The following is a 57671-nucleotide window of genomic DNA, read 5'->3' on the forward strand; positions in this document are numbered from 1 at the left end:
AACTCGCCCGAATTGCCCGCGGGCTGTTGCTCCTTACTGCCACCCCGGAACAATTGGGTATTGATAGCCACTTCGCCCGCTTGCGGCTGTTAGACCCCGATCGCTACTACGATCTCGAAACATTCAAACAGGAGCAGCGGCAGTTTCAGCCGGTCAATCAACTCGTTCAGCAGTTATTGTCATCCGCACCCGCTGCCGAACTGCTTGCAGACGCTGAGCTCACCGAGCAACTGCAGCAGATGCTTGGTCAGAACGGGCTGAATTTACTGCAAGAGGACAGCGAAGAATCCCGCAACGAGCTGGTCAATCAATTGCTGGATCGCCATGGGACTGGACGAGTGCTGTTCCGCAACACCCGCGCCGGCGTGAAAGGTTTTTCAGGCCGTCAACTGCATGCTCATCCCCTCAGCCTGAGCGGTGAGCCCTCGCTGGGATTTGCCGACGCCGAGAGAGTACAGTGGTTAAGTCAATGGCTGAAACAACACCGCAAAGAGAAAGTCCTGATCATTTGTTCCAGCGCGGAAACAGCACTGGACCTGGAAACGCACCTGAATTTACGCGGTGGGGTGCGCAGTGCGGCGTTCTATGAAGGCCTGAGCCTGCTGGAGCGGGATCGTGCCGCAGCCTACTTTGCCGACCTGGAGGATGGCGCTCAGGTTTTGGTCTGCTCGGAAATCGGCAGTGAAGGACGCAACTTTCAGTTTGCCCACCACCTTGTCATGTTTGACCTGCCTCTGAACCCGGACCTGATTGAGCAGCGCATTGGCCGTCTGGACCGGATAGGCCAGTCTGAAACCGTTCAAATTCACATCCCCTACCTGGAGAACAGCCATGAACACACCCTGTTACGCTGGTATCACGAAGGGTTGAATTGTTTTGAACACGTCTGCCCCATCGGGCAAACGATCTTCGAAGAATTTGAAGAGGGCCTGAACGAGGCACTGGATGGCAACGCGGATCTGGAGCTCCTGATCGAAGCCACGCGCCAGCGCACCGAACTGTTGCTGGAGGAGCTGAAGAATGGCCGCGACCGTTTACTGGAACTGAACTCCTGTAAAACCGAAATCGCAGACGCGCTGGTGAAAGAACTGCAGGCACTGGATGAAGACAGCAGCTTGAGCGAGTACATGAATCGAGCTTTTGACATTTTTGGCGTTGATCATGAACGCCACAGCGAAGAAGCGTTTGTTGCCCACCCTTCCGACCACATGCACGCTCATCACTTCCCCGGTCTGCCGGACGAAGGGATCACCGCCACCTACAGTCGCCAGCAAGCTCTAAGCCGGGAAGATATGCAGTATTTGACCTGGGAGCACCCCATGGTCAGCGGCGTGATGGACATGGTGCTCAGCAGCGATCGCGGTAACACCGCCATTTGCACCATCAAACTGCCCCCCCTAAAGCCTGGCAGCCTGTTGATAGAAGGCTTGTTCCAGTTCAATTGCCCGGGCCCCAGAGCCTTGCAACTGCCACGCTTTATGCCTAACAGCTGCACCCGCCTGGTGGCAGACAACAACCTGAAGGCGCTTGAACCAATCATCACTTCAGAGCATTTCAATAAACTGGGGCAATCCATTCAGAAGCCGGTCGCCAAACAGCTGGTTCAGCATGCGCGGGCCGACATTGAACGCATTGTTGGGCACCTGGAAAGCAAAGCCGAAAGCTTACAACACAGCATGATCGAAGAGTCCTGCACATGTATCGACGCCTACTATGACCGGGAACTGTCGCGCCTGACCGCTCTGGCCGAAGTGAATCCGAACATTCGCGAAGAGGAAATTCAATACCTGCAGATCTTAAAAGAAACCAGCGTACAATACATGCAAAGCGCTCAACTGCGCCTCGACGCAATCCGTGTGGCGGTGGTTACCGACTGACCAGGAGGAGATGAACAGTGCGAAACTGTTCATCTCCTCCTCCAATCCTTAGGTTAAGAGAGCCTCAACACGCGGTCATCGACAACGCATAAGCAATTGACAGCTGACGGTTGATTGCGCCCCTGAGTAATGGCCCGCGGTTGATTAACCCAACGTTAGCTTTCCAGCCATACGTCCCTGACCCAATACCAGATGTTTTCCCACACTTCGGCGTCGAAGCCCGACTCTGTCCAAAGCTTGATTTCGCCGTCCTGCGCAACACAGTAAAACCCGTCGCGAGATTCACACAACGCCACCATTTCCCGCGGCATGCCTATGGACCAGGCGGTCGAGGTCACTTCAGGGAGGTAGGTGTGAGATGAAGGATCGGCCACGGTGACCGGTTCCAGGGTGCCATAAACTACATCCCCGCAAGTCATCAGAAACTCACGAAAATCCGCGGGTAGCGGCATCAAAATCTCTTCCTGAGCCACGACCACCTGATCGTGCTCGGGCAACTCCAGAGGTACCGGCACCTCTTCCGAGACCGCGTGCAGCTCATCAATCAACTCTTCCATAACGCCCTCTTGCCTTACACAATCTCATGATAAAACATGAATTAATTCTTACTTAACACCCAGCAAACCATCTTTTAACCGAACGATTTGCTCGCCCGCTTCATCAATTCTAAAAAAATCATCCTGATTGTCATACTCCGGTCCGGGGTCACATTGCACCGGCAACCCAAAAGCCGCAAAGGCCTCCCGGGCACATTCCACATCCGACTCCCAGGGGGTTTTGTCAGAATCGAACCAGATACCCACATAAGGCCCACCTTCAATGCCCGTCTGTACAACAATCGGAATCGGCGGCTGCTGTTCCTGAGCACGGTACATCCGCACACCTTTTTGGGATTTATCGACGGGCAATTCTTCCAGTGGGCCAAGAACCCCTTTAATCCACCCTAAAACGCGCTTCAATACCGGTTCGCGGATGTAAATTTCAATATCTTTCATAGAACCCACACAGTGTAAGGACAGCTTGTCTAAAAACGCTTTTCGACCAAATCCGGACTCAAAGACTCAATAGAAGACTTCTCGGTCTCGGGCTGGGCCAGCTGCGGGGTAAGGTATCACCATTCTTTCGACAAACCCACACAAAACAGGCTCTGAGCCCGCAGGTTTGGGATAACCACCGCTGCGAGCCAAAATGGCTTTTAATGACATCCCGAGACGACGTCAATAGCGTCAGAGACAAGCAGTTGGCCTTATAAATCAATGATGTATGCCGCCTCCCACTTAATAGATTCAGTTTTTTGGCGTTCCCTGCTAAAATCCCGCCCGTCCAAACAGGCCGCGAATAGTCCTATGCATTTAGAGCAGTATTTTACCCCTTCCCAAGCTGAATTCAGCTTTACCCGAAATCAGGCGTGCAGCTTCGCCAAACAAATTGCCAATGATTTCAACCCCATCCACGATGAAGACGCCACCCGCTTTTGCGTACCTGGCGATCTACTCTTCGCGGTCGCGCTGTCCAAGCTAGGATTAAGCGAGAAAATGGACATTCGTTTCTCTGATATGGTCAGTGACGGTGTCAATCTGCATTTTGAACACGCCTCCGATGGTCACGTTGACATTCAGGACGAGGCCGGTAAAAACTACCTGTACATCAAGTCTGAAGGTAAAAAAAACCTGGATGCAGACATGATTTCCAAGCTTACCGAAGTGTATGTGGCTTTTTCCGGCAAGACCTTCCCGCACCTTCTGGTTCCCCTCTGGGAAGCCAATGAAGTGATGGTCAATCCGGCACGCCCGTTGGTGATTTACGAATCCATGCATCTGGAGCTCGACACCCTGGATTTTCACAATCCTACTCTCGAATATGCCCATTCAAGCCTTGAGGTGAACGGCAAGCGCGGCAATGCCTGCATCCGGTTTAACTTTAAAGAAGGCAATGACACACTGGGGCACGGTGAAAAACGCATCGTTTTGAGTGGTCTCAAGCCCTACGATCAAAAGGCCATTGACGGTTTGATCGAATTCTACAATGAGCGCAAATCGATTTTTGCCTGAGTACCCTGTTAGTGTTTAACCGGGTACCCGGTTGCAAGGGCGGCCACAACGCTAAGGGGTTGGAGGTGCGCCGCTGGCGCCTCTCTCCTTACTCAGGACGTGATTTACCACAGACCAGTCTTCCACCACGGCATTAAAAAACCCGGATTCACGATACGCACGCTCCAACCGCCGCTCTCTGCGGAGAATCCTCAGACCTCGCGTAAGAGCCCGGGACACCACAGCGTAATCTTTTGAAGTCCTGCTGATCGGGTAATGGCGGCTCCCCAGCAGCTCTACCTGTATTCCTTCAATGGGATAGAGTCGGTATTCAGCCACCTCAATACTGAGCTGTTTACCTGCGGGAAAAGGTGCAAGGGTAATATCTGCACGCCCCAAACACAGCATTTTCACCATGGAAATCCAATTATCCACGGAGTCCAGCTTGGAAAACCCCATCGCCTGAAGTGTTTGCCAGTCCACTGTCCACTGACGATTAGACACCACCCTCAGATCTTTCAATGCTGGTAATGTATTTTGGGAAAGCAATTCCTCCTTGCAGGTATAAACCCCCACCATAAACTCACCAGGCCTGACAATGGCATCGCTCACGGCCACACTCGGCTTGAGACGCTCAGCATCGCGCTTCCACACCGTGGTCCCCCCCAGAGAAGCGTTGCCAGCGGCTAATTCCCGAAAGGTACGTGCGTAATCCGGGCTGCTTCGCAAGCGGATCTGATCCTTGTAGCCGCCTTCCAGCAGAGCCTGGATCACCAGCACCACTTCGACAACGTCGCGGCGCGAAGCCTTCCCGTCAAAGTGGAAAATCCTGCCCACGTCCCGACCGTCGACAAATGTCTGATAGTCGCTCATTACATCGTCTGGCACCAGTATGGTGGCGCTGTGCGCGATCGCTGAGCTGAAGATAAACAGGCACATTCCAGCAATCCATTTGCCAGTCATCCGGCGCCCCCAACTACGCCCCCAACTACGCCCACCAGTAACCCCACCTGTGATCCTTACCTGTGCCATGCGACTCCCGCTTTTTAAGCACTTCAACCTTACAGCAACCTTTTGGACATCCACATCACCTCACAGTATAGGCTTCGCAATGCTTCAGCCAGAGATTAATACCCGGTCCTCGAAATTTCTGTTTGTGCAAAATAATATAAAAACGCCGGTGAAAGTTTCGCTGAGGTACGTCAAGTGGCACCAGACTGCCACGGCGAAACGCATCCCGCAGCGCAATTTCGGACAAACAGCCAATTCCCAGTCCGGCCTCTACCGCTCGCTTGATGGCTTCAGTATGTTGCAACTCATGGCGAATATGCATATCGCCGAGTAAACCCTGCATGGCACGATCAAAGGCCTGACGCGTTCCGGAACCGTACTCCCTGACCACCCACTGGGCCTCCAACAAATCCTCATCCGATAATTGCCCCTTGGTCGCCAGCGGGTGATTTGGCGCACAAAACACGACTAGATCATCTTCTCGCCATTGCATCACATCCAGATCCGGGTGCTGCAGCTCGCCCTCAATCAAGCCGACATCCAGCTCATAGTTTTCCACCATCCGGGCAATGGTTTCGGTGTTGGCCACTTTGAGCTGAACATCAGCCCCGGCATGATCGGTCATAAAGCTCGCCATCATCTCCACGGCGAGGTAATTGCCTATGGTCAGCGTGGCGCCCACTTTGAGCAAGCCCAGATCCTGATGCTGATTCAGGTCCCGCTCGAAGGCTTGTGCCTGCTCTAGCAGGGCTTCGGCCCTGGGGCGCAAAACCCGGCCCAATTCATTCAGCTGCAGACGCTTTCCGACGCGATCAAACAACTGAATATCAAACTGCTGCTCAATGTCGCGCAATGAGCTGCTGGCCGCCGATTGCGACATCGACAAACTTTCCGCCGCACGGGTAATGTTTTCAAAGTGAGCGGCTGCCAGAAAAACCTCTAACTGCCGGAGTGAATAACGCATAGTTTTGGGGTCCACGGTGTCAAAGTTTGGAAATCACACGGAGTATGTCGTCAATTCAAACGACAAACCCCTTATATGCGAAAAACTGATTACAAACTTCTGATTAACTTGTTTTACAAATATGATAATCAAGCTTTACACTGGCTGCAACTTAAATGATCACCAGTAAGGGTTAAGCACCATGGCAAAAGTCATCACCGAAGCGGTCACCAGCATCCACCACTGGAATGACACCCTGTTTAGCTTCAAAACCAGCCGCGACCCCGCTTTGCGTTTCGAAAACGGCCACTTTGTGATGATGGGCCTTGAGGTCGAAGGGAAACCCCTGATGCGCGCCTACAGCATTGCCAGCGCTAACTATGATGATCAACTGGAATTTTTCAGCATTAAGGTGCCCAACGGTCCGCTGACCTCAAAATTGCAGAACATTCAGGTGGGCGACCAGATACTGGTCAGCACCAAACCGACCGGGACCCTCATCGCCGATCACCTGCTGCCCGGCAAACACCTGTACCTGATCAGTACCGGTACCGGCCTGGCCCCGTTCATGAGCATCATTCGTGACCCGGAAATCTACGATCGCTTTGACAAGATCATTCTGACGCATGGTGTGCGCACTGTCTCCGAACTGGCCTATCAGGAAGTGATTGAAAAGGAACTGCCCAATGATGAGTACCTGGGCGATGTCATTAAAGAAAAGCTGCTCTACTACCCCACGGTGACGCGTGAGCCTTACCGCAATCAGGGCCGCCTGACCGACGCGATGGCTTCCGGTGTACTGCCAAAGTCTTTGGGCTTACCCAATATAAACCCTGAAACAGATCGCTTCATGGTCTGCGGCAGTCCGGCAATGCTGAAAGACACCTGCGCGTGGCTGGATGAGCGAGGCTTCACCGAGTCACGTCACGGCCATCAAGCCCACTATGTGATTGAAAGAGCCTTTGTCGAAAAATAAACGAGAATATTGATTCCGTTTCGGTCCACATCTATTCGTGGTAGTCTTTTCACCGACTTAAGCAATTGACGGACTTGGACATTACATGGGCTCGATATTTACCTCTCTGGCCAGTCTTCCAGAACCGACACAGGCGCGCAGCCGCGAAGCCCTGGATCGTTTTCTGGCCGCCGGTGAGCGGCTGCTGGCGGAAAACCGTTTTGAAGAAGCTGGCATCGCGGAGCTCGCCAATGAGGCTCAATCCTCTGTCGGTACCTTTTATCGACTGCTGTCTGAAAAAGAAACACTGACGCTGTTATTGATGCAGCGCTTTTTCACCGAGATTGAAGATATGGTGGAAACGACGTTTCACCCTGATCGCTGGCAGGGACAAGGGATCGCCGCGATTGCCGAAACCTTTGTTGAAGTCTTTGTTGATATCTACGAGGGACGCGGTGGCGCCCTGCGAGCCTTGATCCTCAGAGCCTCGCGCGATGCCAGCTTTCGCGATCAGGTTCACCAGCTGAATCAGCTGATCGGCAAGCGTTTGGGGTCACTGCTGCGACAGCGCAAAGACGAAATCACCCACCCTCGACCAGAACAAGCCATTAAAGCCGTGGCGCATATGGTACTGGGCATACTCAACCAGCACACGATCACAGGTTCTTTAGGCGGACTGTCACGCAAAAATTTGAATGCGGAACTGGTGCGCGTCTTCAATCAATACCTGGGCGTCAGCACCTGATCGGCGCCTGCTTACCGCTGGTGGACAGAACCAAACGGCCCGCCCAAAATAACGAATGTCCACGGTCAAACTCCCGCAACACCACTGGCACTCAGAGCATCAAACGGTCCCACTAAACGGTTAAGGTATCACCGTCCTCTCTGCGTGTAACGCCGCCTCTACCTGCACACCTGCACGCCTGCACACCTGCACACCTGCACGCCTGCACACCTGCACACCAAATTCTAAAAGTTCACTTCGCACTGCCTGGAAACTCAGATTCATAAAGATACTCTTTGTTATTGTCATTAATAATGAGCACACCCACGCCCTGTTCAAACTTTTTCCCCCACACAATATTTACGGAACCAATATTCCGATATTAATGGATTTCGCTTGCAATCGGAATATGTATTCCGTATTTTGAGTGTAGATGAAAGGCACACAGGAGGCCAGCATGCCCCGAACAGCGGTGAGAAACGTTTATTTGAATTATGAAATTGTCGGCCAGGGAGAGGCTCTGGTGTTGTTACACGGCCTGGGATCAAGGCTGGAAGACTGGCGGGCACAAACGGCTTACTTTTCGAAGAGCTATAAGGTCATCGCCGTTGATTTTCGCGGCCACGGTCACTCCGACAAGCCCAGCGGACCCTATTCCATTCCGATGTTTGCCGATGACATCCTTCACCTGCTGGATCAGCTTGGCGTAGACCAGTTTCACCTTGCCGGCTTTTCCATGGGGGGGATGACGGCCTTTCAGTTGGCGGTCAACCAGCCACAACGACTGAAAAGCCTGACCATCATCAATTCCAGCCCCTGCGTGCCCTATCAAACCCTGAGCGAAAAAATGACCGTTTGGGGCCGGCTGGGCTGTATTCATTTACTGGGTATGGCGCGGCTCGGAAAACTGATCGGTCGCAACCTGTTCCCCAGAGCGGAGCAAAAACCTTTATACGATGAGTTTCTCGCCACTATGAAACACAACGATGTTGAGGCTTACATCCACTCACTGAAATCATTTCTGGGCTGGGATGTCACGTCTCGATTACATCGTTTAAGCATGCCGGTGCTGGTCGTGAGCGCGGACCACGATTACACACCGGTGAGCCATAAACAGAGATATTGTGAACACATCCCCAACTGCCAACTGCACGTTATTGAAGATTCGAGACACGCAACACCACTGGACCAACCCGAGAGACTGAATGGTGTTGTGGACGCTTTTTTACGCAGCACCCAGCCGGATTTTTCACCCCAGTAGTTAACACCATACCCAACAGCAATAATCATAAAAGGGAAAGACTATGAACAACACCAAGCGCCTTAAGCTCAGCCTGTTAAGCCTTGCCATCGGCAGCACCCTGCCACTGCCGGGGCACACCCAAGACTCAACCGATTCACTCCTGCTGGAAGAGGTGGTGGTGACCGCGCGTAAACGCGCCGAAAGCTTGCAGGAGGTTCCCTTAGCGGTTACCGCCATGGATGCCCGTGAGCTGGCCATCAGCGGCGCCGCCGACCTTGCCGACATTCAGGCGCAAGTGCCCGGCTTAACGGCTTACGCTGCCCGGGGCACCACCAGCACATTAACCGCGTACATTCGGGGCATCGGACAGTCGGATCCACTGTGGGGGGTTGAGCCCGGTGTTGGGCTCTATCTGGATGATGTCTATATCGCCCGCCCACAAGGGGCTTTACTGGAAGTCTTTGATGTGGACCGTATTGAAGTGCTGCGGGGTCCGCAGGGCACCCTGTACGGCCGCAATACGATTGGTGGTGCCATCAAGTACATCTCCAAACCCATCGGTTTTGATCAGGAAGGCAAGTTGCAACTGACGCTGGGCAATTACAATCGGCAGGATTTGGTCGCCAGTTACAGCACCCCCCTGATTGAAGACACCCTCGCCGCCAAACTCTCAGTGGCCTCACTGAGCCACGATGGGCTGGGCACCAATCACACCACGGGAAGCGACGTCAGCGATAAACAAGTGCTCAGTGGCCGACTGTCCCTGGACTGGGTCATCAGCGATAGTCTGAGCGCGAAACTGGCCCTGGATGCCACCAAAGACACCTCGGCACCACGCGGAGGCCAACGCATGCTCGAAAACCCCTGGGAAGCCACCCTACCCGTCATGATCTCAGGCCTTGTGACGCCCCTGGTGCCTGGCCTGCCTTATTATTCCGCAGAGGCCGTTGCCGCCGCCGCGGTGAACGGCCAGTCGCCGCTGCCGGTATCCACTGATCGCTATGATACTGACAGTGGATTGGTTGGCGCGCGCAACGATGTCACCACTTCCGGGGCCTCTCTGACACTGGCGTACGACCTCAACAACGCCTGGAGCCTCAAATCCATCACCGCTTTTCGTCAGGGTGACACCGTAGGCACCCTTGATTTCGACATGGGCCCACTGCCCATCGCCGATGTCTACGGCGAATACGACGATCATCAGTTTACTCAGGAATTGCAGTTTAACTACGACAACGGCGACAGCTGGCAGGCGGTTTTTGGCCTCTACTACATCGACGCCACCGCCGGCGGCACCGTTAAGAACCAGTTTTTGCTGGCCCCCGTGCTCCCGGCTGGCCACCCCAGCAATCCTCTGCCGATCGCCATCACTACCGTCCTGCCCCAGTACAGCACCAGCGCCGGCGACGTCATCACAGAAAGCTATTCACTCTATGGCGAATCCAGCTGGCAAATGACCCCGGCCCTCAGCCTCACTTTGGGTGGGCGCTACACCCGGGAACAAAAAACCGCCGCTATTTTGGCGGAAAATTATGCCGACCCCGACTTTACCTCAGTCACTGCCACCGAAACCGACTTTACTGGCAGTGAAACCTGGAGTAACTTTTCCCCCAAGATCGGTCTTGATTATCAGTTCGAAGATCATCTTTTACTCTATGCCAGCGCCAGCATGGGCTTCAAAAGTGGGGGCTACAACATTCGGGCCAAACAAGTAAGCCAGCCGGAATCCATCAACCCCTATGATGAAGAAACCGTCACCACCTATGAAATTGGCTTCAAATCCACACTGCTTGAGCGGCTGATGCTGAATGCAACTTACTTTTACAGCGATTATGACGATATTCAGCTGAGTATCTTCAGTCAGTCCAGCGACGGAACCTTTTTTGGGGACTTCACCAATGCCGGCAAAGGCATGATTCAGGGCGTTGAAATGGAGTTCGCAGCCGCCGTGACGGAGAATTTCAGCGTCAGTGGTAACCTCGCCTATCTGGATGCCGAGTACCGGGAATACCTGGATGGCGGCATTGATGTGGCCGATCAAAAGGCGTTTACCAACACCCCGGAATGGACCTATACCCTGAACGTCACCTATCAACGTGGGTTAAGCCATGGTGCCGATCTGACCGCACGCCTGAGCTACAGTTACCGGGACGATGTGATTCCCACGACCGACCTCAGCCCCATCCTTGCCCAGAAGGCTTACGACACCATCGACGCCACCCTGGCATACACCACCGCTGACGAGCGCTGGCGTCTGGCTTTGGAGGGACGTAACCTGACTGACGAGGAATACCGCACCACGGGTTACGACTTACGCTCTTCGGGGGTGTCGATTGTGGAGGGCTTTTACGGTGCGCCACGCACCCTGGCCTTTAAGGCAAGCTATGCGTTTTAAATCAGCCAATGGGGGTAGAGCCGGTCTCGCAGCAAAGGCTGTTTGAATCGTGTCGTTTGCACCCATGAGGACTTTATGGCGAAACCGTTGCGGATGTTTAAGGCCGGTGCCAGGCAGCATGTGACTGTCTGGCGGGCTGAGAAAAACGGAAAGTCACAAACACAGAGGGGCCGGCTGCACCAGCGGCCACATCATCGCCGAGAGGCGCACCTGACTCAAAACCTCAATCCCAGGACAAAAAGGGAGGCTCGGCTCTATCCTGAATGTCAGGCTGGGCAGCAGGCTGAACAGAAGACCGCACGGACGCTACCGGTTGAGCCTTCTGCCGTTTGGCTTGAGTCAGGTGTGGCCCGGCTCTATTTGACGCCGATTCACGTGAAATCGATGCGCCTGACGTCAATTCACGTGACACCGCCAAACGGGGCCGGTGTGTCGCCAGGTATTCCTGCGCAACCCGCTCGGCGTGATTGGCCTGCACCCAGGGGTGGGCAAACTCAATAAAACGCTCCATCTTGCGGGCCAGCACACTTCTTACCTGTTCAGCCAAAGCCGGGTCCGCGTGTTTGAGTTGGTTGAAATCCAGCTGATACATTTGCAAGCACGCAATGTCCTTAATGTAATGCAGGCCTTTCAAGGTAGAGAGTTTAACGACGGGCAACAGAATATTACCCTGCGAAGACTCCGGCAGATTGGCATGCTCATAATCATAAGGGACGAACGTATTACTTTCAGGGTGAAAGCAAGCCAGCTCTGGAATATCTGCATCGCTGCAGGGGTCGTAATGTAAGAACACTTCACTGGGTTTCAGCCAGCCTTCAGGGATGCGGAAACTAACCCCCCGCTTAGGCTGCACTCGGGGTAAATAACGACGGGATCCGGTGTCCGTCAGATTGAACTCCACAACCAAGCGGTCGGAGTGACCGGTATGAATGGCGAAGCCACGCTCAAGCACCAGGCAAAAGAGTTCAAAGTGTTCATCTTGAGTTTTATGAGGAATGAATACTGTATCTTCCTCCCGATCATATCCCCACATTACAGCCCCACATTACAGCCCCACATTATAAGTCACAGCCCACCACACTAAGCCACTGCCCTGCTAGGTCATAGCCTCACTAAGTCATAACCCAAGATAGAATCAACAGCTCCAGATTAAAAAAGCCCGATGTCACTCGGAGCCATCTGTCTGAAAAAACAAAGACTTTCAGTGTAATTCATCTTGCCCGGGATGCCATGCCAGCCGGCTGTTTTTAGCTGAATACTTCGTTAGCGGTTATCTTTCCACCCCAAACGGTTGCCGCTCTCCCTCACTTGGGCAAACGGAATTTAGCGGTTTGGCGGCTGATCGCCACCAATTTTCCGCTGCTGTCCCACATGATGCCATCTTCTTCAGTAATACCATCAGTCATCATTCGGGAAGTAAATTGACACTGGATCGGCCCTGGAGCCGGCTGCGCCCTGACCTGAACAGTCAGTTCCACGGTGGGCACCCAGCCAGTCGGACCATAATAGGTGAAGACCGGTGGGGGGTAGGCATCACTGAAACACATCAACGCAAAAGTATCGATCGGGCTATCGTCACGGAAATCAATCCAGCCGTCCCAGCGCCCTTCTCCCTGGGGATTACCCAACAAACTTTGCTCCTGGCCCGGGGCCACTCGCAGATTGACATGCTTGGCTATTTTGATGTGCGCAGGTGTGCTCAAAAGAACACAGTCCTGGGCCGTCAAAGTATTGGCCGGCTTGATCAACTGCTGAGTCTCTCCCTGTACGCGCGCCAAATCGGTAAAGGCTGCGGTGACCTGCACTTTGAGCTCAGCCTGCTGGTACAACCTGACCATGGCAAACGAGGTAGACCCGCCAGTGCGCAACACTTCCACGTCACAGACCACCGGCCCGACACTTGTTGGCGCCAAATAAAAGGCACTGACACTCATCGGGTCTTTATGGGGTAACGCTGCGCTCAGGGCTTTAGCCGCAATGGCCATCACATAACCGCCGTTGGGTACGTTACCGATACACCAATTGTCCTCAAACACTGACTGCCAGCGGCTCTCTCCAACCTGCTCTACCTGCGTTTCCTGCTGAAACAACCCCATACCACCTCCCTTAATCTTGACCTGACCTTTGCCACTTTTTAGAGTTCTGCGTCATTGAGCCCAGGGCAATTAAACCCTGCATAAAAAATTCCCCGCAACGGCGGGGAATGGTATCGGCTTATTCGGGGCGCATGGCCGGAAATAACAAGACATCGCGAATCGAAGGCGAATCCGTCAGCAACATCACCAGACGGTCTATTCCAATCCCCTGTCCTGCAGTGGGTGGCAAGCCATATTCCAGTGCGCGAACAAAGTCTGCATCGTAATGCATGGCCTCGTCATCACCGGCGTCTTTCTCTGCCACCTGGGCCTGAAAACGTTCAGCCTGGTCTTCCGCGTCATTCAGTTCCGAGAAACCATTGGCAATCTCACGCCCTCCCACAAAAAACTCAAAACGGTCGGTGACGAAAGGGTTGTCGTCACTGCGTCGAGCCAGCGGCGACACCTCGGTGGGGTACTCAGTAATGAAAGTTGGGTCCATCAAACGGTGTTCAACGGTTTTCTCGAAGATTTCAATCTGAACCTTACCCAAGCCCCAGAAATTCTTCAGTGGAATGCCCAGCTTCTCAGCAACGCCACGGGCGCTGTCCATGTTGTCGATATCACTCGCAGACAACGCCGGATTGAAGTGCAGGATCGAATCAAACACACTGATACGGCGGAATGGCTTGGTAAAGTCGTAGATGGTTTCCTGGGTGATTTCACCTTCCGCATTCTTGACCGTACTGCGAATTTCGGTGGTGCCGATCACCTGCTCACACAACTTGCGTAGCATGTCTTCGGTCAGATCCATCAGATCATGGTAATCCGCATAAGCCTGATAAAACTCCAGCATGGTGAATTCCGGATTGTGCCGAGTCGACAAGCCTTCATTGCGGAAGTTGCGGTTGATCTCATACACGCGATCAAAACCACCCACCACCAAGCGCTTGAGGTACAACTCCGGAGCGATACGCAGATACATATCAATATCCAGCGCATTGTGATGTGTGACAAACGGACGCGCGGTCGCACCACCGGGAATGGCCTGTAACATAGGCGTTTCCACTTCCAGGAAATCACGGCCATTCAAGTAATTGCGCATAAAGGCCACGATCCTGGAACGCGTGACAAAGGTATCACGCACTTCCGGGTTCGCAATCAAGTCCACGTAGCGCTGACGGTAGCGCATCTCCTGATCAGCCAGGCCATGATACTTATCCGGCAACGGACGCAACGCTTTGGTCAGCAACTGATATTCATCCAGCTGGACGTACAGATCGCCTTTACCGGATTTATGCAGTTCACCCTTAACCCCGACAATGTCCCCCAAGTCCAGAGACTTGGCAAAAGGACGGGCCTCTTTGGTCACATACAGCTGGATACGACCTGCGCTGTCCTGAATTTCCATAAAGGCGCCGCGGTTGCGGATCAATCGGCCAGCCACGCTGACCACTTTGCCCATTTGCTCCAGCTCTGGTTTCTCAAAGCCACCAAACTCATTCTGCAAATCCTGGGTTTTACTGTCAGGGCGGAAGGTATTGGGAAAGGCATTGCCCGCTTCACGTAAAGCAGACAGTTTACTGCGCCGCTCAGCGATCAGCTTGTTTTCGTCTTGTGGCTGTTGAGTGTTGTTGCTCATAGTGTTCATCCAATTGTGTACACCGGACCGGCAGCGATCCGGGCAAAAAAACGTTCAATGGCTAGCCAGTACCTTACCAGGTAACAGCTTACAGGCCGGCTTTTAGGCTCGCTTCCATAAACATGTCCAAACCACCGTCCAGAACGGTTCCGCAATTACTGGTTTGGACATTGGTGCGCAGGTCTTTAATTCGCTGATCGTCCAAAACGTAGGATCGAATCTGACTGCCCCAGCCGATGTCGGCCTTATTGTCTTCCAGCGCCTGCTTCTCTTCGTTGCGTTTGAGCATTTCCTGCTCATAAATTTTGGCGCGCAACATTTTCCAGGCCTGATCCCGGTTCTTGTGCTGGGAACGCTGGCTTTGACACTCAGCCACAATCCCGGTGGGTTCGTGAGTCAGTCGCACCGCGGAATCCGTCTTGTTCACGTGCTGACCACCGGCTCCTGAAGCGCGGTAGGTATCCGTGCGAACATCGGACGGGTTAATGTCAATCTCGATGTTTTCATCGATTTCGGGAGAGACGAATACCGAACAGAAAGAGGTGTGGCGACGATTGCCCGAATCAAACGGTGATTTGCGCACCAGGCGGTGAACACCGGTTTCGGTTCTCAGCCAACCGAAGGCGTATTCGCCCTCGAAACGGATGGTGGCACTTTTAATGCCCGCTACATCACCGGCAGAGGCCTCTTCCAACGTGGTTTTAAAGCCTTTGGCCTCGCCCCAGCGCAGGTACATGCGCAACACCATTTCGGCCCAATCCTGTGCCTCGGTGCCTCCCGAGCCGGACTGGATCTCCACAAACGCATTATTGGGGTCCATATCACCTGAGAACATCCGGCGGAATTCCAGCTTGGCGAGGTGAGCGTTGAGGGTTTCAATTTCGGCTTCAACCTCGGTGACACTGTCAGCGTCATCTTCTTCCACTGCCATATCCAGCAGTTCGCGGCAATCCTCCACGCCCTGATCCAGATCCTCAATGGTTTTCACCACTTCCTCAAGGCCGGAGCGCTCACGCCCCAGCTCCTGAGCTCTCTCGGGCTTATCCCAGACACTGGGTTCGGCCAGCTCCAGCTCGACTTCAGTTAAACGCTCTTTCTTATGAGCGTAGTCAAAGGTACCCCCTAAGGACGTCGGTGCGGTCCTGAAGGTCTTTAAGTGCATTTACTAATGGGGCGATTTCCATGAAAACCCTATATTCGTAAGTTAGATACGGACAATTTGACCGGCAAAAATTCAGGCGCGAATTGTACAGTAGCGCAACACCGAACTCTAGGTGTGCCTGCGCCAGAAACCAAACAACCGCACCACAACCCCAAACTGCGAGATCAGACAGCCCCAACACTCCCCGGATTGGCCCCGGTTTGGGAGCGTCAGGACCGAGCAATCACCCAATGCCATGCGCCAAAGTGTCACCAAGTGCGAAATGACCATAAAAGTTTCATTCTAAGGGCTTCCCCCTATTCCGCAAACCTGTAAAATTCTGACCGCTAACCAGTCCACTCAGAGAGAGAAAATGTATGTCTGTTATTGACGCCTTGAAGCAACGGGTCTCAACCCGCGCCTTTCTAGACAAGCCCGTGGCAGAAGACACCCTGAGAGCTATTTTCACCGAGGCTCAGCAGTCACCGTCCAATTGTAACGTGCAACCCTGGCAAACCTACGTGGTTTCTGGTGCAAAAAAAGACCAGCTGAAAGACAAGTTGCTCTCGGTCCTCATGAATGGCGCGCCCCCAACACCGGACTTCGACTGGGAAGTCCGCTATGAAGGCATCCACCGTGACAGACAATTTGGTGCGGCCAACACTCTGTACACCGCCATGGGCATCGAACGCAGCGACAAGCAGGCCCGTCAAATGGCCATGGCTCGTAACTGGACCTTTTTTGACGCGCCACATGTGGCCTTCTTCACCATGGACAAATACCTCAACATTATGGGGGCGGTGGATATCGGTATTTATGCCCAAACCCTGTCCTTACTGATGGCCGAGCACGGTCTGGCGAGTTGCATGCAAGGCGCCCTGGGACAGTTCCCCCAGCCGGTCAGAGAAATACTCGAGCTACCGGAAGAGCGCGGCATCCTGTTTGGCATGTCCTTCGGCTATGCCGATGAAACGGCGGACGTCAATCGGGCTCGCACCAGCCGTGAACCGCTGGAAGCCTCTGTGCAGTTTTTGAGCTGATCATTGTGCGCTACTAACGGCGGACATTGTTATTAGGCGGTCATCATTTGGCAGTGATAACGCATTGTTGAAGCAACAACGTTTTATCACTGTCTGTACTGAAAGGCCGGTCAACGCCAACAACGGCTGATTGCCTCCTTCGCACGGCCTCCGTTGAAAAGAACTGAATTTGGGTTTTGGGTTCTATTTACACCGTCGGTATCCAATCCCTCTTTTTCACCATCGCCATCCTTAAAATGTTTTCACCACGACCCCGACTTTTCAAATCACTCTGATATACTCCCACCCGGAATTTCACCCACTCAATAATCCAGATCCCAAATATGTCCGAAAAGAGCTTCACTGCCCCGCGTTATTGGCCTGTCTGGCTGATGATTGCCCTGATGTACCTGTCTGCAAAGCTGCCCTGGAGGGCCCAGTACCAGCTGGCGAAAGGCTTGAGTGCACTGCTGTACCTCTTTGCCAGACATCGCAGGAACATCATTGCCGTTAATTTGAAACTGTGTTTTCCCGAGTGGGATGAAGCAACCCACAAACGAAAGGTCAAAGAGACTCTGTTCAACAACACGCTGGGCTTCATTGAAACCAGCAATGTCTACTACTGCCCCATCGAACGCTACCGCGACAAGGTCACCATACATGGCCAGGACATTCTCGAAGCCGCTAAAGCCAAGGGAAAAGGTGTCCTGCTGTTGGGCGCTCATTACAGCCACCTAGACCTCGGTGGCGCTCTGGTGTCTCTCATCTGCGAGCCCTATGCCATCTATCGTCCCAATGATAACCCCTTAATCAACCAGCAGATTGTTAAAGGGCGCTTACGGTTCATGAAAGACATCATTAACCGGGCTGACATGCGTGGCATCATGAGGGCGCTCAAGAACAATGCCATCGTTTGGTATCCACCGGACCAGGATTACGGCAAACGCCACACCGTGTACGCCCCTTTTTTTGGCGTTAACGCTGCCACCATTACGTCCACCACCCGCTTGTCCAACTTCAACCAGTCAGAGGTGGTGATGCTGTCGTGGTACCGGAAGGGTGCCCGAGAAGAATACGAGTTAGCCTTCAGCAAAGCCCCGGAAGGTTTCCCCAGCGGCGACGATACCATTGATGCCACCCTGATCAACAAAGCCCTGGAAGACGGTATCCGGCAAGCCCCGACCCAATACATGTGGACCCATCGCCGTTTTAAAACCCAGCCAGACGGCAAAGGTAAGCTCTATAAATAAACTGAAATCGCTTTAATCAAACAGGAAAGCTCTCAAATAAACTGCAAAACCTTTCCAATAGGGGCGTAGCTGCAGGCCAAAGGGATTACATTCGGGCTTTGGTTTTAGCCGTCGCCACGGCCTCCAGTGGATTGTCAGGCCACGGATGCTTGGGGTATCGACCTTTCATTTCCTTTTTAACGGCCTGGTAACTCCCCTGCCAAAAGCCCGCCAAATCCTGAGTCACCTGGAGCGGCCGCCTGGCCGGAGACAACAGGTGGACCATCAATTTCACCCGCCCCCCTGCCACCGCTGGAGTATCCACACAGCCAAACATCTCTTGCAGCTTGACTGCCAACACCGGTGGGCTTTGGGTATAATCAATGGCAATACGCGCCCCGGAAGGCACTGCAAACCTTTGCGGGGCTTGCTCATCCAGCTGTTGAGGCAAAGGCCACGGTAACAGACCGTGCAGCATTGCCGTCACATCCAGCGCCTTAAAATGATTGAGTTTGCTTATTTTGGCCACTTCCGCAGCGCTCAGGTAGGGCTCAAGCCACACAGAAAGACTCTGCAACAAGCCCGTATCACTGACATCAGGCCAGGGGTTAGGAAGGTCAGTGCAATACGAGCGCATCAACTGAACTCGCGCACGCCACTGCATTAATTCAACCGGCCATTCAAACAGGTCCAGCCCACGCCGTTGCACCAACCCCGCCAGCGCCTGACGACGCTCTGCAGCTGTAATGGCCTCCAGGGGTTGCCGCTCTATCACCAGCCGGCCAATTTTTCGCTCCCGCTCTGCTCGGAGCTTACCAGCTCGCTCATCCCACTCGACACAGACTTTTTCTTCAATTTGCCCAGCAAAATACCTATCGAGAAGTTCAGGATTTAATGCCGCCGCCAAATAGATGCGGTCGCTGCTACGCCCCTGCTGGCCACCAACCGAGGCCACGGCCAGCCACGATTGCTTCCCCAGAGAATCCTGCTCGATAAAATCGGCAGAACGACCGTTACTCAACTGATAACTCATTCGATTACCCGACCTTTGCCTGGCAATGCGATCTGGGTAGGCAAATGCCAGCAGCAAACCGACAGCAGTTTCGGCGCCTGGATGAGGCAAGCTTTCAACGCTAATGGACGTCAGTAAACGTTCGAAGTGCTGCTGTTGTTGCTTCAGCCTGGCGACAACCCCTTTCTGAGAGCGCTCCACGACTCGGTCACCACGCAACAGCTCCAACCGCAGCTGAACATCAACCCCGGCGCCCGACACAAAGTCCCGCTCCGACAACACAGCCGCCAGCTCAGCCCCCAATCGGGTCTGTCCAATGCTTTTCGCCTTGACCATCAAGTGAGCCAACCTGGGATGGGCCGGCAACCTCAGCATGGCGTCTCCCATCGCTGTAAGCCGCCATCGCCGCGGCTCGGTGGCATCAATCTGTTCGGCTGCCCCCAGCTGTTGAAGTAACTCTAACGCCTGTTGATAGGGGGCTGGTGCAGGCGATTCCAGCCAATCCAGCTCAGAAAGCTCGCTCACCCCCCAGTTCAGCAGCTGCAGCGCCAATGGCGACAGATCGGCCTGGTGAATTTCAGGAGGCGTAAACGCTGCCAGTTCATTCTGCTGACTTTCAGCCCACAGACGATAACAAACGCCCTGCTCCAACCGCCCCGCCCGGCCGCAACGTTGCGTCGCTGAGGCTTTAGAGACACGCTGTGTTGCCAGGCGGGTCATACCGGTATTCGGGTCAAACGCAGGCAAGCGACTCAACCCCGAGTCTACCACCACCCTGACACCTTCTATGGTCAAACTGGTCTCCGCAATACTGGTCGCCAACACCACTTTACGACTATCGGCCTGGCAGGGAGCAATCGCACGGCGCTGTTCAGCCAGGCTTAAATCACCATACAGTGGGCACAATAACAGACTCTCGCTGCCCCCCAGTTTGCCCTGCAACTGACGGTAGACCTGACGGATTTCCCCCTGCCCCGGCAGAAAGACCAAAACACTCCCCGCCTGCTCTTCCAAAGCCTGCATCACGGTTGCAACCACTCGCTCTGCAATTCTCTCGCCATACCGATAGGGAGCCCCATAGCGAAGTTCGACCGGGAACATTTTGCCTTCGCTGCGCACGACCGGTGCCTGGTGGAGGAATTCACTGACTCGCTGACCATCGAGCGTTGCCGACATAATCAGCAGCTTGAGCGGCTGTTCACGCACGTCACCAAACAGCAATCGACCTTGCAGTGTCAGCGCCAGGCCTAAATCCGCATCCAGACTGCGCTCATGAAATTCATCAAAAATAACCAGCCCAACCCCCTCCAGCGAAGGATCAGCCTGCAATAAACGCGTCAGAATCCCCTCGGTCACCACTTCGATGCGGGTGTTGGGGCCGACCCTGGAATCCAGCCGCACACGATAGCCCACGGTTTCGCCAACCGCCTCACCCAGAGTCTGCGCCATACGTTCTGCCGCCGCTCGTGCGGCCAAACGGCGCGGCTCCAGCATGAGAATTTTCTGCCCTTGCAGCCAGGGCTCGCTGAGAAGCGACAACGGGACCTGGGTTGTTTTGCCCGCTCCCGGGGGCGCCTCCAGCACCACCTCATCCCGCGTCTGCAGGGCAGATTCAAGTTCAGAAATGATATCCAGAATGGGGAGTTTTACAGTCATGAACAGCTCTATGCGGGGAAATAGGGATACGGATACGGAAAACAATCCGATATTTTACGCGGTCACTCGAGAAAACATACCTTTTAATCGCCGGCTTTAAGCTGCCGCTATCGCAAAGTTATGCTAACCCTCTACTCCTCCTCTCTAGGGCCTTATAATATCGTCCACCGGATATAACAAATACAACCAACAAGGACAACTATGCGTACCCAACATTTGCCCAGGACCATAACCCGCATCCTCAACACCGCTTCTGCCCTGGTACTTCTCGGCAGCCTCAGCCAAATGGCTCTGGCGAGTGACCGCCGATTGGCAGAGGAAAACCAAGCCGTCAAGGAAAACGCAAAACGCAATGTGATTCTGATTATTGGTGACGGGATGGACGACAACCAGATCACCATTGCCCGCAACTACTTAAAAGGGGCCCGCGGCAAGTTACAACTGGACCATTTACCCCTGCGAAGTACTTCCCAGGTGATTACCGTCGACGAAGAGCAGCCGGATCTTCCGATCTATGTGGCCGATTCTGCCAACAGCGCCACCTCCATGGCAACCGGTGTCGCTACCAGCCGCGGGCGAATCTCCACCACCGCGGGGGATGACCAGGACCTGACCACCATTGCCGAGCTTGCCAAAGCGGGCGGGTATGCCACCGGCATTGTCTCCACCGCAGACGTCGCCGATGCCACTCCCGCGGTGTTTATCAGTCATATTGCCTTACGAGGCTGTAAAGGCCCCAGTGACATGCAACCTACAGAGAACACGCCAAGCTGGTCGAACCTCGAGGCTTGTGTCAACGATCAGATTGCCAGGGGTGGCAAGGGCTCCATCGCGCAACAGATAGCCACCGGCAATACGGACATTGTGCTGGGGGGCGGTTCCAGTCACTTTGATCAAACGGCGGAAAGCAGTGACCTGACGCTGCTGGCCCTGGCCCGCAAGCATGGCTATCAAACGGTGAGCAGCGCCGAGGAATTACCCGGACTGGAGACCTCCCAAAAAGTACTGGGGCTGTTTGCACCGAGCAACCTGCCCACGATCTGGCAGGGTGAAAAAGGTCGTATTGCCGAAAAACCAAGCCCCAGTTTGCTTAACAGGCTGGACTGGCGCCTTGGCAGTGTGGAGTTACCAGAGCCCATGCGCTGCGAAAAAAATCCTCAATTCGGTAGCACGCCTACCCTCAAACAACTAACCGATACGGCACTGAAGCATCTGGCGGCCCAGGATGGTGAGGGCTTTTTCCTGATGATCGAATCCGCATCGATCGACAAGCAATCCCACGCGCGCAACCCCTGCGGCAGCATTGGTGAGCTGGAGCAGCTGGAAGACGCATTAATTAGCGCCCTGGCATTTGCCGAACAGGAGCCGGAAACCCTCATTCTGGTGACTGCCGATCATGGGCAAGCTGCCCAGCTGAAGCCTAACATCAGTCTCTTTGCGCACGGTGGCATAGCCGTTTATACACCAGGGCATGTGGCTCGTCTCATCACGCCAGAAAACCAGATCATGGCCGTTAACTACGCCACCAATGATTTTCCCTATGAAGAGCACACTGGGGTAAATGTCCCGCTTTACAGTAACCAGCAGGGCCTGGGTAGAATCGCCCCAATGGTGACTCAGCCAGAAATTTTTAACATTATGGCACAATATCTGAACTTGCCAGCAGCGCCCAGCAAACCCGCTGCACAATAAACTCAGCGCCTCTTTTTCGACGTCGCTAACGGTTACGCATCGCGATCTGTCACGACGTCGCCATCAGACGACGTCACTGGTTGATCGACACACGGCTGCAGAGAATTTTATCAAACCCTATGCCGGAAAAGTCTGGCGTTTAAAAACCTTGAACCCTTTAAGGGTATCCATAAAAGTCTTTGAAAGAGCTCATCGCTACAACCGTGCGCCTAAAAACCATAGTGTTTGGCTCTTTCTGACAGCCAACCGCTGTGCTGAAGCTGTGCCAGTCGATCATTCACAAAAGCTCGGGTCTTTTCACTGAGGTCGTTGCTCATCAGCAACGTTATTTGGGTGGGCGGCACAACCTGTTTTAACGGGAAAAAGCGGTATTGCTCGGCAGCGACCCCCAGGCGCTGCATAGCAAAACGAATTCTCGCGGCATTCTCCATGAAGTAAACGGCCCGGCCTGCCTTTAACATTTTAACGGCAGACACATGATCACTGGTCCGTAAATAAGTCAGCCCGAACTGATCCTGGAAATTCAGCGCGCCGGGGTATTTAAAACCCCGCAACCAGATGACTTCCTGGCCATTCAAGCTGTGAAGATCGAGTTCCTGTTCGCCCCGGTCATCGGCGTAGACAAGGGATAATGGGTAGTGAATCAGGTCAACCTCCGCGAATGTCGCGTGATCCCAGACCCCTTCTTGTTCCCAGGAGCGCAACGCATAGGCGATCCATCGTTTGACCTCCCCGTATTGCATCTCTCTTTTGATGCGTTTCAACGGCCTGATAATGGTCGTTAACTCATAGGGAGCGTTGCGAAAAATCTCATGCACTACGTCTGTAACCAAGCCTTCACCGATGCCACTTTGATTCAGAATTTGCAGGGGTTCACCGGCGCTGCCGTACACCAGATAATGGATAGTTTCAGCCGGGTCCGGCGACAGCTGATGGTCAACCACGACATCATTCAGTAAAGGTGTTTTCACTTGCGTAGCCAAAACACAGGAACTGAACAACATCACGATGGCGCAATACGTCACCAGCCGCAAACAATCTGTTACAGGTGTCAGACATCGCGTTACCGGTAGCTGACACAACAACCACTGGCGGGGGACGAAGAGAGAAGGAGTGTTCCTCACCATCAGGCGAATGCTCTGGAATAACCGCCCAATCTAACTCATCAGTGAAGATCACAGGCGCTTAATCAAAAAGCCGAAAACAATCCTTATTTCCAGCGAGGACGCCCAATATGTCAAAAATAAACTGCAGACTCAAGAGCAACCCACTTCCCAGGCAGGAAGTAATGAACAATAACTGCCAACCATAAAAAAACACCGCCTGAATAAAGCGGTGTTTTTGAAGGTGAGTTCTCACAGCTGTACCAGAACGCTCACCGTTTAGGGTGAAGCGCAAAGAGGCTGGCAAGACCACACCGAGTCCCGAGGATGGTTCGGGTTACAGCACTTCGAACAAGCCCGCTGCGCCCATGCCGCCACCGACACACATGGTCACGACCACATATTTAACTCCGCGACGCTTACCTTCGATCAGGGCATGCATCACCATACGAGCACCGCTCATGCCATAGGGATGGCCAATAGAAATTGCACCACCATTGACGTTGAGGCGATCGTTAGGAATACCCAGCTTATCGCGACAGTAGATCACCTGAACCGCGAAGGCTTCGTTCAGCTCCCACAAGCCAATGTCGTCCATTTTCAGACCGGTACGTTGCAGCAACTTGGGAATGGCAAAGACCGGACCGATGCCCATCTCATCAGGTTCGCAGCCGGCCACAGCCATACCACGATACACACCCAACGGCGCCAGACCTCGCTGCTCGGCCAGCTGACTGTCCATCAGCACAACCGCTGCCGCGCCATCGGACAACTGAGAGGCGTTGCCACCCGTGATAGAACCGCCTTCACGAACAGCTTTCAGCCCCGACAGACCTTCCAGATTAGTGCCCGGACGGTTACCTTCGTCTTTGGCCAGAGTCACTTGCTCTTCGCTGACCGCACCGGTTTCTTTGTCCTGCACCAGTTTGGTCGCAGTGACTGGCACGATTTCATCATCAAACTTGCCAGCTTCTTGTGCGGCAGCAGTGCGAGTCTGGGACTGAACCGCATATTCATCCTGAGCCTCACGGGAAATACTGTAGCGGTTTGCCACCACCTCAGCCGTATCCAGCATGGGCATGTGAATGTTGGGAGCATGCGCGATGGCTTTTGGATCAACCATGCGAGACAGGTTCATTTTGTCGTTTTGAACCAGACTGATGGATTCACAGCCACCGGCCAACACAACCGGAGCGCCATCCATCACAATTTGCTTGGCAGCCGTGGCAATGGACATCAGACCAGATGAGCACTGACGATCAAGGCTCATCCCGGATACAGTCACTGGCAGACCAGATGCCATGACAACCTGACGGCCGATGTTGTAACCCTGTGAGCCCTGCTGCAAGGCAGCCCCCCAAATACAATCATCAATTTCGGCGGGATCAACACCTGCACGCTTTACCGCTGCCTCAATGGCAAAAGATGAAAGGCTTGGAGATTCCAGGTTATTGAATGCACCACGGTAAGCTCGGCCAATCGGGGTACGAGCTGCTGAAACAATCACTGCTTCTTTCATATCGAAATCCTTAATTTCTCTCTGGAAGTATCTATAAGCTTCTATAGATGCGATTAATGACCATCAAGCTGGCTAGAGAAATCAGCCAGCCGATGTGCATCATGAATTTATTTCTGGGACTGAACGTACTGCATGGCCTTGGTCAGGAATTTTTCAGTCTGCTTCGACCCGGACTCAAGCTCGCTTTGCTTGGAGGTGTCGCTCACACCATCCCACTTAGCGAGAACAGCTTCAGGGCTCTGCTCTTCTTTTGGAATAAACACACCGTCAGTTTCGAACAAACGGGTTGAAGCGTAACCGCCAGCACCAGCACACAGAATGAAACGGTTTGGAGCATCTTCATGCACCAGAGTCAAGGCACCAGCAGTCACGGCTTCAGGCTGCAACATTGCCAAAATTTCTGGTGGCATCAGATCTTCAGTCATGCGGGTTGCCGCTGTAGGAGCCAGAGCATTAACACGGATGTCGTACTTCGCCCCCTCCAAAACCAGGGTATTCATGAAACCCAGCACCGCCATTTTGGCGGCACCGTAGTTGGTTTGACCGAAATTACCGTACATGCCGGAAGACGATGTGGTCATAACAATTCGACCGTAATTTTGCTCGCGCATAATGTCCCATACCGCTTTGGTACAGTTCACACTGCCCATAACGTGGACATCCATCACCAATTGGAAGTCAGCAATTTCCATTTTGGCGAAGCTTTTATCACGCAGGATGCCGGCGTTGTTAATCAGGATATCAACGCGCCCCCACTTATCCATGGTTTGCTTAACCATGTCTTGCACTTCACTGAAATTAGCAACGTTGGCACCGTGAGCCAGAGCTTCGCCACCCATCTCTTCAATCAGAGCAACAACTTCTTTAGCTGCATCGGAGGAGTTACCGCTACCATCACGGGCTCCACCCAGATCGTTAACGACAACCTTGGCACCACGACGAGCTAATTCAAGCGCATGTGAACGCCCCAAGCCATTACCGGCACCAGTAACAATCGCAACGCGACCTTCAAAGCTAACAGACATAATTTACTTCCTTCTTAACAAATTCAGATCTGGATAGAGGTAGCTTAAGCCACCATTTGCATGCCAATCCACACCGCTTTAAGTGCAGGCTTTTCCACACCTTCGATTTCAATGGTCACTTCAGTCTTGGTAACAAACTGACCAGGATTCTTTTCGACAATCTCCAGATTCTTAGCCCGTGCACGAATACGGCTATTCACTTTTACCGGAGAGAGGAAACGTACGGAATCGAAGCCGTAGTTTATCCCCATGTAGACACCCTCAATGGCCATACCAAACTCTTCAGAGAAATGAGACAGCATGGACAGAGACAAAAAGCCATGAGCAATAGTAGTGCCAAAAGGTGTTTCCTTGGCTTTTTCCGGATCTACATGGATAAATTGATGATCATGAGTACAGTCAGCAAACTGGTCAATCTGATCCTGAGTAACGGTAAACCATTCCGTTGGTTCAGACTCACGGCCAATGTATTGCTCAATTTCATCTTTCTTGATCAGCATAATACTCTCTCACTTATTGTTGTGGGTTAAAAAATCAAAACCGTGCCAAAAGCTTAAAACCACTCTTCCTGCATTTCATAAGTAGTGTCGTCCAGATCACAAAGAATCTTCGACCAGACATTAATTTCAGGCAGTTCAAAACGATAGAAGTATTTAAGAGCCTGTAATTTACCCTTATAAAACTTCTGATCATCTTCATGTGGATTTCCGGCCAGAGCTTTACTGGCAACAATACCCTGCTTCAACCAGATCCAGGCGACAACCACATTGCCAAACAGCTCCAGATACTTCACAGAGTTTGCCAATGCCAGATCGATGTTCTTCTCAGCCATGGCGCCCAACAGCACTTCAGTTGTGCTTTTCAGTGTTTGAATCGCCTCTGTCAGCTCTTTGGCAAAACCGGCAACGGCAGCATCTGTAGAGGCTTCATTAATGGTTTTCTCCATTTCGGCGAGACAGGCCTGATAACCAGCCATGCCACCCATTGGCACCTTGCGCGCCAATAAATCGAGAGACTGAACCCCATAGGTACCTTCATGAATCGGATTGAGGCGGTTGTCGCGGTAGAACATCTCCACCGGATGCTCGTTGATATAACCGTGACCACCCAACACCTGAATCGCCAGGCTGTTGGCGCGGGGGCCATATTCTGAAGGCCATGACTTAATGATTGGCGTGAGGAAATCCAGCAACAAGTGGGCCTTTTGACGCTCCTCTTCCGTCGGTGCAGTACGCTCATCGTCCGACAGTTGAGCGCCCAGCAGGCAAAGTGCGTAAGCCCCTTCGGCATAGGCCTTTTGGGCTAACAACATACGGCGCACATCCGGGTGCTGGATGATATTGACGGGGGGCGACTGAGGGTCTTTACACGATGCCAAACGCCCCTGAGGCCGCTCTCGAGCGTAATCCAGAGAGTATTGGTAACCGGTCATGGCGGTCACGGCCGCAGCGGTCCCGACCATCACCCGCGCTTCATTCATCATATGAAACATGTAACGCAAGCCCTGATTCTCTTCGCCCACCAGATAGGCAACCGCTCCGTCTTTTTCGCCAAAGCTCATCGCACAGGATGTCTGCCCCCGGCCGCCCATTTTGTGGAACAATCCCGCCAGCCAAACATCGTTGCGCGCCCCCAGAGAGCCGTCATCATTGACCAGAAACTTCGGCACGATGAACAAGGAGATGCCTTTCACACCTTTGGGAGCACCTTTAACGCGCGCCAACACCAGGTGGACAATGTTCTCATTCAGTTCATGGTCGCCACCGGAGATAAAAATTTTGTTGCCCGCAACGCGATAAGTACCGTCACCATGGGCCGTGGCACTGGTGGTTAAATCGGCCAGTCCGGAGCCGGCACTGGGTTCCGTCATCGCCATGGTGCCGGCGAAACGGCCTTCTCGCATAGGCGTAACCCACTTTTCAATTTGCTCTGGGGTTCCGTGGGCTTCGATGAGATTGCAGTTGGCGTTGGTGAGTCCGGTGTAACCCATCATGGTGCCCCCGGCGGCGGACAGGAACGCGCCAGTTGCATTCGCAGCAATACGCGGAAGCTGCATACCCCCCAGCTCATAATCGGCGGTGGGACAGGACAGTCCCGACTCAATCACAGCCTGAACGGCTGTCTTGATCTCGGGCAACATGTGAACGTTTTGACCGTCGAAAGTGGGCTCATTGGTGTCGACTTTCTGGCGGATGGGCAGAAAATACTTTTCGGCAACCGTGCGTGCGGTCTCCATGGCTGCGTTGAAGGTTTCACGACTGTGGTCTGCGTAGCGGGGGCGCTGTGTCATGGCCTCGGCATCAAAGAGCTCATACAGCATAAATTCAAGATCGCGGGCATTCAGAACGGGAGCTACCACGGTTATCACCTCATCATTGTCTTAGTTATGGCTGCTATTGTGCCGCTGTGGACCCGTGCCCACCATGACATGACATGTCAGGATAAACCCCTATACAATGCAGTCCTTGCATCTGCTGTTGGCACCTGAATATTGACGACTTACAGAAACACGGCACTTCGTATACAGTTCCCTACTGATAAGAAACGGCCTATTTACACCGCACCCAATAATACGACTGAATAAACAGAGAGAATGTCAGTATGGCAGAGAGTTCCGTTGAGCCGACGTTTGGGCATTTCCTCCGATTCTGGAGAAATGTCCACAAACTCAGTCAAGAGGAATTGGCCCATCGCCTGAACAGTTCCCCGCGCCACATCAGCCGGCTGGAAAACGGCAGCAGCCGTCCCAGTGAAACCATGATTGAAGACATTGCGCAGGCCATGAGCATGGGAGAACGGGACCGAAATCACCTGCGTATCGCGGCAGGTTACAGCCCGCAGCAGCAGCACACCGACTTCCATGCCCCGCAATTCAAATGGCTGCGTAAGGCCATGCGACTCACCTTACGCGCCATGGACCCCTACCCCACGACCTTGATGGACAGCGCAGGCAGTATCCTGATGGTGAACCGGGCCTGGGTCGGTTTTTATCGAACCACCATTCCGGCGGCCCAGTTGGATAAAGTCACCAACCACTTCGACTTCCTCTTCAGCCGACAGGGGGCCGGGACCATATTAAGCGGCTGGGAAGATACGCTGTCGATGATTGTCATGTCGCTCAAACAAGACCTGATGTTTAATGAATCACCGGAGAAGGTCATCATTCTCGAAAAGCTGCTGAACAACCCCAAGGTCCCAGACGATTGGGCCCAGAGGGCCGCAAAACTGGAGCCTATGGCCAGCTTTCGAGTCCAGGCGGATTATCAGGGCGCCCTGCGGCGTTTTTACAGTGTCAGCCAGATTGTCGGTGCCCACGGCCCGACAGCTTATCTGTCAGAGCCCAAGCTCACGATCAGCACCCTCTACCCGGAAGATGACGACCTGGATGTGTCAGGTCTGGCCGAAGGCAACCTGAGCCACCCGCTGCTTTTATACTGAGGCCCGCTTCAAACTAAAGAACCTTGCTGCCAGGGCTGACAGCGAACGGCAACCACTGACGCACATAACACCTTCTGACCGGATGAGTTCGACCACAACAGATTCCAACTTCATGTTTGTTAACAACGTAAGGGAAAGGCCCACATTATGGACCCCATCACCCAAGGTGTTTTAGGCGGGATCATCGCCCAGACCAAGAGCAACCCCAAAGACCTGGCCAAAGCCGCTACTTTGGGAGCCCTGGCAGGCATGGCGCCAGACCTGGACGTGCTGATCCGCTCACCGGGCGACCCACTGCTGGCACTGGAATACCACCGGCACTTTACCCACTCCCTGTTTTTCACCCCTTTTGGGGGGCTTATCTGTGCCCTGGTCCTGCACCCGCTTTTGGGCCGGCGCTGGGGGCTGTCCTGGTGGCAGACCTTGATGTGGTGCTGGCTGGGCTATGCCACTCACGGACTGCTCGACGCCTGCACCAGCTATGGCACCCAACTCCTCTGGCCTGTGAGCCAAAAAAGGTTCGCCTGGGACACCATCTCCGTTATAGACCCGTTAATTACAATTCCCATGCTGGCGCTTACCCTGCTGGCGTCGCGCTTCAAACGAAAAACCTATGCCTACTGCGGTATTCTGTGGGGTGCTGTCTATATGGGGCTGGCTTATGTTCAGCACGAGCGCGCCCTCGCCCTGGGTCACCAACTGGCGCAGCAACGGGGGCACGCCCCCCTCAGGCTGGAGGCCAAACCCAGCTTCGCCAATATCGTGGTCTGGAAAATCGTTTACGAAACCGAGGATCATTTCTACGTCGACGCGGTCAATCCCGGCTTGAGGCAACCCACCCTCTGGCCCGGTGACGATATCGCCAAGCTGAATACCCGGCGCGACCTTCCCTGGCTCACACCCGGCTCCCAACAAGCGAACGACATTGAACGCTTCCGCTGGTTTTCCGACGGCTACATCGCACAGGACAAACAGAACCCTTTTCAGGTGGTAGACATTCGATACTCCATGCTGCCCCAACAGATTGCCCCCCTGTGGGGTATCCGTCTCTCCCCCGATGCCAGTCCCCAGGAGTTCGCCGAGTATTACACCCAGCGGGACAACAGCGGGTTGGCGCTGAAGCGTTTAATCCGCATGATGTTTGCACCTCATCCCCAGCAATGACGCTCTGGAGAACTTCCATCATCTGCTGTGAAACGGTAAAATTCGCGGCTATTTAGCAATCCAGCTTTTCGATAACGCGAGTATTCGAGACTTTTAATAAGACAACCGGGATCACACCATGGGCAGAGCCTATCAAAACCGCAAAGACTCCATGGCCAAGACGGCCGATCAAAAATCCAAGGTATACAGCAAGTACGGACGTGAAATTTACGTCTGCGCCAAAAAAGGTGGTATTGACCCCGACGGCAACCTGGCACTGCGCGGTTTGATTGATCGTGCCAAAAAAGATCAGGTGCCCGCTCACGTTATTGACAAAGCGATAGAAAAGGCCAAAGGCGGTGGCGGTGAAGATTTCGACATCGCCCGTTACGAAGGTTTTGGCCCCGGCAACTGCATGGTGATCGTTGAGTGCCTGACCGACAACCCAAACCGCACGTTTGGCGATGTGCGCCAATGTTTCACCAAAACCAAAACCAAGATAGGCACCCAGGGCTCCGTCAGCCACATGTTTGATCAGTCCGCTATTTTTGTCTACCCGGGCGATGACGAAGAGGCCGTACTGGAAGCGTTAATGATGGACGATGTGGATGTCACGGACATCGAGTGCGAAGACGGCATGATCACTATTTTTGCACCGCACACGGAGTTTTTTAAAGCCAAACAGGCCCTGAACAATGCCTTCGGTGAAATAGATTTTGAAGTTGCCGAGATTCAGTTTGTGCCACAAACCACCACCCCGATCGAAAGCGATGATGTTGAGATGTTTGAGAAATTCCTCGACATGCTCAATGATGTGGACGATGTACAGCGCGTGTACCATAACGCCGAAATCTAATGGCTGGCATGCTTTCAGTAACCAACTGAAACACGTATAAACAGAACGGGCGCTAATAGCGCCTGTTTTTGTTCAAATGCTTCTGAAGAGGCAACAATGCAACCACTCCACAGCACTCACTGCGACTTAAGGCCCCGCAGATACAGACCCAGCCCTCTGAATCCCACACCAGCTCGGATATACGCAAGTTTGGCCCTCTGAAGAGAGAACGGTAAGCATGGTACATGTTGTATGCCTTGCCCTTGCTGAAAAGCACCGAGTTATGCCCAGGAACACATAAAACTGCCTGGACGCAAACCCTCGTCAGGCAAAACGCTACGATGTTCTCTCATGCGGATTTTTAGTCAATCACACCAACGACTGGCAAACCGGCATTTCCGACAATGATGCATTAAAGGATTGCCCCCACTTTCCTGCCCATATCTATCTCTCTGTGAAATCCCTTGCACAGCACTTAGTTCATATATAAACTAATATACTTCACATGTGAACTATAAACACAAACGACCACCAAGAATCTTTACTAAAAGGAATTAAGTATGAGCCAGTTCTTATCGATGTTTCAGCAAATGGGGAGCAAGGAGTTTTCTCAAGGTATAGGGGCCTTAGCACCCTACTTCTCGACTATTGATCCTGAAGTGTCGGATTATCGCCCGAGTTACTGTGAAATGAACCTTCGCAATCAGGTAAAAGTCCAGAATCACCTGGGAAGTATTCATGCTATAGCGATATGTAATGCCGCAGAATTAGTCGCCGGCCTGGCCACAGACGCATCCATTCCAGCCAATGCACGCTGGATTGCACAAGCCATGAATGTTCAATATCTGGCGAAAGCCAAAACTGATTTGAAGGTTGTCTGCGATGCCGCACACATAAATTTTTCTCTCCCTGGGGAAGTCACTGTTCCTGTCGCCGCATATGACTTCGCAGGAACCAAGTGCTTCAACGCAGAGATTACGATGAATATTAAACATGCGGGCTGAACGTTCGGACCGTTAAACCTATTTATCTCATCGAGAGGATGAGATAAATAGAATGTCATTCGCATCAAACAGATTTACGAAAATTCTTTAATCAAGTTGTTCAGAAATTTTGTCACGACATCAATCTCCGTCGTCGACATGCCTGCCGTTAACTTTTTATTAAGCTCTCCAATAAGAGGAAAAACTTCCGGTAACTTGGCCTGACCTTTTGCGGATAGATACAAACGAGAAGCTCGGCCATCTTCTGGGCAGATTTTTCGATCAATCAGATCATTTTTCATCATCCGCCCCACCAGACCGGTTACAGCAGATTGATTCAATCCGGTGGCTTCCGATAAGGCCTTTTGCAGACACCCCTCATTAGTGGCAATAAACATCAACGCCGCAGACTGGGTAACCGACAAGCCTATCCTTTTTTCACTCTCTGCGTCGGCATATTTAAACACCCGATGCTGAGCGATATTCATCAGATAAAATAATCGCTTGTCCATTGCTGTCGCCATTTACTTCACCCACAAAGTATTGAGTGTATTGATGCCGAATAAAGGATTCAAATACTTTCTGGAGCATTTCAAAGAAGAACAACAATGAAACAGCTATCCGTATCGTTTAACCCGGGGAAACACTGCTGTTCATCGTCCCTCAATTCCCCTACCATTGCGCACCATATTGGCGCACGACCCTGTGTCATCAAAAACCTTCACAGCGGCAAAGCGTTTATTTCAGGTACGTCTATGAAACATCAGCGTTGGTATCACGAACTGAGAAAGCTGTTGGGCATTGGCCACAACACCACAAGCCATCGGGAAAAATTACTGGCGGCCACCGGCGCCCTTCTCAGTATCTCTGCGGTTTACTGGCTCACGGCTCAAGCCGATTCCGGCATTATTACCGATCATGCCGGAATCCTGATCGTGGCTTCCATGGGAGCCAGTGCTGTACTGCTGTTTGCCGTACCTCACGGAGCCCTGTCACAACCCTGGGCTGTCTTCGGTGGCCAGTTTATCTCCGCCATCATTGGCGTGACCTGTCAGAAGCTGCTACCCGAGGGGTATATTGCAGCCGGCGCTGCTGTCGGTCTCGCCGTGGGGGCTATGTATTATCTGCGCTGTATTCACCCACCCGGTGGTGCAACGGCTCTCAGCGCGGTGATTGGTGGCAGCAGCGTTCATGCACTGGGATACGAGTACGTATTGTTTCCGGTCATGTTGAATGTCACTGCCCTGTTGTTTATTGCGGTGCTGTTCAACCTGTTTTTTCCCTGGCGTCGCTACCCGGAGCATTGGGCACGTCAGTACATCACCCCGCCAATATCAAAGCCCTCAGACCGTGAAGTTGAACTGACACAGGAAGACTTTGCCGCTGCCATGCACGAGCTGGACTCCTTTTTTGATATCACCACAGAAAGCCTGACGAGCCTGCTTGAGCTGGCAAAACAGCACGCTGATCAGAAGATTGACCATCCGGAGCACATCATCGCCGGCCGCTATTACAGCAATGGCAAGCTGGGTGCCTTATGGAGCATTCGCCAAGTGGTAGACGCTGCCAACAACAAAGAGGGAGCCAAAGACAAGGTGATCTACAAAGTCATTGAAGGCGACGGCGACTATGAAACCGGCATCTGCCAACGCGAGGAGTTTCGTCAATGGGCTCGATTTGAAGTGCGCCAACACAATGGACGCTGGATTAAGCAGTTGGATGACTAGCTTCTGAAAGACAGATCTACAAAAAAGCGGCCTTAAGCCGCTTTTTTGTAGATCTGGACAATAAACCCAAACTTAATTTTTACGACGCGGTCCTTTAGCCCGAAGACGCTGAACCTGACGTTCACGTTCCTGATCTTTTTGACGGGAAGTCGGACTTGGCTTGGGTGGCTCAACACCCGCAGTCAGGCACAACTCCTTCACTTCACGGTAGTTCAGCTCAATCCACTGTCCCACACGCACGTGTGAAGGAATGAAAATATTCCCGTAACGCACTCGCTTCAGGCGGCTGACTTTAACCCCCTGAGATTCCCACAGACGGCGCACTTCGCGATTGCGACCTTCCATCACCACACAATAAAACCAGGCGTTGCTGCCATCACCCGAGCCATCAACGATGTCCGTGAAACGCGCTTTGCCGTCGTCCAGAAGAACCCCTTCTTTCAGGCGCTTCTTCATGTCATCGTCTACGTCACCCTGAACACGCACCAGGTATTCACGATCAATCATCGACGATGGATGCATCAATTTATTCGCCAGTTCGCCATCATTGGTGAACAGCAACAAACCACTGGTGTTGAAATCCAGACGGCCCACCGAAATCCAGCGCTCACCCTTGATCTCCGGCAAACGCTCGTAAACGGTTTTGCGCCCTTCCGGGTCCGACCGGGAGCAAATTTCACCCTCTGGCTTATTGTAAAGCAGCACACGAATCGGTGTACTTTCTGGCGGTGTCAGCTTTAACCGGCGCCCATCCACGACCACTCTATCACTCATGCTGACCCGGTCGCCCAGCTGAGCAACCTTACCGTTAACTTCTACCCGGCCAGCAGCAATCACCCGCTCCATTTCTCGGCGGGACCCCACGCCTTCGCGGGCTAGAACTTTCTGTAACTTTTCGTCGTTTTCCATATCTCTCTTATGTCAGCTCAGTCGGTTTCGTCAAAAACTGAAGCTGCGTTACTGGGAGCGAACAAGCTGTCTCTCCCCTGGGTTGTGTCTTCGCTTTCGAGCTCTGCGTCTGGCTCGGAAAGTGAATCGTCAAAGCCTTCCGGAGCTTCACCCGCCAGGACTTTTTCAAACGAGGATCGCTCATCATCCTCATCATCAAGCGTATCCGCATCACTGATGTGCGCTTCGGCCAGCTCAGCCTCCGTCATGCCCTCTTCTTCAAAGGCAGATTCTTCCGCCAGTTCTTCCACCCTGGTTACTGACTCACTGGCGTCTGGAGAGTCAGTAATGCCTTCTGCAGCTGACGGCTCGTGGCTCTGCAGGGTGCTTTCGGCCTGCGGTTCACTCTGCTCCTGGTTCGCTGCCGGTTGTTGTTCAGTCAGCTCTTCGGGTCCGTCCGCCCCCTGATCAGCACTGGCTTTTAGCGCTGCGGGAATATCGCCGCCCAGATCCAGCTCTTTATTAAAGTCTTCCAGATCCTTGATCTCCCCAAGGGAAGGCAACTCTTCAAGGCTTTTCAAATTAAAATAGTCTAAAAACTGGCGTGTGGTGGCATACAATGATGGACGACCCGGAACATCCCGGTGCCCAACAGCTTTGACCCACTCACGCTCAACCAGCGTTTTAATGATGTGTGAACTGACGGCCACACCGCGAATCTCTTCGATATCTCCCCGGGTAATGGGTTGGCGGTAAGCAATCAGGGCCAACGTCTCAAGCAGAGCCCGAGAATACTTTTGGGGTTTTTCATCCCACAACCGGTTTACCCAAGGCGCCGTTTCTTCACGTACCTGAAAACGCCAACCACTGGCAATAAGCTTTAATTCAAAGCCACGTCCCTGACAATCCGCCTGAATCTCTTCCAGCGTTGCCAGTACTTCTTCTTTTGAGGGCGCTGTCTCTTCTTCAGGAAAGAGTGTTATTAGCTTCTCAACCGTCAATGGCTGCCCTGCAGCCATTAACGCACCCTCTAATATCTGACGAAGTAATTGTTTTTCAAGGCTCATTAAACTTACTACCTGATAAATTTGCCGGTGTCTCAGCCAACCACCGCCTAGTCCCGTTAATTGTTATATGTGATGCAATCTGACCCTACCGGCAAAACCCTGCCTTTCCCCAAAAAAGTGCAGCCTTTACTGGGTCCGCGCTTTGACGTGAATCGAGCCGAAGCTCTCACTCTGCACAATTTCAACCAGTTGCTCCTTGATCAGTTCCATGACCGCCAGGAAAGTAACCACCACCCCCAGGCGTCCTTCTTCTACGCTGAAGAGACTGACAAAAGGCATAAAATGATTACCACTTAAACGATCGAGAACCTGAGCCATACGTTCACGGGTAGACAACTTCTCCCGCTCAACGTGGTGGCTTTCAAACATATCCGCCCGCCGCAGTACTTCCGAGAGCGCGAGCAGCATTTCTTTCATATCCACCTCAGGATCCGGGCGGGTTGCGTTACGGTCCGGAGCCTGAGCTGTGGCCTGATGGATCTCACGCCCCATGCGTGGCATCTCATCGATGTCCTCAGCGGCGGTCTTAAAGCGTTCGTACTCTTGCAAACGACGAATCAGTTGTGCCCTGGGATCCTCTTCCTCTTCCTCTTCCTCGCTGGATCGAGGCAGAAGCATGCGGGACTTGATTTCAGCCAACATGGCGGCCATAACCAAATACTCAGCCGCCAATTCAAAGTGCATGGCCTCCATCATCTCAACATACTTCACGTATTGATGGGTGATGTCGGCAACGTTGATTTCGAGAATGTCCAGATTTTGACGGCGAATCAGGTACAGGAGTAAATCCAACGGCCCTTCAAAGGCTTCGAGGAACACTTCCAGTGCATCGGGTGGGATATACAGGTCTTTAGGGAGCTGCGTAAAAGCTTGCCCATGCACCATGGCAAAAGGCATCTCAGACTGTTCAGGTCCATTTGTGGCACTGGCCGGAGCCTCGGCGACGGCTGGGCGTTCTTTACCCAGGCGTGTATTATCCAGGTTTTTGGCAACCACAGGGCTCACAGCAGCGGAAGTCTCAACTGAAGATTCCCCAACGGTCGAACGTTCAACGACAGTATCTTCGACTTCTATTGCTTCAACGTCACTGCTCACGAAGTACCTTTTGTCCGTAGTTATCAGTAGTTATCAGAAGTTATCCGTATTCGTCCCGGCCGCGCTAAGCCCTGGCCATCGCTTGATGTAAGCCGGCTATTATACCGACTATTGTTGTCCCTAGACAGGCAGGAGTGGCCCTGTTTACCAATTCAGGCCCTCGTTCCCCCCTTTCGACTGTCGAAAGGGGAAAACATTAACACAGCCAGTACCCGGTGCAATGGCCCTCAGAAAGGATCACTCAAGAAAATCGCTGGCATCACCACAGCCCTGGCGAATCAACTCCGGGGCATCTCCGGTCAAATCCACCACCGTGGTGGCCTCCATGCCACAAAAACCACCATCAATCACCAGTTCCAACTGATGCTCCAGGCTCAAACGAATGTCATAAGGGTCAGTCAGCGGCACCGTATCTCCCGGCATGATCAAGGAACTGGTCATCAATGGCTCCCCCAATTCCTCCAGAAGTGCCAGAGCGATAGGATTGTCAGGCACGCGCATACCAATAGTTTTACGTTTGGGGTGCATCAACCGCTTGGGCACTTCAGACGTCGCTTCCAGAATGAACGTAAAAGCACCTGGCGTATGCCCCTTGAGCAGCCGGAAGGTCTGATTATCCACCCTGGCGTAGGTGGCCAGCTCTGACAGGTCCCGGCACATCAACGTGAAGTTATGATGCTTGTCCAGCTGGCGAATGGCCCTGATACGATCCAGAGCCATTTTGTCGCCTATGTGGCAGCCCAGGGCATAAGCCGAATCGGTCGGATAGGCTACCAGCCCCCCAGAGCGAATAAGCTCTACGGCCTGCTTTATCAAACGTGCTTGTGGATTTTCCGGATGAATTTGAAAAAATTGAGCCACAGACTTCCCCTTGCTGACCTGAATGACTGACTTACAACAAAAAGACAAAACATGACGCTGGCCCTCGGGCTCACCGACAGCGTAAAGTCCTATAGAATCAATCAATTATATTATTTATCGAGTTTATAAGTTAACTGTTGTTGTTAACTATTTGAAATCTATGACCACAAATCCCAAACCGGGCGACAATCTTCGGGCAACCCATCAAAGTTGCCAAGCTCCTGCCAAGGCTGATCCGGTACGTGGAAGTCACTGCCACAAGAAGCGTACAAGCCGTACTTGTTGGCCAGCAGGCGCATATCCCGGGTAACATCGGGAGCCTGGCGGCCGCTAACCACTTCCATCGCCTGACCGCCAACGGCGACAAATTCCTCTAGCAACCGCCCCAGCTTCGTTCGGGTCATCTTGTATTTATCCGGATGAGCCACAACGGCAACCCCACCCGCCGCAACGATCCAGCCGACCGCCTCTTCAATGGACGGCCATATCTGCTTGACGTCCCCCGGCTTACCGCTCCCCAGGTATTTTTTAAAGGCCTGATCCATGCTTTTGACATGGCCCGCCTCAATCAGGAATTTGGCAAAGTGAGGCCGGCCGAGAACCCCCCCGTCGGCTTTGGCCTTAGCCCCTTCCAAAGTACCCGGCATGCCCAGTTTGGCCAATTTGGCAGCAATTTTCTCAGCACGAATTTCGCGATTGTTGGACTGTTGCTCAACGGCGGCCACCATGGCCGGGTGATCAGGGTCTATATTTAACCCGACTATGTGAATACCTGTGCCATTCCACAGGCATGAGAACTCAATTCCCGGCAAAAGACGAATACCTTCTTCGGCCGCCGCGTTGCGGGCTTCTCCGATTCCGCTGACCGTATCGTGATCAGTCAGGGCTAAAACCGTCACGCCTTGCATTTTAGCCCTCGACACCAACGCCTGAGGACGTAAAATACCATCTGAACAAAGACTGTGAGAATGTAGATCGTGCAAGCGAATTCCTTATGGGATAGGGCTTTAGGCGCATTCAAGAACATCTCAACGTCACTACTGCCCTTAAACTGGCTCCATTATCTCTGAGTTTCGCAATGACACAAGCTGTAAATCAACCGAAAAGTGAACCCAAACGCGAAAGCCTACTGCTAAATCTGCTGCTGAACATCGTCATTCCCACGGTCATTTTGACCAAGTTCAGCGGGCCAGAAGCACTCGGCACCCAGTGGGGAATCGTCGTCGCGCTGGCTTTCCCCATCATTTATGGCCTTAACGACTTCAGACGCTCGGGCAAGGTAAACCTGTTTTCAGCCCTGGGCGTGCTGAGCATCTTCCTCACGGGGGGGATCAGCCTGCTGGAACTGGATCCCAAGTACATTGCCATCAAAGAAGCCGGCATTCCCGCCCTGTTTGGCCTGGCCACCGTCATCTCACTCAAAACCCGGTTTCCGCTGGTGAAGACCTTCCTTTACAACGACAAGATTTTGCAGGTGGATAAAGTGGCCGAAGCGCTCAAACGCAAAGGCAACGAATCCGCATTTGACGGTGCGCTGGTCAATGCCTCTTACCTCATCGCTATGTCGTTCTTTTTGTCCTCGGTGCTCAATTACGCCCTGGCCAAATACCTGTTGGTCAGCCCCCCGGGGACAGAGGAGTTTAATGCCGAGCTCGGAAAAATGACTGCATTAAGCTTCCCGGTGATAGCAGTACCGGCGACCCTCGTCATGATGGGCGCGCTCTTCTACCTGTTCAGCCGAATCAAGCACCTGACCCAGCTGGAACTGGATGACATTTTGATCCAGCAGTAGTCTTTCCGCCTTCAAAAGACCGATTTTTAACCCCTCATGGGGCATTGCTTTCGCCTAGCGGTTACTGCAAGCCCCCTGATGGAAGATCACACTCAATAATGGACACGCCTCATGAGCCTCTTTTACGCCATCATCAGTGAAGACATCCCCCATAGCCTGCCGCTGCGCAAACAGGCCCGTGGTGCTCACCTGGCCCGCCTGGAAGCCTTAAAAGCAGAGGGTCGCCTTCTGATCGCCGGACCGCACCCCGCCATTGACAGTGAAGACCCTGGCGAGGCTGGTTTTACCGGTAGCCTGGTGGTGGCGGAATTCAGCTCTTTGGAAGACGCTCAAAAATGGGCCGACGCCGACCCTTACATCGAAGCGGGCGTTTACGCCAAAGTCGTCGTCAAGCCCTATAAAAAAGTACTTCCTTGAGGTAGCCATAGCGCAACTTGTTGCCACTTTAACCGGGGGGTGTTGCCCCCTGTACCAGGTACCCACGACAGCCCCAGGCGCTAGACCATCAGACCCTGGCCTTAAATGGTCCCAAGGGGTAAACCGGATGGTGCCATCAGCACTGAAAGCCAGTTTGCCGACAAAACGCTATGCTTATCGCGCTAATGACAGCTTATGCCGGCTATTTGTGAGCAAGTTGACAAGCATTTATGTTCATTTACAGTAGGCTTCGCCTCCACGAACCAACAACCCGGAAAACCTTGTGAAACAGATTATTACCTTAATCATCTCTACCGCGATTGCCCTGTGCTTTTCGATCCATACCGTTGCCGCCGAATACCGCTGGGTGGACGACACCCTCTACGTGCCGCTGCGCAGCGGAAAAGGCAACCAGTATCGTATCCTCGATAAGGGACTGAAAAGTGGAACCCGTTTAACGGTAATCTCCGAGGATGACGAGTGGACAGAAGTAAAGACCAGCAGCGGTGAATTGGGCTATGTTCGCAGCCAGTATCTTAAGAACACCCCCACCGCCGGGCTGAAATTAGCCACCGCCGAAGCGAACCTGAGCAAGGTGACCGCTGAATACCAGGCCCTGAAAAAGCAACTCAGCAGCGCCCAGTCCAGTGGCAGCCAATTAAACCAGGAGCTCTCAGAAGCCAACACCCGCATCGCAGAGCTGCAAAGTGAGCTGACTGAAATCAAGCAGGTGTCGGCCAATGCCATTGGCCTGAATCAGCGCCATCAGGAATTAATGCACGAGCATGAGTTGATGCAAACGGAAGTGGATATTCTCAAGGCTGAAAACCAGCGTCTGCAAAACGACACCCAGAATACCTTTTTCCTCTACGGGGCCGGGGCGGTACTGCTGGGAGTGATCCTGACGCTAATCATCCCGACCTTGCGCCGCCGTAAGCGATACAGTGAATGGGCTTAATCGTGTCAGAGGCCCTCTGATTAGCATGACCCTTAACCCAGTCAAACCTGTAAAGCGCAGTCAAGCCTGGAAAATCAGCCAGAATCGAAGGAATTCCCCGGTGTCTAGCCATATATTGTGTGCACAACCCCGCTGTCGTCACTCATGGAAAATGAGCTGTCTGCGCCTCGTCCTGCTCGTCGGCATGGCGCTGCTCAGCCTGAGCTCAATGAGCCAGGTCACAGAAACTGCCGTGACGGGAGGGGCCTCAAGCGAGATCACCGCCAGGCACGTCGAATTGAAAACAGACCTGGGCATTATTTTGATTGAACTCTTTCCCGACAAGGCCCCTGCGACCGTCGCCAACTTTTTGCGCTACTGTAACGACGGCTTTTACGTCGGCACCATTTTTCATCGGGTCATTCCGGGGTTTGTCGTGCAAGGTGGGGGGATGACCTTCGATTTTGTCAAAAAAGAGACTCATGACCCTGTCGTCAACGAATCCAACAACGGCTTGAAAAACCGTCGCGGCACCCTGTCAATGGCCAGACTGCCGGACCCTGACAGCGCAACCTCCCAGTTCTTCATCAATTTGAACCGCAACCGTCACCTTGACCCGCAGAAAGATCAACCCGGCTACACTGTGTTTGCCAGGGTGATTGAGGGAATGGATGTTGTGGACAAAATGACAGAAGAGCCACAGGGCAAATATCGCGCCCAGGCGCCCGACCTGCCCATCCGCATACTCGCTGTTACCGTCAAACCTTAACCGCTATCGGCACGTTAACAAGACGAACTTTCACTGCCCCAGACAGAGATATTTATGAGCCACGCCAGATCCGCGACTGCCCTGAGTGTTAACCTGAACAAAATTGCCCTGCTGCGTAACTCGCGTGAGGGCAACTACCCCTCTGTGGTAGAGCACGCCAAAATTTGCCTCGCGGCCGGTGCCGAAGGAATTACGGTCCACCCTCGCCCGGATCAGAGGCACATACGCCCGGGAGATGTCATGGATTTAAGCGCCCTGGTGCGCCCCCTCGAAGGGATTGAGTTTAATGTAGAAGGCAATCCTTACGCCGGGGCGATCGGCAGCTATCCGGGGTTCATGGAGCTGATCAACCAGAGCCGCCCCGACCAATGCACACTGGTGCCTGACAGCGACGACCAACTGACGTCCGATCACGGCTTTGATTTAAAAACCTCTGCCAAACAACTGGAACCCATTATCCGTCAATTGAAAGACTGGAACTGCCGCATCAGCCTGTTTATGGACCCCGACGTGGAGCAGATCAAGCTGGCCAAGGACATTGGCGCGGATCGTATTGAGCTGTATACCGGCCCCTATGCCGATGCTTACCGCACAAGGTCTGACGATTTGGATGCCATCTTTGATCAATACGTGACGGCAGCTACTGCGGCGGCTGAGGCCGGATTGGGCCTTAACGCCGGCCACGACCTGGACCTGGAGAACCTGCCCCGTTTTCGGGAGATCCCCAATTTGCTGGAGGTCTCCATCGGACACGCCCTGACGGTGGATTCGATTGCAATGGGGATGAGCGAAGCGGTTAAACGCTATCACCTCATTTGTCAGTCCTGACCCAGTCATCGACATAGCCAGGGCGCTTAGCGCGCCCACCTCACCCTCAGCGCTCCTTCCCCCCTCGTACCAGCACTCCGGCAATTCCCCAGCCTGCCCCCTCACTACATCACCCCCAAAAGCTATTGAGAGCCTCTTTTTTGAGCTAAGCTTACACTCAGAATATCAGAACCAAATACGGCAATACGGACTCGAGGAAAGCGTTTATGCACTCAATTTTGGTGAAGGATTACATGGACCGAAATACCTGCGCAATATTAATCACCTCTAACATCAAAGATGCAGTAGAAGCCATGTTGCGTGGAGGAGTCATCGGAATGCCCGTCATCGACCAGGAGAAAAAGCTGGTGGGATACATTTCTGAACAAGACTGCATGAAAGAGATGCTCAACGACACCTTTTACTGCGCTGAGTCACCCAGTATTACTAAAGTCATGAGCTCTGAGGTACTCTCCGTCACCCCGGATACCTCGATTCTGGAAATCGCGGAAAGTATGCTTGACCGGCGCCCCAAGAATTACCCGGTGGTCAGCGAAGGCAAACTGATAGGCATTATCAACCGTTCACACGTGCTCAAGGCCTTGCTGGAAAACAACAAAGACTGTTATTCCCATAAATAAGCCCCTCACCGGAACACTGGCCTGAAAGCCGGTGCAAACAACCAAATACTGAGTCAACGACCTCTATTGCCCGCCACCGGCTTTGCTCCAAACAGCCGGTTGAGCGGCCTTACCTTCTATGGTTCCAGGGGGCATCTTACCGCCGCTCCGAACAATTAAACCGCCAGTTTCCCAAGAGGCGGTACGGGCTTTATACTGCGCGGCATTGAAACGGATTATGCAGCTCACCGCAAAAGGTAACTCCCCCGACGTTATGAAGACATTAAACCTGGTCGGCGCCGGCAAACTCGGGCAAACGCTGGCTCATCTTTGGCATGCGCACGCCACATTTACCATTCAGCAGGTAATAACCCGATCCCTACCCAGTGCAAAAGCAGCCTGTGAGTTTATTGGTGCCGGTGAAGCCGTCACCTCCGTACAGCAAATGACTCCCGCCAACGTATGGTTGATAGCGACACCGGACGGCAACATTGCCAAACAAGTCCAGGCGTTGCACAAGAGCCAGTTACTGACTCCGGATACCGTGGTATTTCATTGCAGTGGTGCACTGAACAGTAGCTGCCTTAAGCCCCAAGCCTCAGAGGTTTACCAGGTTGCGAGCATCCACCCTATCCACAGCTTTGCCACGCCTGCAGAGTCAAAAAACAGTTTTCACGGAAGCTTTTGCGGTTATGAAGGCCACCCCGAGGCTCTTGCCACATTACTGCCTGCTTTTGAACACATTGGGGCACAACTGTTTGCCATTGATGGCGAGCACAAAACCCTGTATCACGCCGCCTCGGTCATGGCCTGTAACTATCTGGTCGGTTTGATGGATGCCAGTTTGGAGTGCTTTGAAGCCGCAGGAGTTAGCCGAAACCAGGCCCAACAATTGCTTTTACCGATCACCCATCAAACACTGGACAATGCCTTAACCGGTTCACCGGAAGCCGCGTTGACAGGTCCCATCTCTCGCGGGGATGTGGACACGGTACGCAACCAACTGCAGCAACTGGCACAGCTAAAGGCCCACAAGCACTCTCTATTGGCCGAGATCTACCAGGTAATGGGGCAACAAACTGTCCGGGTGGCAGAAAAACAGCAGCGCAGCGCACCTCCTCAAGACCTGGCTGAGATCAAATCCCTGCTGCAGCAATCCGGTTTCGACACCCAATAGGGCCTCGATTGCAAAAATGTGGCTAAGTTAAATGGCAAAAGACGGCTAAGGTTAAATAAGTTAAGGCTAGGGTTAAATAAGTTAAATAGGCCTTAACGGGAGAAAGTCCCTGCTAAAAGGCCGCTGGAATACCGTATAATCCGCTACCCAACAGCCTGGTTTGTCTACACCCAACACCGCGCAATTCCGATACCTCTAAATCCCGATACACCTCGGCAGGACATCAACGTGACCCAGAGTGACAGCGAAAGCTATCTGAAGAAAAAACAATTCTTTAACCAACTGCTCACGGTTTATGGACGCAAACCGGTGCTGGAAGCCCTGGAAGATCCCGCCACCAAAGTGTATCGACTGCACCTGGCTGAATCCAACCGTCCTGGCGGTATCATAGCGGACATCATAAAGCTGGCAGAAAACAAACAAGCGGAAATTCTCTATCACGACCGTCAGGCACTCTCCCGCATTTCACGCAACAGCAAGCAAGATCAGGGGGTCGCGGTTGACCTGGTGTGTTCCGGCTATCAGGACTATCGGGACTTTCTCAACAGCCCGGCATCCCAGCACGCCGAAATCATTGCCCTGGATCGCATCACCAACCCTCAAAATCTCGGCATGATCATTCGATCCGTGTGCGCCGGCAGCGCTAAAGCTTTACTGCTTCCGGAAAAAGGCTGCGCCAAGCTGGATGCCCTGGTGATTAAAGCCAGCGCCGGCACTCTGTTCCGGGCCCCGATTTTACGCTGCCAAAACCTGGCTCAGACTCTGGCAGAATTTCGTGAAAACGGCAGTTCTATTTATGGGCTATCGTCACATGCCCCGCATACTCTGGGTGAAATTCCGCACACTGGGGCCAAGGTCTTCGTTCTGGGCAATGAAACGGACGGGGTCTCAGACGAAGTCGCCAGAGAGTGCAATCAACTGGTAAGCATACCCATGAACAATGGTGTTGAATCCCTCAACGTGGCAGTGACTGCCAGCTTACTGGCTTTCAGAGGTCAACTATAAGAAGCGCCGCCACCTGACTCCGACCAGCCGCGTCAGGAGCCCGGTTCAATCAAACCGGCACTGCCAGCCACCCGCTAACCCAGACATTGGCGGGCCTGGCTATTTCCAGCCTTGCCCTGCCCCTCTAAGGCAAACCCGACTACAAGCTCGGCTTACAGCCGTCCCGCTACAAGCTCCCCCATGCGCCTGATACCTTGAACCACCATAAGCAGTCCTCTTTGGAGTTTGCCCAGCCCTGGGCCTGGCCGGTATTTTCTCCACGGTTGTCTATACTGTTTTAAACGTCGTCCATACGGGTCCTAATGTCGCAACCCGCTAAACTGAAGGCCCAAACCGGTAAACCTCGGCTGCGGCTGTGATGATCAGCCATCAAGCTGTGCAGCGAGCTTGAAGGTATCCCCGCGGCACCGAACAGTGATGCTTACCAACTTTAGTCTTTGTCGATCAGGAGTGCATGTACCCCCTATGCCAGCGTCGAATCCCTCTCAAGGCAATTCAATGTATGTTCGGTTTATCGCCCGCCTGCCCCTCAACCTCCTGGGTATAGTGTTTGGCTGCCTGATTGTTATGCAACTCAACGGCTGTCAATCTAACGCGGACTATCACCCGGAAGAACGTGTAGCGACCTACACCCTGCACGGCGACAACACTCGCCTGCAGAAAATGATCACCAGGCAGCGGATCGAGCACGGACAAGAGGGTGACCAGAACGGGTTGTACCTTTTGCAGGAAGGCCTGTCTGCGTTTATGGCCCGGATAGCCATGATTGACAATGCGGATGTGTCCCTCGATTTACAGTATTACATCTTCTCTAACGACATCTCCGGCAAACTCATCCTGGGAAAACTCCTCAATGCCGCTGATCGGGGGGTGCGTGTCAGGGTATTGGTTGATGATCTGGGCGCTCCCATCCAGGATCCCTGGTTTGCGGTGATGGACCAACACCCCAACATCGAAATCCGGGTCTTCAACCCGGTCGTCGCCCGCTCCGGCTTGCCCAGGACCTTTCAACAAGCTTTCCACTTTGGCCGGATCAACCACCGCATGCACAACAAACTGATGGTGGCCGATGGTGTAGCCATTGTGACCGGCGGCCGTAATATTGGCGACCCGTACTTTTCCAACGACGAAACTTTTTTTCAGGATGTGGACATTTTCTGCTTTGGCCCGGTAGTCTCTCAAGCCACGAACAGCTTCGACACCTACTGGAATCACGAAGCCTCTGTTCCCCTGAACGTGATTCTGAAGGCTAAAAAAGGCGGCACCCTGACCGACCTGCGCAAAATGGGGGCGGAATACCTCTACACCGTCAGGGATTCCGAGTTCACGAAAGCTCTGGAGCACTCACAGCTTGGTCAGGATATTGTTTCCGGTGAGATTACTTTTGAATGGGGTCAGGCCTCACTCTATGCAGATCCACCTGACAAAGCCACAAAACGGGACGAAGTTGACCCACAACAATTCCTGGGTGCCAAGCTAAAAACCGTGCTTAATCAAGCCCGGGAGCAACTGTTGATCAGCTCTGCCTATTTCATACCCGGGGAAAATGGGCTCGCGTTCCTCAGCGACCTTGAGAAAAGGGGGGTCAAGGTTTCCGTGCTGACCAACGCTTTGAGTACCACTGATGTCGCCGTCGTACACAGCGGCTACAGCCAATACCGCAAACCGTTGCTGGAAGCCGGGATTCAATTGTGGGAATTGCGTTTACAGGCCGGTGAGGAACGCAGGATTCAATGGTTTAAAGGCCGTTCACGGGCGAGCCTGCACGCCAAATCTTTTGTAATTGATGACGACAAGGTGATCATTGGGTCGGTCAATTTAGACGGTCGGTCACTCATCCAAAATACAGAAATTGGTGTCTATATTCATAGCAACAAGATCAATCAACAACTCGCAGACACCTATAAAGAATGGACTCGGCCCAATTTTGCCTGGCGACTTTCACTCAATGAAGACGATGATTTGCAATGGCAAGCCCAGGACAAACAGGGCAACCTGATCACAGAGTACAAGGATCCGGAATCGAGCGGTTGGCAGCGCTTTAAAGTGTGGTTATTGTCATGGCTGCCGATTGAACAGCAAATTTAGGGCCCGTGACGACGAATCGCTTAAGGATCTGGAGTGTTTGTCGCAGCAACGTGCCACAAAGGACGAATGCCGAGGTAGCCAACGAACAAGATCAGGGACAAAGCCCCGCCAAACCTGAACAGACTGAGCGCCCCCCACACATGTACCGCATAACCACAAGCCAGAGCCCCCAGGGGGGCAGCACCGAATAGTGCCAACTGATAGATTGACAACACCCTGCCCCGATACTCATCAGCCACTTGTTGATGCAGTAAGGATTTACCCAGGCTGGCAGAAACACCGGCAACAACACCCCAGACAAAAACCAGTATTAGCAACCCGGTTAATGTCGGCCTTGCGGATATCGCCATCATAATAATACCCGCGTACAGCAAGCAAAAAAGCACGGAGCGGCCTAACTGATCCACCTGACCGCGCTTCAACAACCCCAGTGTCGCCACGATATTACCGGCCACAAACACCAACTGCAGGCCGGCAAAATACAACGCATCTTGCTGGTAGATATCTCTCGCCAACAACGGTAAAGCGACCACAAAGACCCCAATGTGCATGAAGCCGTTAAAACCCACCAATAGCATCAGGTGCTTTAACACCCGGTGGCGAAACACAAAGGTTAAACCATCACGAATGGAGATCAGAGGCTTCTGCACGGGCTGATCAGCAACCACAGCGATGCCCGCTGTCGCACTCGATACGTGTTTTCCTCGCAGCAACAGAAAAAACAACAGTGCACTCAAGAAGACTGCGGAGCATTGCAACCCGAGGATCAGTGGCACGCCCAAAGTATCCATATGCCCCGCCAGGGCTACACCCAATGCCTGTGCGACGTATACACACAAGCTGATTTGAACCACTGAGGTCTGCAGATTGCCGTCGGAAGCCACAAAGATAGGCAACACCTTGTCACGCAGTGGCTGAATAAACGCATTACAGATACCCAACAACAGCGCATAAATCAGCAAAGATGATAAAGCCAGTAAGCCTAAGCCTACTTGCCACAGCATCGCACCATGACTCAACAGCAACATGCCATAAAATACCGGAAGGACTCGTATGGCCCCGGGCCGATCGGCGAAGGCGCCACCAAACAACATCAGCACTACACCAGGCAGTAATACCGCTGACTGCACCCACCCCACCTGATTGGCGGACAGCTGTAACGCACCCACGGCCAGCCAGGGCAATAGAACAATTTGAACCCCCATCGCCAAGGCAGCAAATCCAATCGCTAACAAATACTGCACAAAACGGCTCAAACGGAGACTCCGGGTGTTTTCAAGGGTTAGCCAGCCACAACATGGCACACATGCCCGGAGCAACGAGCACAAACCGGAAGCAGCTTGAGTACTGAAAGATCAACAAAAGCGCATTCTACCCAATCTCAGCCCCACCTTCAGCTTTAACTCTCGACAATCTGAACCGCTTTGCCATGCCCATAAAAAAGCCCGCTGTACAGCGGGCTTCAGTGGCCGGAAAAACAATCGCCAAGATCAGCGAGTCTTTACCGCTTTTTGCCAGACTCTAAAGTTTGTAGCCAGACTCTAAAATTTGTAGCCAGATTCTTCGTGAGCGGTAATGTCCAGACCCGCCACTTCTTCCTCTGCGCTCACCCGAATTCCGCCAGTCAACAATGCCGTCAGCTTTAACAGCACCAAAGTTACCACCGCAGTGTACACAAAGGTGGCTACCACACCGATTGTCTGTGTGGTCAACTGATCCAGGATCGAGTAACCCGCGCCGGGCTCTGCACCAAAGCCACTGAATATACCCAGGTCAGGTGAGGCAAACACCGCCACCAACAAACTGCCCAAGATCCCACCGATACCGTGAACCGGAAAGACATCTAGAGAGTCATCGATTTTCCAGGTGCGCTTAACCAGCTGGGTCATATAAAAACAGATGATACCGGCACTTACCCCAATCACCAGAGCTCCCGCCGGCCCTACAAACCCGGAAGCCGGGGTAATTGTACCCAGACCGGCTACCATGCCGGTAACGATGCCCAACACACTGGGCTTACCAAATTTAACCCACTCCATGGTAGCCCAAGCCAGTGACCCCGCCGCTGCCGAGATATGAGTGACAGTCATTGCCATCGCTGCATCACCATTAGCCGCCAGCGCACTGCCTGCGTTAAAGCCAAACCAGCCAACCCAGAGCATGCCAGCCCCGGTTATCGTCATGGTCATGTTGTGAGGAGGCATTGCCGTGTTCGGAAAGCCTTTGCGATTACCAATCACCATCGCCGCGACCAAGGCCGCGACACCGGCTGTAATGTGGACCACAATACCACCGGCAAAATCCATCACCCCCATGTCGGCCAGCCAGCCGCCGCCCCAAACCCAATGGCAAACGGGAAAATAAACCGCCACCAGCCAAAAAGCACTGAACAGCAGCACCGATGAAAACTTCATCCGCTCAGCAAATGCCCCCACAATCAAGGCGGGCGTAATAATGGCGAACGTCATTTGAAACATGAAGAACAAGGATTCAGGAATGTCGCCCGACAGGCTGTCCCGCTGCATGCCGGTCATAAAAATCCGGTTCACATCACCGATAAAGTTCGAACCTTCTCCGAAACTCAGACTGTAACCAAACATCAACCAGATCAGTGATGCAACACAAGCGATAGCAAAACACTGCATCAGCACTGACAAGACATTTTTGGAGCGCACCAGCCCCCCGTAAAAGAGGGACAGACCTGGCAACGTCATAAACAACACCAAAGCCGTTGCAGTTAAGATCCAGGCCGTATTTGCTCCGTTCATACCATCTTCCGCGAGAGCACCAAAAGGTAAGAGTCCAAGCGCGAATAAAGTGACCAATTTTTTCATGTATGTTTATGCCGATATACCCGTTGAGGGTATGGCCGGCTCTCCTCTGCTTTAAGAAAGTCCAATGGCGATACGCCAGAACGCGCACCACCCTTAAAAAAAGTAGCACCAATATATTTCTTTATAATTCAATGAGTTAAGAATAACGCACTGTTTTGGCACCATTTAGAGGCCATTATTGTGCACAGGCAACCTTCATTTCTCAAGACAGCAAAAGCCAATTTCAGCCATTTCAAAGAGCTTGATGAAAAAAAGTATATTTATGCACAAACATGGGTCAAAAAAAACGTCCAAGCACCATAATGGAGCCATGTTTTGTGGGTGTTTAGAGGGCGCTCGGATCACGCATTTTCAAGATAGCCAAGAAAGCGATAAGGGCGCAGATACCGAACGCCTCAGCGTTCAGTTTGCTTCAGCGCCTGCTTAACTTGCCTGAGAGCTTCATCCCACTGAGCAGGAACAACTGTCTCCCCCCCGTACAGATGCCCCTCAAACATGCGGGTGAACTGAGTCACCGCTGAGGCAAGTTTGTGCTGCCCTGCTGGGATATGTGCCGAATCAGCCGAGTCGCCCAAAGCTTCACCTGCAACGCCAGACAGCTTAGGTGAGGCCTCTAACCTAGCAGTTGGTAACGTTGTAGTGGATAACCTAGCAGTTGGTAACGTTGTAGTGGATAACCTAGCAGTTGGTAACGTTGTAGTTGATAACCTAGTCGTTGATAACCTAGTCGTTGGTAACCTTGCAGCTGATAAAGCCGTGGTTGATAACACAGCCGTTGAAACTCCGACGGTAGTGTCCACCGTTCCGGCCAAAATCCTTGAGCAGAAATCCCCGGCCGTCTCACCGTCTTTGCGCACCCACCCGCGCCGGCCCAACAACTGCTCAAATTGAGTGTAGTAGCGTAACGCCGGCGACTTCCGTTCAGGCCGTGTAAGCCACCAGAGGTGCAAAGTCATTAGTGCCACCAATACACCCCCGCCCACTATAACCACCAGCACCATCTTCAGCGGACTCACCCCTCCCAAGAGATTATCCAGCAGATCCCCCTGAGCACTGCGATCAAAGCCAATAACAGCCTTGTGCCAACGGTAATTGGCGGCGTCCCACTGCATGCGCAAACGGGCAATGACGGGGATTTGCCGATAGCGCCCCAGTGTCATCACCCCTTCCACCAGCCCAGCCTGCAAATTGCCGAGACTTTGCTGTACACGCTCAGGGGCAACTGCGGCCGTTGGGTCGATACGCACCCAGCCCCGCCCTGGCAGCCACACCTCGGACCAGGCGTGCGCATCGTACTGATGGACCACCACATAATTATCCAGCGGGTTGTATTCCCCTCCCTGATAACCGGCCACGACCCGAGCGGGAATACCTGCTGCACGCATCAAAACCACAAAGCTGCTGGCAAAATGCTCACAGAAGCCCTGCTGAGTCTGCCAGAGAAACTCATCGACAGTATTTTGCCCCAGCGCTGGCGGCTCCAAAGTATAGAAAAAGTAATCCCGATAATGCCCCAGCACCCGGTCGATGTATGCCAGGTCACTGCCAGACTCTCTATGCCACTGTTCAGCGGTTTCACGGGTTCGGGGGTTAAATCCCTTCGGCAACTGCAACTCTCGCCTCAGGCGCCAAGGCGGCAACGGGTCGGCCTCCAGGGTGTAATCCAGGCGCGAGCTCACCTGATACTGTAATCGCTGGTGTACCGGCTCACTCCTGACCAGGCGGAAATCCCGTGCAAAGCCAAATTGCCGGCTATCTTCAAATGTTTCCGGTAACATCAAGCTGTATAGCCAGGGCTGATGACTGGCCTCCATAATAATGCTGTAGTTCACCGGCTGGCCACGCCCTTCAACCAGATCTCGCCAGGGCTGTTGGTAACTGTCCTGCCAGTCAACCATAGAGCCATACCCGGCAACCTCGCGACGGTCATAGGACTTGGCTTTCCTGTCATAAGGTTTAGCTTGATAGTCAAAAGGTTGGGCTTGACGCCAACTTCGCCCATCAAAATCCGAAAACACCAACCCTCGCCAATAGAGCTGGTCCTGAGGCGGCACCTCTCCCTCAAAACTGACCCGAAAAGCCACACCGCCCGAGCGGGACAGACTGGAGAAATCGCCTGGTGACATGCTGTCACTGACACCGGTTTTGGCCGATTTCGACGGGTTGGGCACGGACCACAAAGACCCTATACGCGGCATGATCAAAAACAGCAGAATCATCAGGGGAACAGTGTGCAGTACTAGCCTGCCCGCCAATCGAAAACTGCGCCATGGACGCTGATGGCCGGTGGGCTGGTTCATGCTCAGCAGGGCACTGATCGCACACCACACGCACACTACCCCATAAACTGATGCCAGCAAATCCTGGCTGAACAAAAATTGCACACCAATCAGAAAGAACGTCAGGTACACCAACACCAGAGCATCTTTGCGCCGCTGCATTTCCAGCTGTTTCAATAGCAGCGCACTCACGAGCAACGCCACCATGGGCTCCAGCCCCAACAGACCTCCAAACGACAACAGCAAACCGGCGACACAAACAATGACCAGTAATGCCTTTACCCAGCCACCCGGCATCGGCCAATGCCCGCGGAACTCTTGCAATCGCCACCATAAAACCATCGCCCAAACGGCTGTCAACCAAACCGGCAGCTCCAGCAGCAATGGCGCGATGGCAAGCCCTTGAGCCATGATGAGCCAGAGCAAACTATTGCGTGGCAACAGGAAGCGTTCAACAGCCGTCATAAACGACTGCCCTGGTTTACATCAACGCCGGTGTAGGACGGCGCTTTTCGGGGCTGATATAAAGCCAGTGCCTTTAGGACTTGCAGCTTGTGTTCCAGACCTCTTGCCGGGGGAATTGATACCCCTGGCAGCCTCAACCCATAAGGCTGCTGTGTCTTACTGAGTTTGAGCACCCAGTAACACAGTCGAGACAGCCGGGCCTCTTTTCCCACTCCTTCCAGAGCATCCCAGTCCAGCCATACCCTGGGCTCGCGATAACTCGCATATTCCTTACTGTACAAGCCCTGTCCACGTGCATAGTGTTTCCAGGCAATGTGTTTAGGCGAAACGCCCACTTCATAATTTTTAAAACCGTGGAAGTCTTCAGCCCCCTGCTCTTGCAGACGGCTGCCTTCGTCTGCACCAGCGACGGAGCTGACCGGCATTTCACCACCAGAGATCGGTTTCGGGTAAACCAATATAGGCAAATCCAAAATCAGCCAACTCCAGCAACGGATTATCCCGAGGGGATAATGGCTGATCACCTTAAGGCGCGGCGGCCTATACCAACCTCGATACAGCCCGGTGGTAAACAGCTTGATAACCGCCACCGGCTCATCAATGAGATCCACAATGACCGAGCTTCCCCCCTGAAACTGCAGCCCAATGTTTTCCTTCTCTGCGCCCTTTCGACAGGAGATTTGCAACTCCACTTCGCCGTCCTCGCCCAGGAAACAAGGGGCCGTCCGCAAACCTTCGAGCTTCAGACCGGCCATATTAAAAAAAGTGTGATGAATGCTGATCACAAACAGAGCCGTTAGAAAGAAAGCCAGACCGAGCACCACATTGTTGTCGAAGTTGGTGCCGGTCAACCACAGTAAAATGACGACCACCAGAAAACCCAGCCCCGCTTTGGAGGGCATAATAAACAGGCGTTTATTATTCAGCACATGCTCGCGAGCGGGTGCAAGCCGGAGTAACATCCAAGAATTGAAGCGCTGAACAATATATTGGCGAAGAGAACCCCAGGGGGTGCCTGTCCAAGTAAATTTTGCTGATGAATCAATAGGTTGCGACATGAAAGACACAGTAGCTATGGGATGAGGCTACTATAACCGATCCCCGACAGCCTATCATCCTCACGTTAAAGCCTCTTGCCCCCCCCTCTGTCTTTGCCAATATCCCGGCACGAAAGAGCCCGCCGCCCAGTCCCTTAATCCTGCCGTCCACCGGGGAGGAAAATTTTGATACTATGCGGCAGCAATCAGCCCCCACGACCTCAAAAGTCGACTGACAGGACTCAACACTATGGCAGTACACTCTGGCGACCGCGCCCACTGGGAGAAAATAGCCTTCATCACCGCACTCTGTGAGAGGCACATCCCTAATTACGCCCTGTTTTGTGAGACCATTGACGCCCCACAACAGGCGAAACAGCTGCAAAAAGTATTGAATAAAGTCTGGGAGTACCTGGCCGGCCAGCTCAATTCCATGAAAAATCTGGAAAAAGCCTTACTGCTGTTAGAAGAACTGACACCAGAGCCGTCAGAGGAAGATGGTTATGGGGTCTATCCGGCGCTTGATTGCTGCCTGCTGCTCACCAGTGCCTTACAGATGATATTAGATGACAGTATTGACGATGTGGAAGCCGCCGCCGGTCTGTCCATCGCCACGGTCAGTCAATTTATCGCGCTTTCAGAAGACATCGATGAATTCGACCCGGAGCAGCAGCAACACGATTTGTACGATCAGGAACTGGAATTACAGCGATGGTTGAACGAACGTCTAAAAGTGAAAGCCGCCACTACGGAAATCATTAAAAGTCTTCGCAAGGAGCTCAGCGAGTTCGACAGCAGCAATTTGGGCATTGCTCTTTAAGGGCTTTTCTCCTGAAGGGCAACTGCACGTCAGGAGACCAGCCCTTCAAACCACCCCAATCAACCTCCGACCAGCACGGTAGGACAACCCAGCACAATTTTTCCACCATGCGCAGTACTGTCCCCCATCCGTGCAGCGGGCTTGCTCTGGATCAAGACCGTCATGCTCCCCATGGCTATGGTGTCGGGAGGCCCCACACAAACACAGACACTCCCTACAGTTGCTGAAGGTAAACCCCCGATGATCACGGTAGGACCGCCCGGAGAAAGGATGGGGCCACCCACATGAGGAACCGGTCCGGTTGTCATTGGGCACACATGCATATCCGTAATTCTGGCCGCTGGCTTTCCCATAAAAATACCCTAATGTATTGACATGCTGATAAAATGTTGGCGTTGAACAATACCAATAAAGCAAAATCGGTAAAATAGTAAAACGTTACAACCTCTCAACCGAAAGCAGCTCATACAAGCCCCTTCCCCCCCTCTGCCAAATTAATTCCCTGCTTAATAAACTGCCTTAATGATTCGCCAGGATCATCCGTGTTTAACAAACTTCCTGCCAGAGTGATGCTGCCTGCCACCGCGTGAGCATAAAGATATTCAGGCGGCTGGATTTCCGGTTCTCCAGGAGGGGCAAGGCTGCCCGTTGACCAGCTGGCCGCAGTAGCAGCCCAACTTGCCGGTGTTTCATACTTTGTTTTTTCTGCCAGAAGGGTACACCGTAAACGATTTTCTTCCGACGGTTTACGGGCCCAGGCTTCAGCGGCAACAAGCGCATCGATATTATTCTGATCCGTCTCTGGTGTTTGCACTTGGCGAGAGACCAGGCACGCCCACCATACCGCCTCTCGTTTAGGCAACCCATGGGCCAGTAATTTAATGGCGTCGTAGTAACATTCGGAATCCACCAATACAGACACCCCACCTTGTGGGTTCAGTTCAGGGTGTAAAATTTCAGCAGCCTTATTGTCCAATTCAAAGTGAGCAATTAATTCGCCAGCGTTAATTGCCTTAATCTTTACCCATTCCGTCATTATTGCAATCTTCCTCTACAGACATATGGGGCAGTAAACCACATACATCAATTGATCTTGGTTAAGCCACCTTTTAGCGTTAAAATCCCGCCAGTCTTAATCGTTCCCATAGCGCTGGCATTACAATCAATTTTGGTAGACTTGATCGTGATTCCCGAAGGTGACATTTTAATACTGCTCCCCCCCACCTTCAGCTCTATCGAGGTTTTTGATGTGATTGTTATCGAACCTTGCACATCTGTCGTTTGCTTACCCGAACTGACTTTGACCGTCTGGTCACCGGATTTCACCGTTGTCTTGTCATTACCATTGGATATCGTCTGTGTCCGGTTATTAACCACCTCAAGCGTTTGATCATTTTCTATGGTGCCCACCTGATCATTATGAATCAGAAAGTTATGATCTTTACCAGCCTCCATGTAAATTTCTTCTGATTTGACCTTGTCATCAAATCTCAGCTCATTAAATTGACCGTCATCACACTGAGTTTTCCACCCACTTTGAGTTGCGCTATAGCCAGGCCCTTTGTTTTGACCATTGTAAACAGCCCCCGTCACGATTGGGCGATCCGGATTTCCATTAATGTAATTAATGACGACTTCCTGACCTATTCGTGGTACAAAATTTGCCCCCCAGTCTTTACCGGAAAAAGACTGTGCAACCCGCACCCAACAACTGTTATGTATCGAGGCCCACGGAAACCCCACTTTCACCTGAGTATAAGGATCTTTGGATGAATCCGATTCCGTCGCTTTAACCTCTACTATGGTTGCAAGTTGTGGATTGTCAATTCGTCTGGAAAAACCAGTGGGTAACGGCCTGGGGTTTACCTTTGCAGGAATACAGGAAAATGAATTTTTAAATATCGTCTCGCGATCATTGCCATCCGAGGCTGTTATTTGCACCTTGGTTAGTAGGTATTTGCCCTTTTCAGAGACCAGCGGGTGTTCAAAATCAAACCGTCCACCTACGGCAAATTCGGTCACCTGGCTTTCACCCACAGCGACATCGAAGCTCATTTCTTCATGTTCTATTGACGCTTTGGTAACCGTCTGATTCAGGTTCGTCTGAAAGGCATGCTCATGACCTTCACCAATGGATTTAAACAAAAATCGACCATATTGGCGGTGTTTATAAGAACCCACATCGTTGAGTTCATTTTTTGTCTTAACGGTCTGTATATTGTCTTTTCTAGCAGTAAACTCGTTATAATCTTTAAATTCAAAACCACCGGTGTGATAAGTAAACTGGCGAGACCAG

51 protein-coding genes (2 of these 51 running past the window's edge) are annotated in these 57671 nt (G+C 52.8%); 24 read left to right on the top strand and 27 right to left on the bottom strand.

Features of this window, described 5'->3' with window-relative positions; genetic code table 11:
- A protein-coding gene (gene rapA / locus G8770_RS08430) for an RNA polymerase-associated protein RapA (RefSeq protein ID WP_167184659.1) crosses the window boundary here: on the top strand, nucleotides 1-1877 show its 3' portion. It extends 979 nt beyond the left edge of the window; only the last 1877 of its 2856 coding nucleotides appear in the window; the start codon falls outside the window, past its left edge; the stop codon is at nucleotides 1875-1877.
- A 155-nt stretch (nucleotides 1878-2032) separates the two neighbouring features.
- Here rapA and G8770_RS08435 read toward each other — a convergent pair whose 3' ends face one another.
- Together G8770_RS08435 and G8770_RS08440 are read right to left on the bottom strand one after the other, a co-directional pair.
- Nucleotides 2033-2434, bottom strand: coding sequence for an SMI1/KNR4 family protein (locus tag G8770_RS08435; RefSeq protein ID WP_167184663.1), 402 nt, complete (start codon nucleotides 2432-2434; stop codon nucleotides 2033-2035).
- Between the two features lie 48 nt (nucleotides 2435-2482).
- Nucleotides 2483-2872 (bottom strand): hypothetical protein, encoded by a 390-nt coding sequence (locus tag G8770_RS08440; protein ID WP_167184666.1) that lies wholly within the window; start codon nucleotides 2870-2872, stop codon nucleotides 2483-2485.
- 351 nt (nucleotides 2873-3223) lie between these two features.
- On the opposite strand from G8770_RS08440, the gene G8770_RS08445 reads away from it, so the two are divergent.
- On the top strand, nucleotides 3224-3928 hold the full coding sequence (locus G8770_RS08445) for a DUF3581 family protein (RefSeq protein ID WP_167184669.1): 705 nt from the start codon (nucleotides 3224-3226) through the stop codon (nucleotides 3926-3928).
- Between the two features lie 51 nt (nucleotides 3929-3979).
- Here the strand turns inward: G8770_RS08445 and G8770_RS08450 are convergent, their stop codons facing one another.
- Nucleotides 3980-4870: a hypothetical protein gene (locus tag G8770_RS08450; RefSeq protein WP_167184672.1), complete on the bottom strand. Its 891-nt coding sequence runs from the start codon at nucleotides 4868-4870 to the stop codon at nucleotides 3980-3982.
- Between the two features lie 124 nt (nucleotides 4871-4994).
- On the bottom strand, nucleotides 4995-5882 hold the full coding sequence (locus G8770_RS08455; RefSeq protein WP_167184675.1) for a LysR substrate-binding domain-containing protein: 888 nt from the start codon (nucleotides 5880-5882) through the stop codon (nucleotides 4995-4997).
- Nucleotides 5883-6063: 181 nt separating this feature from the next.
- Here G8770_RS08455 and G8770_RS08460 point away from each other — a divergent pair, with 181 nt between their 5' ends.
- From G8770_RS08460 to G8770_RS08475, 4 genes are all read left to right on the top strand, one after another.
- On the top strand, nucleotides 6064-6837 hold the full coding sequence (locus tag G8770_RS08460; RefSeq protein ID WP_167184679.1) for a ferredoxin--NADP reductase: 774 nt from the start codon (nucleotides 6064-6066) through the stop codon (nucleotides 6835-6837).
- 85 nt (nucleotides 6838-6922) lie between these two features.
- On the top strand, nucleotides 6923-7561 hold the full coding sequence (locus G8770_RS08465; protein WP_167184682.1) for a TetR/AcrR family transcriptional regulator: 639 nt from the start codon (nucleotides 6923-6925) through the stop codon (nucleotides 7559-7561).
- A gap of 436 nt (nucleotides 7562-7997) precedes the next feature.
- Nucleotides 7998-8801, top strand: a complete 804-nt coding sequence (locus G8770_RS08470) for an alpha/beta fold hydrolase (RefSeq protein WP_167184685.1) — start codon at nucleotides 7998-8000, stop codon at nucleotides 8799-8801.
- A 43-nt stretch (nucleotides 8802-8844) separates the two neighbouring features.
- A complete protein-coding gene (locus G8770_RS08475) occupies nucleotides 8845-11178 on the top strand; it encodes a TonB-dependent receptor (protein WP_167184688.1) in 2334 nt (777 codons plus the stop codon).
- A gap of 223 nt (nucleotides 11179-11401) precedes the next feature.
- Here G8770_RS08475 and G8770_RS08480 read toward each other — a convergent pair whose 3' ends face one another.
- From G8770_RS08480 to prfB, 4 genes are all read right to left on the bottom strand, one after another.
- Entirely contained in the window at nucleotides 11402-12211 is an 810-nt protein-coding gene (locus G8770_RS08480) for a hypothetical protein (RefSeq protein ID WP_167184691.1), read from the bottom strand.
- 271 nt (nucleotides 12212-12482) lie between these two features.
- Nucleotides 12483-13274, bottom strand: coding sequence for a thioesterase family protein (locus tag G8770_RS08485; protein ID WP_167184694.1), 792 nt, complete (start codon nucleotides 13272-13274; stop codon nucleotides 12483-12485).
- Between the two features lie 118 nt (nucleotides 13275-13392).
- Complete coding sequence (gene lysS, locus G8770_RS08490; protein WP_167184697.1) at nucleotides 13393-14895, bottom strand: lysine--tRNA ligase; 1503 nt, start codon at nucleotides 14893-14895, stop codon at nucleotides 13393-13395.
- A gap of 88 nt (nucleotides 14896-14983) precedes the next feature.
- A protein-coding gene (gene prfB / locus G8770_RS08495; protein ID WP_167184701.1) for a peptide chain release factor 2 occupies nucleotides 14984-16079 on the bottom strand; the annotation gives its coding sequence in 2 pieces (ribosomal slippage) (nucleotides 14984-16006 and nucleotides 16008-16079; 1095 coding nt in all).
- 334 nt (nucleotides 16080-16413) lie between these two features.
- Between prfB and G8770_RS08500 the strand changes: the two genes are divergently transcribed.
- Both G8770_RS08500 and lpxL read left to right on the top strand, forming a co-directional pair.
- Entirely contained in the window at nucleotides 16414-17076 is a 663-nt protein-coding gene (locus tag G8770_RS08500; RefSeq protein ID WP_167184704.1) for a nitroreductase family protein, read from the top strand.
- 323 nt (nucleotides 17077-17399) lie between these two features.
- Nucleotides 17400-18305: an LpxL/LpxP family Kdo(2)-lipid IV(A) lauroyl/palmitoleoyl acyltransferase gene (gene lpxL, locus G8770_RS08505; RefSeq protein ID WP_167184707.1), complete on the top strand. Its 906-nt coding sequence runs from the start codon at nucleotides 17400-17402 to the stop codon at nucleotides 18303-18305.
- Nucleotides 18306-18390: 85 nt separating this feature from the next.
- On the opposite strand, the gene hrpB is transcribed toward lpxL, so the two are convergent.
- A complete protein-coding gene (gene hrpB, locus G8770_RS08510) occupies nucleotides 18391-20952 on the bottom strand; it encodes an ATP-dependent helicase HrpB (RefSeq protein WP_167184710.1) in 2562 nt (853 codons plus the stop codon).
- Between the two features lie 201 nt (nucleotides 20953-21153).
- Here hrpB and G8770_RS08515 point away from each other — a divergent pair, with 201 nt between their 5' ends.
- Nucleotides 21154-22644: an alkaline phosphatase gene (locus G8770_RS08515; protein WP_167184713.1), complete on the top strand. Its 1491-nt coding sequence runs from the start codon at nucleotides 21154-21156 to the stop codon at nucleotides 22642-22644.
- Between the two features lie 209 nt (nucleotides 22645-22853).
- On the opposite strand, the gene G8770_RS08520 is transcribed toward G8770_RS08515, so the two are convergent.
- The 5 genes from G8770_RS08520 to G8770_RS08540 all read right to left on the bottom strand — a co-directional run bounded on the left by G8770_RS08520 (nucleotide 22854) and on the right by G8770_RS08540 (nucleotide 28650).
- Entirely contained in the window at nucleotides 22854-23615 is a 762-nt protein-coding gene (locus G8770_RS08520) for a hypothetical protein (RefSeq protein ID WP_167184716.1), read from the bottom strand.
- A 469-nt stretch (nucleotides 23616-24084) separates the two neighbouring features.
- Nucleotides 24085-25266: an acetyl-CoA C-acyltransferase gene (locus tag G8770_RS08525; RefSeq protein WP_167184719.1), complete on the bottom strand. Its 1182-nt coding sequence runs from the start codon at nucleotides 25264-25266 to the stop codon at nucleotides 24085-24087.
- A 107-nt stretch (nucleotides 25267-25373) separates the two neighbouring features.
- Nucleotides 25374-26291, bottom strand: coding sequence for an SDR family NAD(P)-dependent oxidoreductase (locus G8770_RS08530; protein ID WP_167184722.1), 918 nt, complete (start codon nucleotides 26289-26291; stop codon nucleotides 25374-25376).
- Nucleotides 26292-26335: 44 nt separating this feature from the next.
- Nucleotides 26336-26791: a MaoC family dehydratase gene (locus tag G8770_RS08535; protein ID WP_208022124.1), complete on the bottom strand. Its 456-nt coding sequence runs from the start codon at nucleotides 26789-26791 to the stop codon at nucleotides 26336-26338.
- A gap of 53 nt (nucleotides 26792-26844) precedes the next feature.
- A complete protein-coding gene (locus tag G8770_RS08540) occupies nucleotides 26845-28650 on the bottom strand; it encodes an acyl-CoA dehydrogenase C-terminal domain-containing protein (protein WP_167184724.1) in 1806 nt (601 codons plus the stop codon).
- 242 nt (nucleotides 28651-28892) lie between these two features.
- Here G8770_RS08540 and G8770_RS08545 point away from each other — a divergent pair, with 242 nt between their 5' ends.
- From G8770_RS08545 to G8770_RS08560, 4 genes are all read left to right on the top strand, one after another.
- Nucleotides 28893-29729 (top strand): helix-turn-helix domain-containing protein, encoded by an 837-nt coding sequence (locus tag G8770_RS08545; protein ID WP_167184727.1) that lies wholly within the window; start codon nucleotides 28893-28895, stop codon nucleotides 29727-29729.
- A 147-nt stretch (nucleotides 29730-29876) separates the two neighbouring features.
- Entirely contained in the window at nucleotides 29877-30893 is a 1017-nt protein-coding gene (locus G8770_RS08550; protein WP_167184729.1) for a metal-dependent hydrolase, read from the top strand.
- 118 nt (nucleotides 30894-31011) lie between these two features.
- Complete coding sequence (locus tag G8770_RS08555) at nucleotides 31012-31728, top strand: YebC/PmpR family DNA-binding transcriptional regulator (RefSeq protein ID WP_167184732.1); 717 nt, start codon at nucleotides 31012-31014, stop codon at nucleotides 31726-31728.
- 539 nt (nucleotides 31729-32267) lie between these two features.
- Nucleotides 32268-32711 carry a hotdog fold domain-containing protein gene (locus G8770_RS08560; RefSeq protein ID WP_167184735.1) on the top strand — a complete coding sequence of 148 codons (444 nt, stop codon included), beginning with the start codon at nucleotides 32268-32270 and terminating at the stop codon, nucleotides 32709-32711.
- Nucleotides 32712-32785: 74 nt separating this feature from the next.
- Here G8770_RS08560 and G8770_RS08565 read toward each other — a convergent pair whose 3' ends face one another.
- On the bottom strand, nucleotides 32786-33214 hold the full coding sequence (locus G8770_RS08565; protein ID WP_243760326.1) for a MarR family winged helix-turn-helix transcriptional regulator: 429 nt from the start codon (nucleotides 33212-33214) through the stop codon (nucleotides 32786-32788).
- A gap of 231 nt (nucleotides 33215-33445) precedes the next feature.
- Here G8770_RS08565 and G8770_RS08570 point away from each other — a divergent pair, with 231 nt between their 5' ends.
- The gene (locus G8770_RS08570; RefSeq protein WP_167184738.1) at nucleotides 33446-34417 is read left to right on the top strand and encodes an HPP family protein; all 972 of its coding nucleotides are present in this window, start codon (nucleotides 33446-33448) and stop codon (nucleotides 34415-34417) included.
- Nucleotides 34418-34489: 72 nt separating this feature from the next.
- Here the strand turns inward: G8770_RS08570 and rluB are convergent, their stop codons facing one another.
- The 5 genes from rluB to G8770_RS08595 form a co-directional block, all read right to left on the bottom strand.
- Nucleotides 34490-35326 carry a 23S rRNA pseudouridine(2605) synthase RluB gene (gene rluB / locus G8770_RS08575; RefSeq protein WP_167184741.1) on the bottom strand — a complete coding sequence of 279 codons (837 nt, stop codon included), beginning with the start codon at nucleotides 35324-35326 and terminating at the stop codon, nucleotides 34490-34492.
- A 17-nt stretch (nucleotides 35327-35343) separates the two neighbouring features.
- Nucleotides 35344-36372: an SMC-Scp complex subunit ScpB gene (gene scpB, locus G8770_RS08580; protein WP_167184744.1), complete on the bottom strand. Its 1029-nt coding sequence runs from the start codon at nucleotides 36370-36372 to the stop codon at nucleotides 35344-35346.
- A 126-nt stretch (nucleotides 36373-36498) separates the two neighbouring features.
- Nucleotides 36499-37338, bottom strand: a complete 840-nt coding sequence (locus tag G8770_RS08585) for a segregation and condensation protein A (RefSeq protein ID WP_279537130.1) — start codon at nucleotides 37336-37338, stop codon at nucleotides 36499-36501.
- 366 nt (nucleotides 37339-37704) lie between these two features.
- On the bottom strand, nucleotides 37705-38328 hold the full coding sequence (locus G8770_RS08590; protein WP_167184747.1) for an L-threonylcarbamoyladenylate synthase: 624 nt from the start codon (nucleotides 38326-38328) through the stop codon (nucleotides 37705-37707).
- 158 nt (nucleotides 38329-38486) lie between these two features.
- Nucleotides 38487-39311, bottom strand: a complete 825-nt coding sequence (locus G8770_RS08595; RefSeq protein ID WP_208022125.1) for a PHP domain-containing protein — start codon at nucleotides 39309-39311, stop codon at nucleotides 38487-38489.
- Between the two features lie 95 nt (nucleotides 39312-39406).
- Between G8770_RS08595 and G8770_RS08600 the strand changes: the two genes are divergently transcribed.
- The 9 genes from G8770_RS08600 to G8770_RS08640 all read left to right on the top strand — a co-directional run bounded on the left by G8770_RS08600 (nucleotide 39407) and on the right by G8770_RS08640 (nucleotide 47940).
- Nucleotides 39407-40120, top strand: a complete 714-nt coding sequence (locus G8770_RS08600) for a VC0807 family protein (RefSeq protein ID WP_167184748.1) — start codon at nucleotides 39407-39409, stop codon at nucleotides 40118-40120.
- A gap of 111 nt (nucleotides 40121-40231) precedes the next feature.
- Nucleotides 40232-40537 carry a YciI family protein gene (locus tag G8770_RS08605; RefSeq protein ID WP_167184751.1) on the top strand — a complete coding sequence of 102 codons (306 nt, stop codon included), beginning with the start codon at nucleotides 40232-40234 and terminating at the stop codon, nucleotides 40535-40537.
- A gap of 283 nt (nucleotides 40538-40820) precedes the next feature.
- Nucleotides 40821-41495 (top strand): TIGR04211 family SH3 domain-containing protein, encoded by a 675-nt coding sequence (locus G8770_RS08610; RefSeq protein WP_167184754.1) that lies wholly within the window; start codon nucleotides 40821-40823, stop codon nucleotides 41493-41495.
- Between the two features lie 100 nt (nucleotides 41496-41595).
- A complete protein-coding gene (locus tag G8770_RS08615) occupies nucleotides 41596-42243 on the top strand; it encodes a peptidylprolyl isomerase (protein ID WP_341771105.1) in 648 nt (215 codons plus the stop codon).
- A gap of 54 nt (nucleotides 42244-42297) precedes the next feature.
- Nucleotides 42298-43071, top strand: a complete 774-nt coding sequence (locus G8770_RS08620) for a pyridoxine 5'-phosphate synthase (RefSeq protein ID WP_167184757.1) — start codon at nucleotides 42298-42300, stop codon at nucleotides 43069-43071.
- 206 nt (nucleotides 43072-43277) lie between these two features.
- Nucleotides 43278-43691, top strand: coding sequence for a CBS domain-containing protein (locus tag G8770_RS08625; protein WP_167184760.1), 414 nt, complete (start codon nucleotides 43278-43280; stop codon nucleotides 43689-43691).
- Between the two features lie 253 nt (nucleotides 43692-43944).
- Entirely contained in the window at nucleotides 43945-44847 is a 903-nt protein-coding gene (locus G8770_RS08630; protein WP_167184762.1) for a Rossmann-like and DUF2520 domain-containing protein, read from the top strand.
- 222 nt (nucleotides 44848-45069) lie between these two features.
- Nucleotides 45070-45852, top strand: a complete 783-nt coding sequence (locus tag G8770_RS08635; RefSeq protein WP_167184919.1) for a TrmH family RNA methyltransferase — start codon at nucleotides 45070-45072, stop codon at nucleotides 45850-45852.
- Between the two features lie 498 nt (nucleotides 45853-46350).
- Nucleotides 46351-47940: a phospholipase D family protein gene (locus G8770_RS08640; RefSeq protein WP_167184766.1), complete on the top strand. Its 1590-nt coding sequence runs from the start codon at nucleotides 46351-46353 to the stop codon at nucleotides 47938-47940.
- A 20-nt stretch (nucleotides 47941-47960) separates the two neighbouring features.
- Here the strand turns inward: G8770_RS08640 and G8770_RS08645 are convergent, their stop codons facing one another.
- From G8770_RS08645 to G8770_RS08660, 4 genes are all read right to left on the bottom strand, one after another.
- Complete coding sequence (locus G8770_RS08645) at nucleotides 47961-49196, bottom strand: MFS transporter (RefSeq protein WP_167184769.1); 1236 nt, start codon at nucleotides 49194-49196, stop codon at nucleotides 47961-47963.
- A 285-nt stretch (nucleotides 49197-49481) separates the two neighbouring features.
- Entirely contained in the window at nucleotides 49482-50774 is a 1293-nt protein-coding gene (locus G8770_RS08650; RefSeq protein ID WP_167184772.1) for an ammonium transporter, read from the bottom strand.
- 395 nt (nucleotides 50775-51169) lie between these two features.
- Nucleotides 51170-53518, bottom strand: a complete 2349-nt coding sequence (locus G8770_RS08655) for a transglutaminase TgpA family protein (protein WP_167184775.1) — start codon at nucleotides 53516-53518, stop codon at nucleotides 51170-51172.
- Entirely contained in the window at nucleotides 53515-54447 is a 933-nt protein-coding gene (locus G8770_RS08660) for a DUF58 domain-containing protein (protein WP_167184778.1), read from the bottom strand. The genes G8770_RS08655 and G8770_RS08660 overlap by 4 nt, the downstream gene beginning before the upstream one ends.
- 358 nt (nucleotides 54448-54805) lie before the next feature.
- Here G8770_RS08660 and G8770_RS08665 point away from each other — a divergent pair, with 358 nt between their 5' ends.
- Nucleotides 54806-55375 carry a DUF416 family protein gene (locus tag G8770_RS08665; RefSeq protein WP_167184781.1) on the top strand — a complete coding sequence of 190 codons (570 nt, stop codon included), beginning with the start codon at nucleotides 54806-54808 and terminating at the stop codon, nucleotides 55373-55375.
- Nucleotides 55376-55434: 59 nt separating this feature from the next.
- Here G8770_RS08665 and G8770_RS08670 read toward each other — a convergent pair whose 3' ends face one another.
- The 3 genes from G8770_RS08670 to G8770_RS08680 all read right to left on the bottom strand — a co-directional run.
- Complete coding sequence (locus G8770_RS08670) at nucleotides 55435-55728, bottom strand: PAAR domain-containing protein (protein ID WP_167184784.1); 294 nt, start codon at nucleotides 55726-55728, stop codon at nucleotides 55435-55437.
- Nucleotides 55729-55838: 110 nt separating this feature from the next.
- Nucleotides 55839-56411 (bottom strand): DUF6931 family protein, encoded by a 573-nt coding sequence (locus G8770_RS08675; RefSeq protein ID WP_167184787.1) that lies wholly within the window; start codon nucleotides 56409-56411, stop codon nucleotides 55839-55841.
- A gap of 47 nt (nucleotides 56412-56458) precedes the next feature.
- On the bottom strand, nucleotides 56459-57671 hold the 3' portion of the coding sequence (locus G8770_RS08680) for a type VI secretion system Vgr family protein (protein WP_167184790.1). Its footprint extends 659 nt past the window's final position; 1213 of the gene's 1872 nt are visible here — the last part of the coding sequence; its start codon lies off the right edge, out of view; the stop codon is at nucleotides 56459-56461.

The sequence above is a fragment of the Pseudomaricurvus hydrocarbonicus genome, from assembly GCF_011602365.1.
GTDB lineage: Bacteria > Pseudomonadota > Gammaproteobacteria > Pseudomonadales > Cellvibrionaceae > Pseudomaricurvus > Pseudomaricurvus hydrocarbonicus.

Excerpts from the sequence above, each read along its gene's own strand:
- G8770_RS08650 (WP_167184772.1), bottom strand. The coding sequence starts at position 50,774 with ATGAAAAAATTGGTCACTTTATTCGCGCTTGGACTCTTACCTTTTGGT.
- G8770_RS08565 (WP_243760326.1), bottom strand. The coding sequence starts at position 33,214 with ATGGCGACAGCAATGGACAAGCGATTATTTTATCTGATGAATATCGCT.
- G8770_RS08530 (WP_167184722.1), bottom strand. The coding sequence starts at position 26,291 with ATGTCTGTTAGCTTTGAAGGTCGCGTTGCGATTGTTACTGGTGCCGGT.
- rluB (WP_167184741.1), bottom strand. The coding sequence starts at position 35,326 with ATGGAAAACGACGAAAAGTTACAGAAAGTTCTAGCCCGCGAAGGCGTG.
- G8770_RS08630 (WP_167184762.1), top strand. The coding sequence starts at position 43,945 with ATGAAGACATTAAACCTGGTCGGCGCCGGCAAACTCGGGCAAACGCTG.
- G8770_RS08605 (WP_167184751.1), top strand. The coding sequence starts at position 40,232 with ATGAGCCTCTTTTACGCCATCATCAGTGAAGACATCCCCCATAGCCTG.
- hrpB (WP_167184710.1), bottom strand. The coding sequence starts at position 20,952 with ATGACTGTAAAACTCCCCATTCTGGATATCATTTCTGAACTTGAATCT.
- G8770_RS08560 (WP_167184735.1), top strand. The coding sequence starts at position 32,268 with ATGAGCCAGTTCTTATCGATGTTTCAGCAAATGGGGAGCAAGGAGTTT.
- G8770_RS08485 (WP_167184694.1), bottom strand. The coding sequence starts at position 13,274 with ATGGGGTTGTTTCAGCAGGAAACGCAGGTAGAGCAGGTTGGAGAGAGC.
- G8770_RS08435 (WP_167184663.1), bottom strand. The coding sequence starts at position 2,434 with ATGGAAGAGTTGATTGATGAGCTGCACGCGGTCTCGGAAGAGGTGCCG.
- G8770_RS08455 (WP_167184675.1), bottom strand. The coding sequence starts at position 5,882 with ATGCGTTATTCACTCCGGCAGTTAGAGGTTTTTCTGGCAGCCGCTCAC.
- scpB (WP_167184744.1), bottom strand. The coding sequence starts at position 36,372 with ATGAGCCTTGAAAAACAATTACTTCGTCAGATATTAGAGGGTGCGTTA.
- G8770_RS08625 (WP_167184760.1), top strand. The coding sequence starts at position 43,278 with ATGCACTCAATTTTGGTGAAGGATTACATGGACCGAAATACCTGCGCA.
- G8770_RS08535 (WP_208022124.1), bottom strand. The coding sequence starts at position 26,791 with ATGCTGATCAAGAAAGATGAAATTGAGCAATACATTGGCCGTGAGTCT.
- G8770_RS08475 (WP_167184688.1), top strand. The coding sequence starts at position 8,845 with ATGAACAACACCAAGCGCCTTAAGCTCAGCCTGTTAAGCCTTGCCATC.
- G8770_RS08450 (WP_167184672.1), bottom strand. The coding sequence starts at position 4,870 with ATGACTGGCAAATGGATTGCTGGAATGTGCCTGTTTATCTTCAGCTCA.
- G8770_RS08675 (WP_167184787.1), bottom strand. The coding sequence starts at position 56,411 with ATGACGGAATGGGTAAAGATTAAGGCAATTAACGCTGGCGAATTAATT.
- G8770_RS08655 (WP_167184775.1), bottom strand. The coding sequence starts at position 53,518 with ATGACGGCTGTTGAACGCTTCCTGTTGCCACGCAATAGTTTGCTCTGG.
- G8770_RS08620 (WP_167184757.1), top strand. The coding sequence starts at position 42,298 with ATGAGCCACGCCAGATCCGCGACTGCCCTGAGTGTTAACCTGAACAAA.
- G8770_RS08640 (WP_167184766.1), top strand. The coding sequence starts at position 46,351 with ATGTATGTTCGGTTTATCGCCCGCCTGCCCCTCAACCTCCTGGGTATA.
- G8770_RS08545 (WP_167184727.1), top strand. The coding sequence starts at position 28,893 with ATGGCAGAGAGTTCCGTTGAGCCGACGTTTGGGCATTTCCTCCGATTC.
- G8770_RS08465 (WP_167184682.1), top strand. The coding sequence starts at position 6,923 with ATGGGCTCGATATTTACCTCTCTGGCCAGTCTTCCAGAACCGACACAG.
- G8770_RS08500 (WP_167184704.1), top strand. The coding sequence starts at position 16,414 with ATGTCTGTTATTGACGCCTTGAAGCAACGGGTCTCAACCCGCGCCTTT.
- G8770_RS08555 (WP_167184732.1), top strand. The coding sequence starts at position 31,012 with ATGGGCAGAGCCTATCAAAACCGCAAAGACTCCATGGCCAAGACGGCC.
- G8770_RS08665 (WP_167184781.1), top strand. The coding sequence starts at position 54,806 with ATGGCAGTACACTCTGGCGACCGCGCCCACTGGGAGAAAATAGCCTTC.
- G8770_RS08515 (WP_167184713.1), top strand. The coding sequence starts at position 21,154 with ATGCGTACCCAACATTTGCCCAGGACCATAACCCGCATCCTCAACACC.
- G8770_RS08570 (WP_167184738.1), top strand. The coding sequence starts at position 33,446 with ATGAAACATCAGCGTTGGTATCACGAACTGAGAAAGCTGTTGGGCATT.
- G8770_RS08525 (WP_167184719.1), bottom strand. The coding sequence starts at position 25,266 with ATGAAAGAAGCAGTGATTGTTTCAGCAGCTCGTACCCCGATTGGCCGA.
- G8770_RS08445 (WP_167184669.1), top strand. The coding sequence starts at position 3,224 with ATGCATTTAGAGCAGTATTTTACCCCTTCCCAAGCTGAATTCAGCTTT.
- G8770_RS08550 (WP_167184729.1), top strand. The coding sequence starts at position 29,877 with ATGGACCCCATCACCCAAGGTGTTTTAGGCGGGATCATCGCCCAGACC.
- G8770_RS08470 (WP_167184685.1), top strand. The coding sequence starts at position 7,998 with ATGCCCCGAACAGCGGTGAGAAACGTTTATTTGAATTATGAAATTGTC.
- lpxL (WP_167184707.1), top strand. The coding sequence starts at position 17,400 with ATGTCCGAAAAGAGCTTCACTGCCCCGCGTTATTGGCCTGTCTGGCTG.
- lysS (WP_167184697.1), bottom strand. The coding sequence starts at position 14,895 with ATGAGCAACAACACTCAACAGCCACAAGACGAAAACAAGCTGATCGCT.
- G8770_RS08670 (WP_167184784.1), bottom strand. The coding sequence starts at position 55,728 with ATGGGAAAGCCAGCGGCCAGAATTACGGATATGCATGTGTGCCCAATG.
- G8770_RS08600 (WP_167184748.1), top strand. The coding sequence starts at position 39,407 with ATGACACAAGCTGTAAATCAACCGAAAAGTGAACCCAAACGCGAAAGC.
- G8770_RS08460 (WP_167184679.1), top strand. The coding sequence starts at position 6,064 with ATGGCAAAAGTCATCACCGAAGCGGTCACCAGCATCCACCACTGGAAT.
- G8770_RS08440 (WP_167184666.1), bottom strand. The coding sequence starts at position 2,872 with ATGAAAGATATTGAAATTTACATCCGCGAACCGGTATTGAAGCGCGTT.
- G8770_RS08480 (WP_167184691.1), bottom strand. The coding sequence starts at position 12,211 with ATGTGGGGATATGATCGGGAGGAAGATACAGTATTCATTCCTCATAAA.